Below are 50,147 nucleotides of genomic sequence, written 5' to 3' on the forward strand. Positions count from 1 at the left end.
CCCCACGAACTCTGCCACCTGCAAGGCCAGCGCCTCGCTGGCACCGGGCACCTGCGCGCGGACGATGGCCAGCTCGCGCTCGCGCTCGGGGTAGTCCAGCCAGTGGTACAGGCAGCGGCGCTTGACGGCGTCGTGCAGATCGCGCGTGCGGTTGCTGGTGAGCAGCGTGACCGGTGTGGCCGTGGCGCGCACCGTGCCGATCTCGGGGATGCTGACCTGGTACTCGCCCAGGTATTCGAGCAGGAAGGCCTCAAAGGGCTCGTCGGCGCGGTCCACCTCATCGATCAGCAGCACGGCGCCCGGCGCTGGTGCCTGCAGCGCCTGCAGCAAGGGGCGGCGGATGAGGTAGCGGTCTTGGTAGACCTCGCGCTCCACCTGCGCCATGTCGGCACTGCCCTGCCCTTCCGCTGCCCGCATGTGCAGGAGCTGGGCCGCATAGTTCCATTCGTACAGGGCCTCGCGCTGCTCCAGACCGTCGTAGCACTGCAGGCGGATCAGGCTGCGCGACAGCACTTCCGAGAGGGCTTTGGCCAGCGCCGTCTTCCCCACGCCAGGCTCGCCCTCCAGCAACAAAGGCCGCTGCAGCTTGAGCGCCAGAAACACCGCCGTGGCCAGGCGACGGTCGGCAAAATAGCCCACGCTTTGCAGGGCCTGCACCAGGGCGTCGATGGAAGCCGGAACCGGCGCGGCGTTCAACGAGTTCATTGCTATCCAATTCATAGCTGCCAGCGCATATTTCTCTAGCGCCTGCAGCCAATTTCAATCAAAGACCCGCCACCGGGTGCCGTACCACGGTGGCGGGGTTGCCTTCACGTCATCCCAGCATCTGCTGCACAGCGCGCTGCGTTTGCACGCTGATGAGATTGGCGCGGTAGGCGGCACTGGCGTGGATGTCGGCGTTCAGATCGTTCGCGTCGATCTTCACGCTGGCAGCAGACTGCGGGGTGAAAGTCTGGTTGAGCGCCGCCTCCAGCCCCGCATGGCGGAACACGCTGCTGGCCGCACCGGTCACGGCCACGCGCACGCCGCTGTCGGTTTGCGCCACAAACACCCCCACCAGCGAGAAGCGCGAAGCCGCCTGCTTGAACTTCATGTACGCAGCGCGTTTCGGGATCGGGAAGCGGATGGCGGTGATGATCTCGCCCTCCTCCAGCGCCGTGGTGTACATGCCCACAAAGAAATCGTCGGCCTTGATCTCGCGGCGGTTGGTGATGACCGTGGCGCCCAGGCCCAGCACCGCACTGGGGTAGCAGGCGGCAGGGTCGTTGTTGGCCACCGAGCCGCCCAGCGTGCCGCGTGCACGCACCTGGCGGTCGCCAATGTGGGCGGCCAGGTCGGCCAGCGCAGGGATGGCGGATTTCACATCCGCACTGGATGCCACGTCGGCATGGCGCGTCATGGCACCGATGACCAGCGCGTTGCCCTCGCGGCGGATGCCCGCCAGTTCGGCAATGCTGTTCAGGTCCACGATCTTTTCAGGGTTGGCCAGGCGCAGCCGCATGGACGGCAGCAGGCTTTGCCCGCCCGCGAGCAGTTTGCCGCCCTGGGCGATGAGCTGCGCGGCAGCGGCGGTGGAGGAAGGCGCTTCAAACGTGAATGCGTACATGGTGGATCTCCTTATGCCTTGGCGTGTTGAATCGCTTCCCAGACGCGGTGCGGCGACGCGGGCATGTCGAAGTCCTTCACACCCAGGTGTCGCAGCGCATCCAGCACGGCGTTGATCACCGCCGGTGGCGAGCCAATGGCCCCGGCCTCGCCGCAGCCCTTGGTGCCCAGCGGGTTGTGGGTGCAGGGCGTGCACACATGGCCCAGTTTGAACTCGGGGAAGTCATCGGCGCGTGGCATGGCGTAGTCCATGAAACTGCCGGTGAGCAGCTGGCCCGTTTCGCGGTCGTACACGCAGTTCTCCAGCAGCGCCTGGCCAATGCCCTGCACCAGTCCGCCATGCACCTGCCCTTCCACGATCATGGGGTTGATGATGGTGCCGAAGTCGTCCACCGCCGTGAACTTGTCCACCCGTGTGTGCCCGGTGGCGGGGTCCACCTCGACCTCGCAGATGTAAGTGCCTGCCGGGAAGGTGAAGTTGGTCGGGTCGTAGAACGCGGTTTCGTTCAGGCCCGGCTCCAGCACGTCCAGCGGGTAGTTGTGCGGCACATAGGCTGCCAGCGACACCTGGCCGAACGGGATCTTCTTGTCTGTGCCACGCACCGTGAATTCGCCATTCGCAAAGTCGATGTCGGCATCGCTCGCTTCCATCAGGTGCGCAGCAATCTTTTTGGCCTTGGCCTCGATCTTGTCCAGCGCCTTCATGATGGCCGCGCCGCCCACGCTGATGGAGCGTGAGCCATACGTGCCCATGCCGAACGGCACGCGGCCCGTATCGCCGTGCACGATGTCCACGTTCTCCACCGGGATGCCCAGGCGCGCGGCCACCACTTGCGCAAAGGTGGTCTCATGCCCCTGACCGTGGCTGTGCGAGCCGGTGAACACCGTCACGCTGCCGGTGGGGTGCACACGCACCTCGCCGCATTCGAACAGCCCTGCGCGTGCGCCCAGGGCGCCGGCGATGTTGGACGGCGCGATGCCGCAGGCCTCGATGTACGACGAATACCCAATGCCCCGCAGCAGCCCCTTGGCCGCGCTGGCGGCCTTGCGCTGCTCGAAGCCCGTCACGTCGGCCAGCTTGTTCGCCCCATCCATGCAGGCCTGGAAGTCGCCGGTGTCGTACTGCAGCGCCACTGGCGTCTGGTACGGGAAGGCCTTGATGAAGTTGCGGCGGCGGATCTCGTCCTGCGGCAGTCCCATCTCCCACGCGCAGCGGGTGACCAGGCGCTCCAGCAGGTAGGTGGCCTCAGGGCGGCCTGCGCCCCGGTAGGCGTCCACCGGTGCGGTGTTGGTGAACCACGAGTCCACCTCCACATACACCTGCGGCGTGCTGTACTGCCCCGCCAGCAGCGTGGCGTACAGGATGGTGGGCACCGCGCTGGCAAAGGTGCTGAGGTAGGCGCCCAGGTTGGCGTGGGTGTGCACACGCAGCGCCAGGAACTTGCCGTCCTTGTCCAACGCCATCTCGGCGTGGCTCACGTGGTCGCGACCGTGGGCGTCGCTCAAGAACGCCTCGCTGCGGTCGGCCACCCACTTGATGTTGCGGTTGAGCTTTTTGGACGCCCAGGTCAGGCACACGTCTTCGGCGTAGAGATATATCTTGGAGCCAAAGCCGCCACCCACATCGGGCGCAATCACGCGCACCTTGTGCTCGGGCAGGCCCATCACAAAGGCCGTCATCAGCAAGCGCTCGACGTGCGGGTTCTGGTTGCTGACGTACAGCGTGTATTCGTCGCTCGCCCGGTTGTAGCTACCGATGGCCGCACGGGGCTCCATGGCGTTGGGGATCAGGCGGTTGTTGATCAGGTCGAGCTTGGTGACATGCGCAGCGTTGGCAAATGCGGCGTCCACGGCGCCCTTGTCGCCGATGGCCCACTTGAAGCAGTGGTTGTCAGGCGCGATGTCGTGCAGCGCCGCACCGGTCACGGCGCCCGACGCGGCGTCGGCCACATTCACCACGGCTGGCAGCACGTCGTAGTCCACCTCCACCAGCTCGGCCGCATCGCGTGCCTGCTGCTGGGTCAGCGCCACCACCATGGCCACGTGGTCGCCCACATAGCGCACCTTGCCCTGCGCCAGGATGGGGTGTGGCGGCTCCTTCATGGGCTGTCCGTCAGTGCTGGTGATAAGCCAGCCGCAGGGCAGGCCGTTGATGTTGTCGGCGGCCACGTCGGCACCGGTGAACACGCCCAGCACGCCGGGCGCGGCCTTGGCAGCGTCAATGTTGATGCTGTTGATCTTGGCGTGGGCGTGCGGTGAGCGCACGAACACCGCATGGCTCTGCGCGGCCAGCACCACGTCGTCGGTGTATTGGCCTGCGCCGGTCAGGAAGCGGTAGTCTTCCTTGCGCTTGAGCGATTCGCCGATGTGCGGCAGCTTGGAAAAGTCGGATGCACCCATGGTCTTGTCTCCTTGGATTGTTCTGGCGTGGGGACGGCGGGCGCGCTCAGGCGCCGGCCATGGCCTTCTGGCCGACCTGCACTGCGCGCACGATGTTCTGGTAGCCGGTGCAGCGGCAGATGTTGCCTTCGAGCAGCTCGCGGATCTCGCCTTCGCTGGCGTTCGGATGGTTCTTGCACAGGTCCACCGCACTCATCACCATGCCCGGCGTGCAGAAGCCGCACTGCAGGCCATGGCACTCCTTGAACGCAGCCTGCATGGGGTGCATGGTGCCGTCAGGGGTGGCCATGCCTTCAATGGTGGTCACCTCGGCCCCCTGGGCCTGCACCGCCAGCATCGCGCAGGATTTGACGGCCCGGCCGTTCACATGCACCGTACACGCCCCGCACTGGCTGGTGTCGCAACCCACGTGGGTGCCAGTGAGCAGCAGGTGCTCTCGCAGCGCATGGACAAGCAGGGTATTGGGGGGGACGTCAACACTGGCAGCGCGCCCGTTGACCGTGAACTGGACTTGCATCTGGCTGTCTCCTGGAGTGGTTTTGGCTGGATAGGAGCGCGCTCACGATCTCGCGGAGGGGATCGGGATCACGCTCATCGCTCGCGCATCTTCTGCCGCGCCCCACGCCCCATCCCTAGGGACAACCCTAGATTTCCGGGGCCCCTGGCTGGATATTCTCAAAATGAAACATGCTGCAATGCACACTAGTCCACTGAATCCGGGAAATCGGGGGTGCGCCAGGGCTGCGGCGGGATGCACGGCAAGGCGCCTGGCGCTGCCAAGGCTGGCTGCCTTGGCAGCGCCAGGCAACGCCGCCGGGTACCCGCCGCAGCCCTGGCCCGCAGGGTGAGGGTCTGGCAAGGCCGCACTCGTTGTTGCCGTGCTCGCCGGGTGTACAACACGGCTGCGCCCGGCGCCTAGATTGCGGCCTTGCCAGACCCTCACGCACCCCCGATTTCCCGGATTCAGTGGACTACCGCATCATGCGGACCTCCAGGAGCCTGTTCACCATGCTGATCTCCGCGCCCCACCCCGCTGCTGACCGCCACGCGCTGATTGCGCAGGCGCGCCAGAGCCTGCTGTCCGACGGTGCAGCGCCCGTGCGCGCCGAGGTGGAGCCGTGGATTGCGCGGTCCTGGCAACGCTGCCTGGCGCGGGGCCTCGAGCCCACGCGGCGCGTGGCGTTTGACGCCGTCAGCGCCACGGCGCTGCGCCACAGCCAGGAGCAGAACCACCACCTGCTGCGCGCTGCCCGGCCGGTGCTGGAGCAGCTGACCCGGGCCATTGCGGGCATGCGCTACTTCGCCATGCTCACCGACGCACGCGGCATCGTGGTCGATGTGCAAGGCCATTGCGACCGGAGCGACCCGCGCGCCAGCGCCATTGGGCGCGTGGGCATTGATTTATCGGAAGCAGCCGTGGGCACCACCGCCATCGGCGCCGCACTGGAAGAGCTGCAGCCTGTGTGGTTGCACCGGGGCGAGCATTTTTTTGACGACAACGCCAGCTACAGCTGCGCCGGGGCGCCGCTGTTCGACCCCCAGGGCCGCTGCATGGGCATGCTGGACCTGACGGGTGTGGATGTGCCCGAACGGCCCGAGCTGCGCCACCTGGTGGCCCGGTCGGCCCGCGCCATGGAAGACGCACTGCTGCTGCAACTGCCCCACGCCCTGCTGCTGCGCGTGAACTGGCCGGGCTGCCCGCTGGGCGGCGAAGGCGACGGCCTGCTGACGCTGGACGCCGACGGCTGCGTGGTGGGAGCCAACAGCATGGCCCGCCAGCTGGTGCCCCAACCCCTGCGCGCGCCCGGCCTGCCCGGTGCCCGCACCCACTGCAGCGACCTGCTGGCCATGCCCTGGACCATGCTGTTCGACGCGGCCCGCCAAAAGCGTAGGGAGCCGCTGGATTTGCCGCTGTGGTCGGGCCTGCGGCTGCACGCGCTGGCGCAGTTGCCTGCGCACGCCCGCACCGTGGGCGACACCCACACAGCGGCGGTGCCAGGCATTGCATCCGCGCCCGCCCCGCTGCGCGAGGCCGAAGTGGCCATGATCCGCCGCGCCGTGCAGGAAGCGCGCGGCAATGTGGCCGAGGCGGCGCGCGCGCTGGGCATCAGCCGCGCCACGGTGTACCGCAAGCTGGGCGCCCCCAAAGGCGGGTGACAGGCCCGCGCCGCGGCCCACACCGCCGTACAGGCGTCCGGCGGCTGCATTTCAAGCATTTTTGGCCGATAGCGCTAGTGCAATATGCCTGAGCAGCTATCAAATAGATAGCAAATCAATCACCCCATCAACCGAGGCGCCTCGGGCCGCTCAGGCACGCGGCCGTCGCAGTCCCACTACCGGCTGCGCGCTGCGCCGCTGCTGACGCTCCAGCGCGCCATCAGCGGCGGCTTTCAGCAGCCGCTGGAAGGACGGGCACTGCGCATGGCTCTCGGCCGGGCAAGCGGCCGCGTGCCGCAGACCGTTGCTCATGGCCTTGAGGCGCTTGACCATGGTGTCGAGCTCGTCGGCCTTGGCTGATAACAGCTGCCGGTCGATGTTCGGCTCGCCGCTGGGCAAGAACATGGACCGGATGTCGTCCAGCGAGAACCCGGCCGACTGCCCCAGCGCAATCAACGCCAGCTGGTCCATCACGCCGGGCGCAAACCGGCGGCGCTCGCCGGGTTGCCCCACCGACTGGATCAAGCCCTTCTCTTCGTAATACCGCAGCGTGGACGCCCGCAGCCCGGAGCGCTTGGCGACTTCGGCAATGTCCATGAAAAAACCTCTTGACCTCAAGTTGACTTGAACTTCTATATTCCGTTCAAAACCTTCTCCCGTCAACTTTCCGAGGTGTTTTGATGACTCTCTCACTGCAAGACATTCCCCTCGCCATGCTCCTGGGCATCGGCGCCACCGCCGTCATGGATGCCTGGCTGTTGCTGCTCAAAAGGCTGGGGGTGCCCACGCTCAACTTCGCCTTCATCGGCCGCTGGGTGGGCCACCTGGTGCGCGGGCAGATCGCCCACGCCGCCATCGCCAAGGCAACTCCGGTCCGGGGCGAACTGGCCTGGGGCTGGCTCACGCACTACGCCGTGGGCGTGGCCTTTGCCGGGGTGCTGCTGTCCCTGCAGGGCGCTGCCTGGGTCCACAGCCCCACCCTGTGGCCCGCGCTGGCCGTGGGCATGGGCACCGTGGCGGCGCCGCTTTTGGTGATGCAGCCCGCCATGGGCTCTGGCTTTGCGGCATCGCGCACGCCCACGCCGCTCAAGAACTGCCTGCGCAGTTTGGCCAACCACACCGTGTTTGGCCTGGGCCTGTATCTCTCCGCGCTGGTCATCGCACTGATTTCACGCTGACCTGCCCCGCGCCTTCTCCCCCGAAATCACTCCCAAGAAACCCACACCATGCAACACATTGCCATCGTTTATCACAGCGCCCACGGCCACACCGCACACATTGCCCACCACGTGCTGGACGGAGCGCGCGCCGTGCCGGGCGTCCTCGCTGAACTGGTCCGGGCCGAAGACCTGGCGCAGGCGCCCGACCGCCTGCTGCGCTACGACGGCGTCATCCTGGGCTCGCCCACCTACCTCGGCGGGGTGTCCGGGCCGTTCAAGACCTTCATGGATGCCACGGGCCGCCTGTGGAAAACGCAGCAGCTCAAGAACAAGCTGGCGGCGGGCTTTACCGTGTCGTCACTGCCAGCAGGCGACAAGCAGTCCACGCTGATGTCGATGTGGGTGTTTGCCATGCAGCACGGCATGGTGTGGGTGGGCAACCCCATCCTGCCCGAGCAACACGCCGGGGTGCCGTACGACGAGGCGGCCAACCGCCTCGGCTCCTGGTCGGGCCTGATGGCGCAGGCAGGCCACGGGGCGGCCGCCGATGCCTTTGTACCCGGCGACACCAAGACCGCCCGCATGTTCGGCCAGCATTTCGCCGAGACACTGCAACGCCTGAGCGGTGTGGGCGCACGCCAGCCTGGCGAAGAGGTGGCGGCATGATCCCCGCCCGCTATGGGCCGGTGCTGTTCAGCTTGATCTTGTCGGGTGTGATGTCGCTGCTGGTGTCGGGCATCTCCACCTTTCGCGCACTGCAACCGCAGCAGGACTTTTTGAGCCTCTGGACAGGAGCATGGCTCACAGGGTGGTTGTTCGCCTTCCCGGCGGTGATGCTGGCAGCGCCACTGGCCCGCAAGGCGGTGGCGCTGCTCACGGCCAGGGACTGACCGCACAGGCGCGGTGTACCGCGCCGCTCACGCCCGCTCGTACCAGCCCTTGCTGCGGTTGACGAGGCGCACTACCAGCAGCATCACCGGCACCTCGATCAGCACGCCCACCACGGTGGCCAGCGCGGCGCCGGAGTGAAAGCCGAACAGGCTGATGGCGGCCGCCACCGCCAGCTCGAAAAAGTTGGAGGCGCCGATCAGTGCCGATGGGCAGGCCACGCTGTGCTTCTCCCCTACCGCGCGGTTGAGCCAGTACGCCAGCCCCGCGTTGAAAAACACCTGGATCAGGATGGGCACGGCCAGCAGCGCAATCACCAGTGGCTGCTGCAGGATGGCTTGGCCCTGGAACGCAAACAGCAGCACCAGCGTGGCCAGCAATGCGGCGATGGACCAGGGCCCCATGCGCGCCATGACGGCATCGAACACTGCCTGCCCCTTGGCCAGCAGCGACCGGCGCAGCCACTGGGCCAGCACCACCGGGATCACGATGTAGAGCACCACCGAGGTCAGCAGGGTGTCCCACGGCACAGTGATGGCCGAGATGCCCAGCAAGAACGCCACCAGCGGCGCAAACGCCACCACCATGATGCTGTCGTTCAGCGCCACCTGCGACAGCGTGAACAGCGGGTCGCCGCCCGTGAGGCGGCTCCACACGAACACCATGGCCGTGCAAGGCGCAGCCGCCAGCAGGATGAGGCCTGCGATGTAGCTGTCCAGCTGGTCCGCAGGCAGGTAGGGCGCAAACCAGTGGCGGATGAACAGCCAGCCCAGCAACGCCATCGAAAACGGCTTGACCAGCCAGTTCACCACCAGCGTCACGCCGATGCCCCGGGCGTGCTTGCGCACCTCGCCCAGCGCACCGAAGTCCACCTTCACCAGCATGGGGATGACCATCACCCAGATCAACAGGCCCACGGGCAGGTTGACCTTCGCGATCTCCATGCGGCCGATGGCCTGGAACACCGACGGCAAGAATTGCCCGAGCGCAATGCCCACCACGATGCACAACAGCACCCACACGGTGAGGTAGCGCTCGAACACGCTCATGGGGGCCGGGACGGCGGCTCCGGCCGGGTTGCACTGCACCATCATGGCGTGGCGGCGGCACGCGACAGCTCGCGCGCGGTGTGCTGCAGCAGAGTCTTTTCGAGCTTGTCGGCAGGCAGGTTGATGAGCAGCTCCAGCCGCTGGTGGATGGCATGCAAGGTCTTGCGGAAAGCCTCGCGCTTTTCATCGTCCGTGCCGTCCCCTGCGGACGGGTCGGCGTAGCCCCAGTGCGCAGTGGCCGGGTGGCCGGGCCAGATGGGGCAGACTTCGCCGGCCGCGTTGTCGCAGACGGTGATGATGAGGTCCATCATGGGCGCGCCCGGGGCGGCAAACTCGTCCCAGCTTTTGCTGCGCAGGCCTTCGGTCGAGATGCCCGCGGCACGCAGCACCTCCAGGCCCAGCGGGTTGGGTTGCTGGTTGTCGCGCGGGCTGCTGCCCGCCGAGTACGCGTGGAACCGGCCCGGTGCCATGTCGTTGAGCAATGCCTCGGCCAGGATGCTGCGGGCCGAGTTGTGGGTGCAAAGAAAAAGAACGTTCAAAGCGGTCATGCGGCGCTCTCAGCAGCAGCTGGTTTTGAGGGTTGCGGTCGTGGCAGGGCCGCAGCACGCCGCCCGAGACGCCGCTGGTGCAGGGGCCGCCGCCGAAGGAGCGCAGCAGGCACCGGCTGCAGAAGACGGCGCGGCTTCGTTGAAGACCGGGATGTCCCCCAGGGTGTGAAAGTGCTCCCACGCAATGCCCTGCGGGTCGGTCACCCAGTGCTTTTCGCTGCGGGCGTAGCAGCAGGTGGTGTTGCCCTCGTCGAGCAAGGCCATGTCGGCGGCCTCGGCGCGCGCCTTCAGTTCGGCCAGCTCCTGAGCGTCGTCGGTCTGCATGCCAAAGTGGTCCAGGCCTGGCTTGGCGCCGCGCGTGGAGATGGCGAAGTTGACGCGCGGGTCCTCCAGCATCCACTTGGCATAGTCCGCCTCCACCCGCGCGGGGGCGGCAGCAAACAGCTTGGAATAGAAGGCGATGCTCTGGGCCAGATCATCGACATGCACATGGGCGTGGAAGCGTTTCATGGGGTTCTCCTTGGGGCAACGGTGAGGAACGGTCAGCAGTGGCAGGAAGCAGCTGCGCCGTCAGGGGTACAGGCCTGGCCTTCGCAGCAGTTTTCGGTGAGGTAGGCCAGCAGCGCATTCATGGTGTCGAACGCGGCGCGGTAGATGAGGTTGCGGCCCTGCCGCTCCTGGCTGATGAGCCCGGCATGCGACAGCTCCTTGAGGTGAAAGGACAGGGTGTTGGGCGCCACCTCCAGCTGGGCGGCCAGATCACCGGGGGTCAGCCCCGCAGGGCCCGCCACCACCAGCGCACGAAAGACCCGCAAGCGGACCTCCTGGGCCAGGGCTGCGAGGGCTCGGACAACATCGGTTTCTTGCATGGATCAATAATACAACGATTGTTGAATTATTGAAATAGCATCCCAAAAATCACCAAAAACCCACACTCGCTCCAGGTGACCTCCAACCACCCGGAAGCGCACACCCGCCACAGGCTGTTACGCGTTGGCCCCGCCGCACGGTCGTATGATGACCCGCATACAAAAAAGGGCGGGAGCACGTGGACGATTTGGTTTCAATCTGGCAGGGCGCCATGCAGGTGTTTGTGGTGGGGTTTCCGCCACTGCTGCAGAGCCTGCTGTTCTGGGTCTTTGCGGCACTGGTCGTGCACGTGTGCCAGCAGTTGGTGGAGCACACCGCGTATTCCGTGGACCCGTCCAGCCGCCGCATCAGTGCATCGCACGCAGCCCTGTGCATTGGCTCCATCGTGTGGGCGCTGGATGTGGTGGGCCTGTTCCTGTACAACGAGCTGTCGCACCATGTGCTGGAGCTGGTGCCCGCACTCAGCGGCCTGGTCATCATGGTGGTGAGTGCGCGGCTCACCATCCCCACCCTCAGCACCGGCGCCAGCAAACGCCGCATTGCGCTGGCCAGCTTGTGGCTGGCGATGGGCACGCTGGCAGGGCACTTCACCATCACCAGCAGCCACGTGCAGAGTTTCGGGCAGATCAACCTGCCGGCCACTGTGCTGTCGCTGGGCATCGCCACCGGCATTTCTTGCTACTGCGCCATCCGCCACCGCGCCGCCAAGCTCAGCGTGCTCACCCCCCGCTACCGGGCCCAGAACTGGGCGGACAAGCTGCTGTGCGGCGGCGCGATCCTGGTGCTGCACTGGCTGTTGGTCAACACCTTTGCCATGCACCTGGGCGACCCCGAGGGTGCGTCCGATGGCGCCGCGCTGCTCTTTGTGATGCTGGTGTTTGCGATGGCGGTGGCCATGGAGCATCTGAGCAACCTGCGCTCGGACGCGGGACGCCAGCAGTTGCTGCGGCGGGGGTTGTCGATGATGCGTACGTCGGCATTGGCCCACAACGCCCACAGCGATATTCAGCAGTCGCTGATTGCCGACCACCTGGACCGTCTGCTGCATCCCGACAACCTGGCCCTGCATTTCCAGCCCATCATCCACACCCAGCGCAGCGGGGTACAGCTGGAGGCGCTGCTGCGCCTGACCGACACCACCCTGGGCCGCATCAACCCCGAAACCTTGTTGCTGGTGTGCGAGCTGCAGGGCAAGACGGCGGAGGTGGACCGCATGATTGTGTGCAACGCGCTCGACCATCTGTGCCACTGGCGGGCGCAGGGAATGGACGCAGTGGCCATCAGCGTCAATGTGGCGCCGGTCACGCTGATGCACGACAGCTTCGCGCCTTGGCTGGGTCTGCAGCTGGCCCAGCGCGGCCTGCCCCCGCGCACCCTGAAGCTCGAAATGACCGAGCATGCCGTGATTGCGCTGGGCCCCCAGATGGTGGCGGCCATCAGCGCGCTGAGCGCCCTGGGTGTGGCCGTTTTGATGGACGACTTTGGCGCCGGGTATTCATCGCTGGGCATGCTGGCCGAGCTGCCGATTGCGGGCATCAAATGCGACCGCCTGTTCGTACGCCAGCTGCCACACGACCGCCGCCGCCAGAAGCTGCTGCGGCACATCAGCTCCCTGGCGCGGGACCTGGGCCTGTCGGTGGTGGTTGAAGGCGTGGAGACGCCCGAAGAGCTGCGGGCCCTCGCCGCCGCCGGGCTGCACCACATCCAGGGCTACCTGTTCAGCCGCCCCATTGCAGCGCCTGACGTACCCAATTGGCATCGAACGCAACTGCAGTCGCAGCGTGCCTCATTGCAAGCACTACTGCACACGCCGGGCAGTGGCCGGGACAGCGATACCTCTTTTGTGCCCACGCAACCCAGCACGCCCTGGGCCTCGGGGGCATGACCCCCATGGCTGCACTGAAAACCCTGGTCCTGGGCGGCTACGGCAACTTTGGGGCGCGCATCTGCCGCGCCCTGGTGGGCGATGAGGCTACCCGCCGCCACATTGCCCTGCTGGTGGCGGGCCGGGACGCCTCGCAAGCGAAGGCCCTGGCCGCCACGCTGGGCCACGGTGCACAGGGCGTGGCGCTGGACCACCAGGCGCCGGGCCTGGCCGCCACCTTGCGCGAGTGGGGTGTGGGTCTGGTGATCCACACGGCGGGCCCTTTTCAGGCGCAAGCCTACAACGTGGCCCAGGCGGCGGCCGAGGCGGGGGCGCACTACATCGACCTGGCCGACGGTCGCCGGTTTGTGTGCGACTTTCCGGCCGCGATGCAGGCTGCATTCACTGCCGCCGGGTGCACGGCCATCGCGGGCGCCAGCACGGTGCCCGCGCTGTCCTCGGCCGTCATCGACCACCTGTGCGCGGGCTGGCAACACATCCACAGCATCGACATCTGCATTGCCCCTGCGCAACGGGCGCCCCGGGGCCAGGCCACGCTGGCGGCCGTGCTGAGCTACTGCGGCCTTCCCATCGACGTGTGGGACGGTGGCCGGTGGCAGCCGCACAGCGGCTGGGCGCGGCCCAGCCCCGTCCATTTCCAGCGGCTGCGCTCTCGCCTCGGGGCGGTCTGCGACATCCCGGACCTGGAGATCTTTCCCGCCCATTACCAGGCCCGCGACCGTGTCACCTTTCGCGCGGCCCTGGAGGTCGGCCTGGCGCAAAGAGCCTTCGCCACCCTGGCAACGTTGCGCCGTCGGGGCGTGCTGCCCCACCCCGAAAAGCTGGCCTGGCTGATGCACCACGCGGGCGGCGCGCTGGACTTTCTGGGCACGCCGCTGGGCGGCATGGTGGTGCGTGTGGCGGGCGCGGATGCGCAAGGCCAGCCCCGGCGCCGCGCATGGCACATTGCGGCCGATAACGACCATGGCCCCGAGATTCCCTGCATGGCCGCCATCCTGCTGGCCCGCCAGCTCGCAGCCGGGCAGCCGCTGCCCGCCGGGGCGCACACCAGCACCAGCCTGCTGCCCCTGGAGGTCTTTGCGCCCGAGTTTGCGAAGTGGGGCATGGTGACCGATGTGGTGGAGGAATGAGCCCATGGCCCACCGGAAATTGACCTTCCCCATGCCAGCGCGTGCCGACATTGTTTTTGATGCCTTCCACTACCACGAGTGGCGGTGCCAGTGGGATTCGCTGGTGCGCCGTACCAGCGTGGAAAGCGGTGCGCCTTGCCCCAGTGTGGGCGCCACCACCGAGAACCTGGGCGCCGGCGCGTTGCGGGCGCTGTCCATGCGCACGCAGTTCGTCAGCTATGACCGCCCTGTGGTCGCGGCTGCGGCCATGGTCGGCCGGTCGTTTCCCTTCACCCAGTGGGCAGCCTCCATGCGCCACCAGGAGCAAGGCCCCCACCAGTCCCTGCTGATCTACACCTATACCTTTCAAGTAGGCCCGGCAGCCTTCCGGGCGGTCATGGAGCCTGTGGTGGACTGGGTCTTTGTCCGCAAGACGCGCCGGCGGTTCCAGCGCCTGGCGCAGTTCCTGGCGGTCCGTGCTGCCGACATTGCAGCTTGGCAACAGGCGCAGGGCCCTGCGCCCTCTGCCGCGCAGAAGGCCAGCCCATGAACCGCGCGTCAGCCCAACTGCTGCGCGCCAGCCTCGTGATCGTCTGGCTGACCACCGCCGTGGTCAGCGTGTGGGAGCTGCACGGCCAAAGCCGCGAGCTGCTGGCGGGCCTGCCCACAGCGTGGACCGAGGGCAACACATCGTGGCTGCCCACCGCCATCATCCTGGCCGGGGCGGCTGCCGATGCGGTGCTGGGGCTGTGGCTGGCGCTCCGCCCCGGCCGCAAGGCGTATGGAGCGGCCCTGATGGTGATGCTGGCCATGACACTGCTGGCCACGGCCATACACCCTGCATGGTGGCTGCACCCCTTCGGACCTCTGACCAAAAACCTGCCGATTGCCGCCATCCTGTGGGTGCTGCTGCAAGACGAGGCCACTTCATTGCAAAAGCCATGAGCCTGTACCTCACCCTCAAATGGCTGCACATCATCTCCAGCGTGCTGCTGGTGGGCACCGGGCTGGGCTCTGCGTTCTACATGTTCTTTACCAACCGCAGCGGCAATGTGCAGGCACAGGCGGTGGTCACGCGCCTGGTGGTGCGGGCGGACTGGTGGTTCACCACGCCCACGGTGTTCCTCCAGCCCGCCACGGGGCTCGCCATGGCTGCGATGGCAGGCCTGCCCTGGAGCACGCCGTGGCTCGCGGTATCCATTGCGCTGTACCTGGTGGCCGGGGCCTGCTGGCTGCCCGTGGTGTGGCTGCAGCTGCGCATGCGCGATATGGCGGTAGAGGCGGCACAGGCGCCCCTGGGCGATGGCGTGCTGCCCCCGCTGTACTGGCGCTACGCCCGCTGGTGGGAGGCGCTGGGCTACCCGGCCTTTGTGGCCATGGCCGTGGTGTTCTACCTGATGGTGAACAAACCCGCCCTGAACTTCTGAACCTATCATCGCCCCATGCTGATCGAGACGCTGGACACTGCCCGCGACCTGGGGCGCCTGAAGGAAATCCTGGGCGTGATGGTGCGCCACGGGTTTGGCGACACCGTGCGCCGCCTGGGCCTGGCCGACCGGCTGGAGCGCGCGGGCCAGGCACTGAACTGGACCCACGCAGCAGACCTGGCCCGCGTGGAGCCGCCCGTGCAGGTGCGCCTGGCGCTCGAAGAGCTGGGCCCCGCGTTCGTCAAGTTTGGCCAGATCCTCGCGGGCCGGGCCGACCTGTTTGGCCCGGAGTGGATTGCAGAATTCGAGAAACTGCACAGCCAGGTGCCCGCTGTGCCCATCGATGCGCTGCGCCCGCAACTGCGCGAAGACCTGGGCGCCGAACCCGAAGCCGTTTTTGCCTGGTTTGACACCACGCCGCTGGCCGCCGCATCGATTGCGCAAGTGCACCGCGCACGCCTGCAGGACGGCAGCGAAGTCATCGTCAAGATCCGCCGCCCCGGCATCGCCGACACCATCCAGGCCGACCTGCGCCTGCTGCAGCGCCTGGCCGCGCTGGCCGAGGCAGAGCTGCCAGCGCTCAAGCCCTACCGGCCCCAGCAACTGGTGCGCGAGTTCGCGCGCTCGTTGCGCCGCGAGCTGGACCTGGCCGGCGAATGCCGCCAGGCCGAACGCATTGCCACCAACATGGCCGCACTGCCTCACATCGTGATCCCGCGCGTGCACTGGGCCTACACGCGCGAGCGCATCAACGTGCAGGACTTCATCGACGGCACACCCGGCGGCGCCCTGGCCGCGCTGACGCCCGAGGCCGGTTTTGACCGCACGGTGCTGGCGCAGCGCGGCGCGCAGGCGGTACTTCAGATGATCGTCAAGGACGGCGTTTTCCACGCCGACCCGCACCCGGGCAACGTGTTCTACCTGCCGGGCAACCGCATTGCCTTCATCGACTTTGGCATGGTAGGCCGCCTGTCGCAGCGCCGGCGCGACGAGTTGCTGCAGCTGCTGCTGGGCCTGGTGGAGCACCAGCCCCAGGCCGTGGCCGATGTGCTGCTGGACTGGACGGGCGACGCGCAGGGCCTGAACCTGGGCCAGCTCGAAACCGAGATCGAGGCCTTTGTGGACCAGTACCACGGCGTGCCCCTGGCGCAGCTGAGCCTGGGACAGATGCTGGCCGACGTGACGGCCATCCTGCGTGAACACCACCTGGGCCTGCCGTCCGATCTGGCGCTGCTGATCAAGGCCTTCATCTCGCTCGAAGGCATGGGCCGCAACCTCGACCCGGACTTCCACATGGCGACCGAAGCCCTGCCGCTGCTCAAGCAGGTGGTGCGCGCACGCTACGAGCCCAAGGTGCTGGCCGGGCGGGCCTGGAGCACCTTGCGGCGCGCGCTGGCCACGGTGGAGCAGTTGCCGGACGACATCGGGCGGCTGCTGCGCAACGCGCGGCGCGGGCACCTGCAGGTGGGCATCGATCTGGCGCACCTCAAGCGTGTGGGCGACCAGATCGACCGGTCAGCCAACCGTTTGGCAATGGCGCTGGTGATTGCGGCGCTGATCATCGGCTCGTCCATCGTGATGACCGTGAAAGGCGGGCCCACGCTGTTCGGCCTGCCAGCGTTTGGCTTCCTCGGTTTCTTTGGTGCGGTGGTGTGTGGCCTGTGGCTGGTGCGGGCCATCTGGCGCAGCAGCCACCACCGCGATGATGACTGAACGCTGCATACAACTGGTTTAAAAAGCACACGCCGCGCTACCCCACCAGGCAGACAGACGCGGCGCGTGCACACACTCGCAGCCAGACGGCCGCCCGCGTTCAGGGCAGCCCAAACCCCAACCGTTGCAATACCGCCTGAGCAGGCGGTTGGCGCAGCGCACTGGCAAATGCCTGGGCCGCAGCGGGCGCATCTGAACGCACAGTCAGGCCGTAGGCGGCGCCCACCTGCAGTGCGGTCGGCAGCTGCACCACGCGCAGGCGCGGCACCTCGGCCTGGGCGGCCACTGCGTTGGTGCAGTAGGTCAAAAACACATCGGCCTGGCGCTGGTCCATCACCCAGGCATAGGTGCCCCGGCCCGCAGGCGGCTTGGGCGAATCCGCACCGCCGGTGAGTTTCAGGGCCTTGGCGTCCAGCTGGGCATACGCACCCGGCTGAACCTTGTCGGCCTGGCGGAACAGCGCCCACGCGTAGTCGCCCGACGGGTCGGCCTGGGGCGTGGAGGTGCCCACGCGCACGTCACTGCGCAGCAAGGTGGCCAGCAAGGTGTCGGGGGTGGCGCTGATCTGTTCGCTGGTCAGCGCACACAGCGCGTTGCGCGTGAACACCACGGGCGCCTGCCAGCCGCCCCGGGCCGCCAGGTGCTGTGGGTGGTCGGTGTCGGCCGAGGCAAAGACCTGTGCGGGCTCGCCCTTCTCAATACGCTCGCGCAGCAGGCCCGAGGCGCCAAAGGTCAGCGCCACCTTCTGGCCGGTGCGGGCCTCTTGGTCGCGCGCGATCTCGGTGAACGCTTCGCGCAGGCTGCCAGCGGCATACACCTGCACGGGGGCAGCGTCAGCCATGGGCGCCTGGGCGGGCGCGGCCACACAACCGGCCAGGGCCCAGGCCAGCCCGGCGGCGGCAGCGGCTACCGCCGCGGGTGAACGGTTTGCCATGGAGACCGCTCACTGCGCTGCGTTCGGGAAGAACAGCTGCTCGCCACCGATCTTGTAGCCCGCAATGGCCTGCTGGCCGGCGGGAGACACCACCCAGTCCACAAACTTCTGCGCGTCTTGTGTCTTCACATGCGGGTGCTTGGCGGGGTTCACGACCATCACGCCGTATTGGTTGAAGAGCTTGGTGTCGCCCTCGACCAGAACGGCCAGGTCCGCGCGGTTCTTGAAGTTGAGCCAGGTGCCACGGTCGGCCAGCACATAGGCGCCGCTTGACGCCGCGATGTTGAGCGCTGGCCCCATGCCGCAGCCACATTCCTTGTAGCCGCTGCTTTTTGAGGTATTTGCAGCCTCGGCACCGGCCAGCTTCCAGTAGCGCAGCTCGGCCGCGTGGGTGCCGCTCTTGTCGCCGCGCGAGATGAAGTTGCCATTGGCGGCAGAGAGCTTCTGCAGCGCTTGCACGATGTCCTTGCCTTTGGTGCCCACCGGGTCGTTCTTGGGGCCGATGAGGATGAAGTCGTTGTACATCACGGGGTAGCGCTTCACGCCCCAACCATCGGCCACAAACTTTTCTTCGGCCACCTGGTCGTGCACGAATAGCACGTCCGCGTCGCCCCGGCGTGCCATATCGAGCGCCTGCCCCGTGCCCAGCGCCACCACTTTGATGTCCAGGCCGCTGGCCTTCTTGAACTCTGGCAGCAGGTAGCCAAACAGGCCCGACTGCTCGGTGGAGGTGGTGGATGCCATGGTGATGCTCTGCGCAAACGCTGAACCCGGCGCTACCAAAACAATAGCTGCCAGCGCTTTGGACACTAGCGCTCCCGCGCGAAAAGTCTTGAAATCCGTCATACCAGCTCTCCTTTGACAAACAATCGGGCGGCCTCCGGCAATGGGCCATTGAAAAAGTCATGCACCGGCAAGTCCGCCACCAGACGGCCGTGCTCCATGTAGATCACGCGGCTGGCCAGGCGCTTGACCTGGCCCAGGTTGTGGCTGCTGAACACCATGGTCACGGGGTGCGCAGGACCAGCAGCGCCATGGCTGGCCGCAAAGTCGGCCATCAGGGCCTCGACCTCGCGCTTGGCATGGGGGTCGAGGCTGGCGGTGGGCTCATCGAGCAGCAGCACATCGGGCCGCAGGGCCCATGCACGGGCCAGCGCCACACGCTGCTGCTGGCCGCCCGACAGGGTGCGCGCGTTCTGCGCTGCAATGCCCTGCAGGCCCACCCGCTGCAAGGCCGTCAGGGCCAGCGGGCGCGCATCGCGCCAGCGGGTGCCGCGCAGCCACAGGGCCAGGGCCACGTTGTTCTGGGCACTGGTGCGCAGCATGTGCGGGCGCTGGAACAGCATGGCCTGGCGCAGCGACGCATCGCATTGCAGGCCGCCCCCATGCGTGTCGGCCAGGCCATGCAGCACGCGCAGCAAGGTGCTCTTGCCACTGCCGTTGGCGCCCACCAGCGCCACGCGCTCGCCGGGTGCGATGCGCAGCGTGACCTGGTCCAGCGCCTGCACGCGGCCGTAGCGCACAGTCACCTGCCGCAGGTCCACCCAGGGGGTTGGCAAAGGCCCGCTCATGCAGCCACTCCCACCGGCGTGCTGGAGGCCGAGCCATCCACCCGCTCGCGCCAGCGCCTCAGCAACGCAATCAGCACATTGAGCGCCAGCACCACGGCCAGCAGGATCATGCCCAGCGCCAGTGCCAGCGGCAGGTCGCCCTTGCTGGTCTCCAGCGCGATGGCGGTGGTCATCACGCGCGTGAAGCCGTCGATGTTGCCACCCACGATCATCACGGCGCCGACCTCGGAGATCGCGCGGCCAAACGATGCCAGCAGCACGGTGAGCAGCGCATACCGCTCGTCCCACGCCAGCAGCAGGCTGCGCAGCAGCGGGCCGGCGCCCATGGAGCGCAGCTGCTCGCCATGCGCGCGCTCGGCGTCTTCCACCGTCTGGCGCGTGAGCGCGGTGACCACCGGCAGCACCAAGATAGCCTGCGCCAGCACCATGGCCTTGAAGCTGAACAGCCAGCCCAGCGACCCCAGCGGCCCGCTGCGCGAGAGCACCAGGTACACCACCAGCCCCACCACCACCGAAGGCACGGCCAGCAAGGTGTTGAGCACCGCCAGTACGGCGCCACGGCCAGTGAAGCGGGCCACGCCTAGCCAGGCGCCCAGCACCAGGCCCACCCCGCAGGCCATCAGACAGGCGGTGGCGCTGACAGACAAGGAGCGGCCCACGATGGTCCAGAGGACAGGGTCGGACGAGAGGGTGAGTTCAAGCGCTGTGCTCGCGCTTTCGGTGAGGGTGGACATGGGCCAGGGGATCGGTTTGGGCTATCGTAGGCACCCATCCAATATCCAGCGATATGAACTCCCGTGCATAGGGTCCAACTTCACTACACACTCAGCCGCGACGCGGGCACTGCGCTCATCCGCAATCCATTGCCCGAGCTGTTGCAGGCCGTGGCCGAGCGTGGCTCCATCTCGGGCGCTGCGCGCGCGCTGGACCTGTCCTACCGCCATGTCTGGGGCGCCCTCAAACGCTGGGAAGACCAGCTGGGCGGCGAATTGATCATCTGGGGCAAGGGCCAGTCAGCGCAACTCAGCGAGTTTGGCAGCAAGCTGCTATGGGCCGAACGCCAGGCCCAGGCCCGCCTGGCGCCCCAGATTGCCGCGCTACACGCCGACCTGGAGCGCGCGTTTGCCGTGGCCTTCGACCCCAACGCCCATGTGCTCACCCTCTATGCCAGCCACGACGACGCACTGGCTGCGCTGCGCGCCCATGCTGCCACGCAGACCGATGTGGGGGCGCTGCACCTCGACATCCGGTTCACTGGCAGCGTGGACGCCATCCGTGCGCTGAACGAGGGGCGGTGCACCCTGGCGGGTTTTCACACCGTGGCCGACGCGGCCGCGCAGTCGCTCACCGCGCGCACCTACCAGCCACTGCTACAGCCCGGGCTGCACAAGATCATTGGCTTCGCACAGCGCACCCAAGGGCTCATCGTGGCCCCCGGCAATCCGCTGGGTCTGCACAGCCTGGCCGATGTGGCCCGCACCGGCGCCCGCTTCATCAACCGGCCGCTGGGCTCGGGCACGCGGGTGCTGCTGGACGACCTGCTGGCCCAGGCCAGCATGGACCCAGAGAGCATCGTGGGCTACGCGCTCAACGAGCCCTCCCACACCGCCATCGCCCAGGCCGTGGCTGCAGGGGCTGCCGATGTGGGCATGGGCATCGAGCTGGCGGCCCGCGCGCGCGGGCTGGAGTTTGTCCCCCTGGTGCACGAGCGCTACCACCTGGCATGCCTGAAAGCCAGCCTGGACCAGCCCGCCACGCTGGCACTGCGCACCCTCTTGCAAACACCTGAATGGCTGGCACACATGACCACGCTGCCGGGTTACACCGCCTGGCACTGCGGCGAGGTGCAGGCCATGAGCACCGTGCTGCCGTGGTGGCAATTTGCGCGGAAAAAGCGTGCTTCCACGCCTAGGAAGAAACCCTAATTGCTGCAGTTTTGATAGCTGAAGAATGAGCAGCTGCTGCGGGATAACACCGTCACGCTGCTGTCAGACTCCGCCTACAGTGCTCCGTAGAATCGCGCCGTCGTCAAAGTGTGCCCTGCCTCAGCGCCTACCCGCGCGGGGCCCGGGCATCTCGCACACACAGCCTTTTTATTGGAGACACCATGCAGGCTCTATTGAAGTTATCAAGAGGGATCGACTGGATTAACACCCAGGTCGGCAAGTACGTGGTCTGGCTGATCCTGGCCTCCACGGTCATCAGCGGCGTGAACGCCGTGGTGCGCAAGGCGTTCAACATCAGCTCCAATGCCTTCCTGGAAGTGCAGTGGTACCTGTTCGCTGCGTCGTTCCTGCTGGCAGCTGGCTACACGCTGCTGCAAGGCGAGCATGTGAAGGTCGATGTGATCTCGAGCCGCTTTTCCAAGCGCACGCAGATCTGGATCGACGTATTCGGCTACATCGTCTTTCTCACCCCCATGTGCCTGGCCGTGCTCTGGTATGGGGTTCCGTTCTTCACGCGCGCACTGGCATCGGGCGAAATGTCGAACAACGCAGGTGGCCTGATCCGCTGGCCCGTGTACCTGATGATGCCCCTGGGCTTCACGCTGCTGTGGCTGCAAGGAATTTCTGAACTCATCAAGCGCCTGGGCTTCCTGCAAGGCCTGATCGAAGATCCGACGGTCAAGAAGGTCGAAAAGACGGCCGAGGAAGAACTGGCTGAATCCATCCGCAACCTGGCCGAAGCCGCCAAGGGCAACGGCAAGAACAAGGCCGAGGCTCACTGAGCGGCCCTACCAAGCGGAGCACACACCATGGAATTTTTGACCCATAACCTCGCCCCCATCATGTTCGCGGGGCTCATCTGCTTCTTGCTGGTGGGCTTCCCGGTCGCATTCAGTCTGGGCGCCTGTGGACTTTTCTTCGCCTTTATCGGCATTGAATTGAACGTACTTCCCGAAGCGCTGCTGCAGGCCGTGCCGCTGCGCATCTTCGGCATCATGCAGAACGACACCCTGCTGGCCATTCCGTTCTTCACGCTCATGGGGCTCATATTGGAGCGAAGCGGGATGGCGGAAGACCTGCTGGACACCATTGGTCAGCTGTTTGGCCCCATCCGGGGTGGCCTGGCACTGGCCGTGATCTTTGTGGGTGCGCTGCTGGCAGCCACCACTGGCGTGGTGGCTGCGTCGGTGATCTCGATGGGCCTGATCTCGCTGCCCATCATGCTGCGCTACGGCTATGACCGCCGACTGGCTGCGGGCGTGATTGCCGCGTCCGGAACCCTGGCACAGATCATTCCGCCGTCGCTGGTGCTGATCATCATTGCCGACCAGATGGGCCGCAGCGTGGGCGACATGTACAAGGGCGCCTTCCTGCCCGGCTTGATGCTCACCGGCTTCTATGCGCTGTACGTCATCCTGCTGGCAATCTTCAAGCCCCAATGGGTGCCTGCGATCCCGCCCGAAGCCCGTACGCTGCGCGACGACAACGGCAAGAGCGGTGTGACCTCCCTGCTGGTGCTGACGGGCATCTGCGTGGCCGCCTCGATGTATGTGGCCAAGAACATGGCCGCCCTGCACACCTGGTGGTCAGGCGAGGCAGTGGAACGCGTGGCGCTGGACGAAACCATCGTGGTGGCCATGTGCTTTGGCGTGGCCCTGGCCTTCGTGGTCGCCAGCGTCAACAAGATCACCCGCCTGGGCCTGCTGTCCAAGGCTGCGGAACGCGTGACGTTCGTGCTGATTCCCCCGCTGCTGCTGATCTTCCTGGTGCTGGGCACCATCTTCCTGGGTGTTGCAACCCCCACCGAAGGCGGCGCCATGGGCGCGCTGGGCGCAGGCATCATGGCCATCATCCGTGGTCGCCTGAGCCTTTCGCTGCTCAAGCAGGCCGTAACTACCACCACCAAGCTGTCGTGTTTTGTGGTGTTCATCCTGGTGGGCGCGACCATGTTCGGCCTGACCTTCCAGGGCGTGGACGGCCCGCTGTGGGTGGAACACCTGCTGACCGGCCTGCCCGGTGGCCAGCTGGGCTTCCTGATCGTCGTGAACATCATGGTGTTCTTCCTGGCGTTCTTCCTGGACTTCTTCGAGCTGTCCTTCATCGTGGTGCCCCTGCTGGCCCCGGTGGCCAACAAGCTGGGCATCGACCTGATCTGGTTCGGCGTGCTGCTGGCCGTGAACATGCAGACCTCGTTCATGCACCCACCGTTCGGCTTCGCGCTGTTCTACCTGCGCAGCGTGGCCCCGGCGAAGGAGTACCTCGACAAGGTCACCAAGAAGATGATTGCGCCGGTGACCACGCCGCAGATCTACTGGGGTGCCATCCCATTCCTGATCATCCAGTTGATGATGGTGGGCCTGATCATCGCCTTCCCAGGCATCGTCTCCAGCGGCCTGGACAAGGCCGAGGTGTATGACCTGGACAAGGTCCGTATGGAAATGGAAGCCACCATGCCCGACGCGGCCGGAGCCCCCGAGGCAACCGACCCCACGGCTGGCATGGAAGGCGCTGGAGCTGCCCCTGGCGATACTGCGGCCCCCGCTGCAGACGACCCACTCAAGGCCCTGCAGGATTCGCTGGCCAACGAGAAGAAGTGATCCGAACCGCACAGGGCTGTTGACCAGCCCCTGAAGCAACCAGAGCCCCGGCAGATGTCATCTGCCGGGGCTTTTTTCATGGACCTATGGCTTGCAGGGCGTGCTCAAAGACAGGACCGTCAACGAACGGCTCGACGTCGCCGTCCCCAAAACCTAAGGACCTACAGCAAAACGACCGCCACGCGTTGAGACGTTGGCTTCTTCGCACCACTTAACCCGCTGGCAAGCGTCTGCCTGTGGCGCTAAACGGACTTCGCACACCACGGGAAGCGATGGCCTCAACCACCCCTGGTATCCCATCAGAAACGTTTGCGCCGAGGGATCACGCAGACCTGCCGATCACATCAACAAGGGCGACACCTTGAGCGCCAGCCGACCGAACATCGCCGGGCATCCCGGCGGCATCATCTGCCCCGCAGTACGGCGGGACCGAGCACCCCACCCCATACCACCCACCAGACGCAAAAAAACCCGCCAGGCGAACCAGGCGGGTTTTCTGATCGACATGCCCTGCGGCTTGCACCGCAGCCGGGCTATCAGATCTTCTGTGCGGACATGAAGGTGTCGTAGCGGGCTTCTGCAAAGCGGAACCAGAGGATCTGGTCGCGCTGGAAGGCACGCATGTCGGCGTAAATCTTCTTCCACTCGGGGCTCTTGGCGTCGTTCTCGGCGAACACTTCCATCGAAGCCTTGAACGAAGCGTCCATCACAGCTTGCGAGAAAGGCAGCACCTTGGTCTTGGCTGCCACGAGCTGCTTCAGGGCCGTGGGGTTCAGCGCGTCGTACTTGGCCAGCATGTCCACGTGGGCCACGTTGGTTGCGGCTTCGATGATGGCCTTGTTCTCAGCCGACAGGCCGTCGAACGCCTTCTGGTTGACGAAGAAGTCCACTTCAGGACCACCTTCCCACCAGCCGGGGTAGTAGTAGAACGGAGCAACTTTGTTGAAGCCCAGCTTCTGGTCATCATACGGACCCACCCATTCGGCGGCATCCAGTGTGCCCTTTTCGAGGGCTTGGTAAATTTCGCCACCAGGGATGCTCTGAGGCACAGCACCCAGCTTCTGCATCACTTCACCGATCAGGCCGCCACCCAGGCGCATCTTCATGCCCTTGAAGTCGGCAGGCGACTTGATTTCCTTGCGGAACCAGCCACCCATCTGCGTGCCGGTGTTGCCACCTGCGAAGCTGATCATGTTGAAGCCGCCGTAGAACTCGTTCATGAGCTTGCGGCCGTTGCCATGCAACATCCAGGCGTTCATCTGGCGGGCATTGAAGCCGAAAGGCACTGCCGAGCCCAGCGCGAAGGCGGGGTTCTTGCCGTAGAAGTAGTAAGGCACGGTGTGTGCCATTTCCACGGTGCCTTGTTGCACGCCATCCACCACACCAAAGGGGGGCATCAGCTCGCCACCAGCGTGCACGGAGATTTCAAACTTGCCGCCCGACATGGCCTTGACGGCCTTGGAGAACACATCAGCGCCGCCATAAATGGTGTCCAGCGACTTGGGGAAGCTGGAGGCCAGACGCCAGCGAATGGCAGCCTGGGCGTGGACGGCGGGCGCAGCGCCTGCAGCCAGCACACCGGCAATGCCAGCATGCTTGATGATTGAACGACGATCCATGAGGTTCTCTCCGATATATTGATTGCAAAACTTGGTGCGCACGCGTTGTGCACGGCCGACCAAGGACATGTTTCAGCCGGGACCATTGTAGGAACATGCCCCCCAGGACTTTTGCGGGTTTTCCCGCGAAATTCCGGCGCCAACACACACCTTCAGGGTTCTGCAAGCATCTGCGCGACAGCGGTGCAAAGACCCTCCCAGCAACCAAAAGCCAACGCACTGCGCTGACCGCAGCCCTCCGCCTTTTAGCCCGCGCTGCCGGGCAAAAACCGCGCTGCAATCGATGCGCGAATGCCGGCTGCATCCAGCCCCTGCAACGCCAGCAACTTGGCCGGGTCACCATGCTCAATGAAGACATCGGCCAGCCCGAGCTGCAACACGGGGCGCACAAGGCCCATGGCGTTGAGTGCCTCGGTCACTGCGCTGCCCGCCCCACCCATGATGGCGCCCTCTTCGACCGTCACGAGGGCATCGTGCCGCTCGGCCACCTCGCGCAGCAAGGCCTCATCGATGGGCTTGGCCCAGCGCATGTTGACCACGGTGGCATCGATCGCCTCGCCCACTTCGAGCGCGGGATACAGCAAGGTGCCAAACGCCAGGATGGCAATGCGGGGCGCCTTGCCGCCCGCATCACCCTTGCGCTCGCGGCGGATCTCGCCCTTGCCGAACGGCAGGCCATCGAGCGCGGCCAGCGGCGCCACACCCGCGCCGCTACCACGCGGGTAACGCACGGCCACGGGGTGGTCCTGTTCAAACGCACTGCTGAGCAACTGGCGGCATTCGCGCTCGTCGGCGGGGCAGGCCATGCTCATGTTCGGAATGCAGCGCACGAACGGGATGTCATAAGCGCCTGCGTGCGTGGCACCGTCGGCGCCCACCAGGCCCGCACGGTCCAGTGCAAACACCACGGGCAGGTTCTGCAAGGCCACGTCATGGATCAACTGGTCGTAGCCACGCTGCAAAAACGTGGAGTAGATGGCCACCACGGGCTTCACGCCCTCGCAGGCCATGCCCGCAGCGAACGTGACAGCGTGCTGTTCGGCAATGCCCACGTCGTAGTAGCGGTCCGGAAAGCGCTTTTCGAACTCGACCATGCCCGAGCCCTCGCGCATGGCGGGCGTGATGCCCACCAGGCGGGGGTCCTGCGCCGCCATGTCACACAGCCACTGGCCGAACACCTGGGTGAAGGTCTGCTTGGGCGGCGTGGCGGGCTTGGTCAGGCCCACGGAGGGATCGAACTTTCCGGGGCCATGGTAGGCCACGGGGTCGGCCTCGGCCAGCTTGTAGCCCTGGCCCTTCTTGGTGACCACGTGCAGGAACTGTGGGCCCTTGAGGCTCTTGATGTTCTCCAGCGTAGGGATCAGCGAATCGAGGTCGTGCCCGTCGATGGGGCCGATGTAGTTGAAGCCGAATTTCTCGAACAGCGTGGCGGGCACCACCATGCCCTTGGCCTGTTGCTCGAAGCGCTTGGCAAATTCGAGCAGGGGCGGCACGGGGCGCAAAACGGTCTTGCCCACGTTCTTGGCGGCGGCGTAGAACTGCCCACTCATCAGTTGCGCGAGATAGCGGTTGAGCGCGCCCACGGGCGGGCTGATGCTCATGTCGTTGTCGTTCAGCACCACCAGCAGGTTGCAGTCGGCCACACCCGCGTTGTTGAGCGCCTCGAACGCCATACCGGCACTCATCGCGCCATCTCCAATGATGGCCACGGCATGGCGGTTGTCGCCCTTGCGCTTTGCAGCCAGCGCCATGCCCAAGGCTGCCGAGATGCTGGTGCTGGAATGCGCTGTGCCAAACGTGTCGTAGATGCTCTCCGCCCGTTGCGGAAAGCCCGAGATACCGCCCATCTGGCGCAGCGTGTGCATGCGGTCGCGGCGGCCGGTCAGAATCTTGTGCGGGTAGGTCTGGTGGCCCACATCCCACACCAGGCGGTCTTCCGGGGTGTTGAAGACATGGTGCAAAGCCACGGTCAGCTCCACCGTGCCCAGGTTGGAGCTGAGGTGGCCACCGGTCTGCGACACGCTCTGCAGCACGAACTCGCGCAACTCGGTCGCCAGCACCTTGAGGTCCGCGCGCGAGAGCCGGCGCAGGTCTGCCGGGTCATTGATGGTCTGCAGCAAGGGGAAGGGTGTCGTGGACATTGACTATTCTTTTGATAGCTACGAGCGCAAGAGATTCAAGCACCAGCAGGCATTTGGACATTGAGAGAGTCGCCAGGGACCAGGGCCGGGCTCAGTGGGAGCGGCTCACGACCATGTCCGCCAGGGCTGCCAGGGCACGGGTGTCGGGCAAGCCACTGCGACCCAGGGCCGCATGGGCCTCGGCCAGCAGCTCCTGCGAGTAGGCCTGCGCACGCTCCAGACCGAGCAACGATACGTAGGTGGGTTTGTCTGCGGCCGCGTCCTTGCCCGCCGTTTTCCCCAGGGTGGCCGAGTCCGCCACCACATCCAGGATGTCGTCCACCACCTGGAACGCCAGCCCCATGGCAGCGCCATAGTCTGACAGGGCCTGGTAGGCGGTGGGCGCCGCGTGGCCACACAGGGCCCCCATGAGCACGCTGCCCTGGAGCAAGGCGCCTGTCTTGAGACGGTGCATCTGGCGCAGTTGCGCTTCGGTCAGCGCCACGCCCACGCTGGCCAGGTCAATCGCCTGACCGCCCGCCATGCCGGCCGAGCCCGCAGCCCGCGCCAGCAGCCGGCACAGAGCCGCCTGCGTGGCAGCGGGGATCAGGGTGTTGTCGGGGGTCAGCAGTTCAAACGCAAAGGCCTGCAGCGCGTCACCCGCCAGCAGGGCCTGGGCTTCGCCAAACTGCACATGCACCGTGGGTTTTCCACGGCGCAGCACGTCGTTGTCCATGCAGGGCATGTCGTCGTGGACCAGCGAATACGCGTGGATCAGCTCCACCGCGCACGCGGCCCGCAGGGCAGCTTCGTTCAGAGCTGCCTGAACCGCCGCGCCCTCGGGTGCCACGGAGTCCGAGGTGCCGCTGCGCGCCGCCTCGTAGGCAGCCAACACCAGCAAGGGCCGCAGGCGCTTTCCGCCGTCCAGGACGGCATAACGCATGGCGTCGCCCAGCCCTGCCGGAGCGCCGTCGCCCACCCACAAGGACAGCGCCTGCTCCACACGGCCGAGGTGATTCTGGCTCCAGAGATTCGTATCCAGGGGTGGGTTCAACACCGTCGAGGAAGTCATCGGCAATGCGCTCATTCCTGGTTCCATGGTTGCAGCTGGCCGTCGTCCAGCACCTTGATCTGGTCCTGCACGGCATCGAGCCGGTGGCGGCAAAAAGCCAGCAAGGCGGCGCCGCGCTGGTAGCCAGCCAGCATCTGGTCCAGCGGCAACTGGCCCGATTCAATGCGGGCCACGAGTTGCTCCAGCTCCTCCAGGGCCGCCTCGTAGCTGGCAGGTTCGGCGGGAGGAGCAGGGGTTGCGGGGGCCTTGGGCATGGAGGGGGCGGCAGTGCGCGGGTGAAAAACCGGTGATTTTAGGCGCAGCGCTGTGGCGCCCGTGTCAGACAGTGGCCGATCCGTGGGAGGTCTCTATTTTTCCGGAACCGGTGTTTTCTATTCACGTAGCGGGGGTGCGGGAATAACCCCACCGCCTATAATCCCATTCCCGTCGAGCCGGCTACCCACCCTAGCCGGTTTTCTTTTTCCAGATGCGCCTTCACGGGCGCACCTCCCGCACTCTCTCTGTGGGGAGTCTTTAGGTCAGGTCACCCATGTCTGATTTAAGTCTTCAACTGCAGCAGGCCGCAAGCCAACTACCAGTTTCGAGCTACTTTGATGATGCGCTGTTCCAGCGCGAGCTGGAGACCATCTTCCAGCGCGGGCCCCGCTATGTGGGGCATCAATTGGCTGTGCCCAACGCGGGCGACTACTACGCACTGCCCCAGGAGGGCGAGGGCCGCGCGCTGGTGCGCAACGCCCAGGGCGGTATCGAGCTGGTCTCCAACGTCTGCCGCCACCGGCAGGCGGTCATGCTCAAGGGCAAAGGCTCGCTGAACACCCAGCAAAAGGGCAGCGCGGGCGGCAACATCGTGTGCCCACTGCACCGCTGGACGTACAACCCCAAGGGCGAGCTGCTGGGCGCACCGCATTTCGCGCACGACCCGTGCCTGAACCTGAACAACTACAAGCTGCGCGAGTGGAACGGCCTGCTGTTTGAAGACAATGGCTACGACGTGGCTGCCGACCTCGCCCAGATGGGACCACGCGCCGACCTGGACTTTGACGGCTACGTGCTCGACCACGTGGAGCTGCACGAGTGCAACTACAACTGGAAGACCTTCATCGAGGTCTATCTGGAGGACTACCACGTGGGCCCCTTCCACCCGGGCCTGGGCAGTTTTGTCACCTGCGACGATCTGCGCTGGGAGTTCGGCAAGAACTATTCGGTGCAGACCGTGGGTGTAGCCAACCGCCTGGGCAAGGCCGGCAGCCCCGTGTACGAACGCTGGCACGAAGCCTTGCTCGCCTACCGCGAGGGCAAGCCGCCCAAGCATGGCGCCATCTGGCTCACGCTGTACCCGCACATCATGGTGGAGTGGTATCCGCATGTGCTCACCGTGTCCACGCTGCACCCCATCAGCCCGACCAAGACGCTGAACATGGTGGAGTTCTACTACCCCGAAGAAATCGCTGCGTTCGAGCGCGAGTTCGTCGAGGCGCAGAAGGCCGCCTACATGGAGACCTGCATCGAGGACGACGAAATCGGCGAGCGCATGGACGCGGGCCGCAAGGCCCTGATGGCACGCGGCGACAACGAGGTGGGCCCCTACCAAAGCCCCATGGAAGATGGCATGCAGCACTTCCACGAGTGGTACCGTGAGGCGATGGGCTCGGACACCATCGACCCGACCACGCCAAACCGCTGAATACGGCGGCAAAACCCTGCCAATCTGCAGGCCCGCCGTGGTCTGCTCTCATTACAATAGCTGCCAGTGCTTAAAAATAAGCGCTGGCAGCTATTTTCATTTTTGCGCCCCACGGCGCGCTTCAAGAGATCACAACCCGATGCAAGCCCTCTGGATGGTGTTGGCCGCGTTCCTGTTTGCCAGCATGGGCGTGTGCGTCAAGATCGCCTCGGACTTCTTCAATTCCGCTGAGTTGGTGTGTTACCGGGGCCTCATCGGCATGTTGATTCTCTGGCTGCTGTCACGCTCGCAAAAAGTGACGCTGTCCACGCGGTACCCCGGCATGCACGCCTGGCGCAGCCTCGTGGGGGTGGCGTCGCTGGGCGCCTGGTTCTACGCCATTGCGCACCTGCCGCTGGCCACCGCCATGACACTCAACTACATGAGCAGCGTGTGGATCGCGGCCTTCCTGGTCGGCGGCACGCTGCTGGCCTGGCGGCCCTCCGCCGCCACGCCCCGGCCTGCACTGCAAGGTCCGCTGGTGCTGACGGTGCTCACCGGGTTCGTGGGCGTGGTGCTGATGCTGCGCCCCAGCCTGGACCAGAACCAGGCGTTCGCCGGGATGATTGGCCTCATGTCCGGCTTGTCAGCCGCATTTGCCTACATGCAGGTGGTGGCGCTGTCGCGCCTGGGCGAGCCTGAGTCGCGCACCGTCTTCTACTTTGCGGTGGGCTCCGCGGTGGCGGGCGGCTTTGCCATGCTGTTCACCGGCATGTCGGACTGGCCGGGCTGGCAAGCGCTGTGGCTGCTGCCCATCGGCGTGCTGGCGGCGGGCGGCCAGCTGTGCATGACGCGCGCCTACGCCAGCGCCAAGACCCAGCGCGGCACGCTGGTGGTTGCCAACCTGCAATATTCAGGCATCGTGTTTGCTGGCATTTACAGCGTGGCCCTGTTTGGCGACAAGATTCCGCCCATCGGCTGGATCGGCATGGTCCTCATCGTGGGCAGCGGCATTGTGGCCACCATCTTGCGGGCCCGGGCCGCACCCGGCGCACCGGCCGAAGAACACTGACCGATACAACAACCCATGCGCGCTGGCGAGGACACAGCCCATCGGGATGGCCACAATGGAGGCCTCCCCGTCCTACCGGTTGCTTTGCACCTGATCTGCCGATGACCACTTACACCACGCTCATCTCCGCCCCCGATCTGCAAGCCCTCATCGCCAGCGGTGCGCCGCTGATGGTGTTTGACTGCAGCTTCGAACTCATGCAACCGACCGCCGGCGCGCAGCAATATGCGCAAGCCCATATCCCCGGCGCCGTGTATGCCAACCTGGACAACGACCTGAGCGCCAAGCACGGCGCGCCCGGCGCCACCGGCACTGTGACGGCGCAGGAGGCCGACCAGCCCGCATCGGGCGGCCGCCACCCGCTGCCCAGCCGCGAACGTTTTGCCATGTGGCTGTCCAGCGTGGGTTTTGCCAACAACATGCAGGCCGTGGTCTATGACCGCCAGGGCGCCAACTACTGCGGTCGCCTGTGGTGGATGCTCAAGTGGGCGGGCCATGACGCAGTGGCCGTGCTCGACGGCGGGCTGCAGGCCTGGCAGGCCGCAGGGGGCGCAGTAAACAGCGGCGAAGAGCCCTCGCACTTCCAGTCCCACTTTGCACTGAACGAGCCCTTGCGCCAGCTGGCCACGGCCAGCGATGTCCTGGCCCGCCTGCAGCGCCCCGCAGACCAGACCGTGATCGATGCCCGCGCCGGCGCCCGCTACCGGGGCGAGGTGGAGCCGCTGGACCCGGTGGCCGGCCACATTCCGGGCGCGCTCAACCGACCCTTTGCCGAAAACATCGGTGCCGACGGCCGCTTCAAACCCGCAGCCACGCTGCGCGCAGAGTTCGACGCACTGCTGGCGGGCCGTGACCCGGCGACCGTGGTGCACCAGTGTGGCAGCGGTGTGAGCGCCGTCCCCAATCTGCTGGCCATGGAGATTGCCGGCCTGGGGCACACCGCGCTGTTCGCGGGCAGCTGGAGCGAGTGGTGTTCAGACCCCACGCGCCCGGTCGAAAAAGGATGAACAACGCCCACTGCGGCGTCTAAGAACGTGTTCACGGTCTTTTCAAGGCCGCGCAAGCACCTTGCCGGGATGGGATGCAAGGCGCGGTGCGCAGCCAATAGCACGTGCTATTGGCAAGCGCCGCAACGCCGCAGACCGTCCGGCAAGGCGCTTGCCCAAAGGGTTGGAGTGAAATCGGGCGATTGGACGCCCCGGCCGCTTGCATGGGCATGAGCCCATGCGGCGCATCCGAAGCATTCACTCATCCCGATTGCACTCCCACGCGGCCCTGAAAAGACCGTGAACACGTTCTAACGAACGCCGCCGGTTGCAAAAGCGCAAAAAAGATGGTTTTGCAGGCGCTATCAGAACCATGAGCAGAATTCCGGGGTGGGTGTCTGTCAGTGCAGCAGACACTGCCCCCTGAAAAGCCAGCCGGCGCCTGATCTGCGTGTAGGGCAAATTCCTACACAGCCCACCGCGAAACCAGACACGCGGCACAGCCAAACCCCGACTTAATTTCTGATTGGGGCGGTTTCACAATCCATTTCAACGGATCACGCAAAACCTGCAGTCAGCAGGCAACGCAAGACCCGGTACTGGAAAAAAGGAAGCCGCCATGACCAACGAACAAATCCTCGCTGAAATCCGCGAAGCCAACCTCACCTACCTGATGCTGGCCCAAACCCTGATCCGTCAGGACAAGGCCGAAGCAGTTTTCCGCCTGGGCATGAACGAAGAGTCTGCCGATATTCTCGCTTCGCTGTCGGCTGCGCAAGTGATGAAACTGGCCTCCCGCAACACGCTACTTTGCAGCTTCCGCGTGGACGACAACCTGGTGTGGAGCTTGCTGACCAACCACTCGGCCAAGAAGGTGGGCAACGACGCCACCAACACCCTGCACGCCAACATCCTGATGGCCAGCCGCGTGTCGGAAGTGCTCTGAAGCACTAGCCCGCAGCGTTGTCCAGTTCTCACCGAAAGCCCGCCATGTCCTCCACCACCACCGCCGCCGCCAAAGCCCCTGTCAAAAGCGTTCTGAATGAATCCAAGCAGATCGAACGCGCAGCCATGCTGATCCAGATGGGCGCCCGCATGCAGGTGCTGGAGTCCGAGACCACGCTGTCGTATGAACGCCTGATCCGCCTGTACAAGGAGATCGCGGGCAAGTCGCCCTCCAAAGGCCAGCTGCCCTTCTCCACCGACTGGTTCCTGACCTGGCAAGAGAACATCCACAGCTCGCTGTTTTTGAACATCTACGAGTACCTGTCCAAGGGCGTGGACCTGGATTCGGTGGAGCTGCTGACCAAGGCCTACCGCCTGTACAACGAACAAGTCGCCACGGCCGAGATCGAACCCCTGCTGTCCTTCACCCGCGCCTGGCGCCTGGTGAAATTCGTGGACGCCGGCATGTTGACCCGCACCAAGTGCAGCCAGTGCAGCGGCCAGTTCGTGACCGAGCTGTACGAAAACCGCCATTTCACCTGCGGCCTGTGCAACCCGCCCGCCCGTGCCGGCAAGAGCAAGACCGCCGGCGCGCTGATGTTGCATTGACACCTTGGCTTGTTTTTTGAGCCAAAAGCGCCCGATGCGCTAGTGCATATTGCCGCTCTAGCTATTGATTAGATAGCAAACAAATAAGGCCCTATTCGGGGCCTTTTTGCTGTCTGCTGTCTGCCGATGGAATGTGGTGCGAGGGAGAACGCCGAGCCAGCCATCAACGCCCCGCAAGCAAGGTGCGCACGTTCTCGTCCACGGGCACCGCATAGTTGTGCGCCGCCATCACATGGTTGCCCACCGGGTTCACCAGCTTGAGGCTGATGTACACCACCGAGGCCGACACCGCGTACGTGCCCACGACCACGGCCTGCGCGTTCTGCGCCTGGCTGACTTCCCGCACCTCGCGCGACAGCAGCAACTCGCCCTGTTCGCGGTGCAGCACCAGGTTGTCGCGCAGCTTCACTTCCGTCACGCGCAGCCCGCGCTGCACCATGCGTCCCGCGATCTGCTCCGAAAAGATGCGCCCCAGCCGCGACGACTCGTTGAGCCGGTCCACATTGACCAGGGTGGCCACCAACAGCGGCTGGCTCGCGTCCAGCGGCGCGTTGAGGAGCAAGGCATCCGTTGCCCGGTCGTTCACCTCGATCAGGTCGGTGCGCGACACGCCACCCGCACTGTTGCCGTAGTAATAGCTGTGGACCGGGTTGGTCGAGCAGCCCTGCACCGCCAGGGCCGACACCACCACCATGCCCAAGCACCACGCGGACCTGAGCTTGCCGGGATGGAAACGGCGCATCATGGTGCCACCACCCGCCAGGTTTTAACGGGGGTGGGTGGGGGGGGCGGTGGTGGCGGAGGCGGTGGTAACTGCGTTTTGTACAGCGGCGAATCATCGGGCTCGACGTAGTACACGTCTGCGGTACTCGCCAGATAGCGGTCACCGCTTTCGAGTGACGTCGTGATGAGCACCTCTGTGCGCGTCGGCCCGCCTGCGGCAGATCCGTCGATGGCGTATTGCGTGAGGTCCGTCACCGCGCCAAGGGTGGCAACGCCCGCCAGCATCGACCCGACGCCCTGGCGGAACAGATACCAGTCTCGCGCCACACCGACGCCCAGCGCCAGACGCGTCCAGGGCATGGGCCCCCAGGTTTGCACGCGAGCATTGTGCTGGACCACCTGGGTCTCAAACGTGAGGGTGACCGCCGTGGGTTGTGTGGACAAAACGACCCCGCGATCCAGCAGGCGCGTGATGAGCAGCTTGCGAAAGCCGTTGTTGAAACTGGTGTCGCCAGGGCTCGGCGCCAGGTAGATGGGGTACTCGCCGGCTGGCCAGGCACTGATCTTGCCCGCGATGCGGCCCGCCACGTCGTCGGCCAACACATCCCAGTGGTGCACGGCGCGTGCTTTTTTCTGGTCGGTGGCCGGATAGTTGTCGGCACGCGGAACATCCAGCGACGAGCATCCGCCCAGCAACACCGCCAGTGCTGCCGTCGTGAGTACGCGCCCAGGGAGGGAGTGTTGAGGATTCATGCGCACACGCCCCTTGTCATGTTGTGATGCCGTCCAATTGCATCGCATCATCCTAATGGCCTCAGCAAAGCACCATCGCGGGAACAAAGCCCGTTTTCCGTCGCACTTTGCCAACGCCGCCGGCGTTGGGATGGCCACCTACAAAGCACGTACCCGGCCTGCCGCACAATCCGCGCATGACCGCGCCCTCTGCTGCTCCTTCCGCACCCACCAGCCCAACGACAGCCGCCGTTGACGATGGCAGCCCCGACCAAGCGGTGACCAGCCAGGTCGCAGCAGATGCCAGCCACACTCCAATCGCCGACGCGCACGCAGACGCACCCACAGTCCCTGCGCCTCCGGTTTCAGCACCAGCGCCTCACGCGCCCCTCATGCTCCACATGCCTGTGGACGTGCGCAACCTCTCCCTCGCCCTGCTGGCACTGTTCGCCAGCGTGGCGCTGCTGCACTGGGCCAGTGCGGTGTTCATCCCGATCATGCTGAGCCTGCTGCTGACCATTGCACTCCGGCCAGCGGTGGAGATGATGGCCCGGTGGCATGTGCCGCGGGCGCTGGGGGCGGGCTTGTTGCTGGTGGCCATCGTCGCCGGGCTGGCCAGCACGGCCTGGTCGCTGAGTGACGGGGCGGCCCAGCTGGTGGACTCGGTTCCTGTCGCCGCCAAGAAGGTCCGCGACAACCTCAAGGCACGCGCGGGTGGCAGCAGTCCGCTGGACACTGTGCAGAAGGCGGCCACCCAGATCGAGCAGGCCGCCAACGAAAACAGCGCCGCCAGCGCAGCGCCCCGCCGGGGCGTGCAGCGGGTGATCGTGGAGCGCCCGCCCTTCAACATCCGCGACTACCTCTGGAGCGGCACCATGGGCCTGATGTCGGCGCTGGGGCAGCTGATGGTGGTGGTGTTCCTGACCTACTTTGCCCTCGCCTCGGGCAACCTGTTCCGAGACAAGCTGCTGCGCATTGCGGGCACCAGCCTGGAGCGGCGCAAGGTCACCATCCATGTGCTGCAAGACATCACCCAGCAGATACAGCGTTACCTGCTGCTGCAGGTGTTCACCAGCGTGCTGGTCGGCCTGGCCACCGGCGCGGCCTATTGGGCATTGGGGCTGGAAAACGCCGCCGTATGGGGCGTGGTGGCCGCCGTGCTCAACCTCGCGCCGTACATCGGCTCGGCGCTGGTCACAGGGGCCTCGGCCCTGGTGGCTTTCTTGCAGTTTGGCACGCTCGACATGGCCATGGCCATTGGCGGTGCCTCGCTGGTCATCCACACGCTGATCGGCAACCTGCTCACGCCGTGGCTCACCAGCCGCACCAGCAGCATGAGCCCCGTGGCCGTGTTCATCAGCGTGCTGGCCTGGGGCTGGCTGTGGGGCCTGTGGGGTCTGCTGCTGGGCATCCCGGTGATGATGGCCGTGAAGGCCGTGTGCGACCGGGTGGAAGACCTGAAGGCCGTGGGCGAGTTGCTGGGCGACTGAGCGACTTGGCCACCGAGCACGCAGTGTCTGCCACTAACGCCGTCACTGCGGCTCGTGCGGTCCGGATCTCGGCACCTTTCCACACGTGGACTCTGGCATCGCACCAGAGATGCAGCTCCCCGAATTACCGAACACCAGGGCGCAACTGCGCCACCCAACTGTCGTTGGTCATTGTTTCCAATACTGGAACAGTTAGTTTGCGACTGGGTGGTTTTTCCCTGAACACCATCGGCGTACAGTTCAACCCATCGATGAGCCGAACCCGCAAGGCGACTCACCGAACCCGGTTCAGAAATGGTTTTTGACCCGGCTTTTTTGAGACGCTTTTTAACTTTCAAGGATTTTCATCATGAACAAGACCGCCCGTTTCCTCTCCATCGCCGCTGTTGCCGCTTTCGCCGCTTTTGGTGCCCATGCAGACGAAGCCGATGGCTCGCAATTTGCCCTGAAGTTCGACACGAACCGCACCCGCGCTGAAGTGGCTGCCGAAGCCGCTACCGTGGCACAAACACGCAGCATCGAGCCTGCTGGCTCGCGTGTGGTGACCTATAAATCCACCGCTGACCGTGCTGCCGTGCGTGCCCAGGCTGCCGAAGCTCTGCGCACCGGCCAGATCCCTTCGGGCGAATTCAGCGCCATGTAATCGCATGACCGATTGACGCAGTTGCGGGACTTCCCATGGTGGTGGCACTTCGCGCGGTGCGGATGCTGCTGCCATGGGAGGTGTTTTAGACACACAGTTCCACACTGGCCAAACAAACGGGGCTCCCATTGGGAGCCCTTTTTGTTGTGGGTGCCCGCGATAGCAGCAGGCTGGAAAGTGCGTGTTCGGACCGCTGTGCCCGCAGATCAGCCCGTATTGCGCAGCCCCGCTGCAATCCCGTTGATGGAGATGTGTATCCCGGTCTGCACCCGCTCGTCGCCCTGCCCTGCGCGCCAGCGGCGCACCAGCTCGACCTGCAAGTGGTGCAGCGGATCAATGTACGGGAAGCGGTGCTTGATGGACCGCGCCAGCGCCGTGTTGTGCGTCAGGCGCTGCTTGTCGCCCGTGATGCGGGTGAGTGCATCGGCCGTGCGGTGCCACTCGGCCTCGATGCTGGTGAACACCTTCTTGCGCAGGCGCGCGTCGGTCACGAGTTCGCTGTAGCGTGACGCCAGGGCCAGATCACTCTTGGCCAGCACCATGTCCATGTTGGACAGCAGGGTGCGGAAGAATGGCCACTGGCGGTACATCTTCTGCAGCAGCGCCAGCTGGGCCTTGGGGTCCTTGCCTTCGGTGTTGATGAAGGCTTCCACAGCCGAGCCAAAACCGAACCAGCCGGGCAGCGTGAGGCGGCACTGGCCCCAGCTGAAGCCCCAGGGGATGGCGCGCAGGTCTTCGATCTTCTGGCTGGCCTTGCGGCTGGCAGGGCGCGAGCCGATGTTGAGCTCGGCGATCTCGCGGATGGGCGTGGAGTTGAAGAAGTAGTCGGTAAAGCCCGGGGTCTCGTACACCAGCGCACGGTAGCTGCCCATGCTGGCCAGCGAGAGCTGCGCAGCAGCATCCAAAAACGCCTTGGTGGCGGGCTTGGTGGGCTGCAGCAAGGTGGCTTCGAGCGTGGCGGCGACCAGAGTTTCCAGGTTGCGTCGGCCGATTTCGGGGTTAGCGTATTTGGAGGCGATGACTTCGCCCTGCTCCGTCAGACGGATCTGGCCGCGCACGGTGCCGGGCGGCTGCGCCAGAATGGCCTGGTAGCTGGGGCCACCGCCACGGCCGACAGTGCCGCCCCGGCCATGGAACATGCGCAGCTGGATGCCGTGGGTGGTGGCGAGTTCATCGAAGAGTTCGACGAGGGCGATCTCGGCGCGGTACAGCTCCCAGTTGCTGGTGAAAATGCCGCCATCCTTGTTGCTGTCGCTGTAGCCCAGCATGATGTCCTGCTCGCCGCCGCTGCGCTGCACCAGAGCTGCCACACCGGGCAGCGCATAGAACTCGCGCATGATGGGCGCGGCATTGCGCAGGTCTTCGATGGTTTCGAACAGGGGCACCACGATAAGGAGGTTCTTCGACTCGGCATCCAGCGTGCCGTTCATCAGCCCCACTTCCTTTTGCAGCAGCAGCACCTCCAGCAGGTCGCTCACCGTTTCGGTGTGGCTGATGATGTAGTGGCGAATCGCCTCATGCCCGAAGCGCTCGCGCATCACACGGGCGGTTTCAAAGATGGCCAGCTCGCCCTGGGCGTGCGCGGAATACTCGGCGCCTACCACGCGCAGCGGGCGCGCGTCGTTCAGCAGCTTGATCAGCAGTGCGCGCTTGGCGGCCTCTTGCAGGTTGGCATAGTTGGGCTCGATACGGGCCTTGGCCAGCAGCTCGGCCACCACCTCCTCATGCTTGTCGGAGCTTTGGCGCAGGTCCACCGTGGCCAGGTGGAAGCCAAACACTTGCACGGCGCGGATCAGCGGGTGCAGTCGCTCGGCAGCCAAGGCCTGGCCATGGTGGGACTGCAGCGAGGCCTCGATCACCTGCAGGTCGGCCAGGAACTCCTCGGCACTGGCATAGGCGTTTTGTGGCGCCACGGCATGGCGCGCAGCTTCGCCACCGGTCAGATCCTTGAGCGATGCGGCAAGGCGCGCATAGATACCAGTCAGCGCACGGCGGTAGGGCTCGTCCACGCGGTGTTCGTTGGTGTCGGGCGAGCGCTGGGCCAGGGCCTCCATCTCGGCCGACACCTGCACCAGGCGGGCCGACAGCGACAGCTCGCCGCCCAGGTAGTGCACCTCGGTCAGGTAGTGGCGCAGGGCCACTTCGGCCTGGCGGCTCAGGGCATATTGCAAGGTCTGCGCGGTGACGTTGGGATTGCCGTCACGGTCGCCACCAATCCACTGGCCCATGCGCAAGAAGCTGTGCACAGGGTACTGGCCCAGCTCGTTTTCCAGGTCCGCATAAATCTTGGGGATCTCACGCAGAAAGGTGGCTTCGTAATAAGAAAGCGCGTTTTCGATCTCGTCAGCCACCGTGAGCTTGCTGTAGCGCAGCAGGCGCGTCTGCCACAACTGTGCCACGCGGGCCCGCAGCAGGGCTTCGTTGGCAGCCAGCTCGCGCGGGGTGAGCGCGTCCTTGGCACTGTTGTAGAGCTGGGCGCGCACCTGGATGTCGTCGCGTGTGGCCAACAACTGGGCGATGTCGCGCTCGGCGTCCAGAATGCTCTTGCGCTGCACCTCGGTGGGGTGGGCCGTGAGCACGGGGGCCACGTAGCTGCCCGCCAGCGTCTGCGAAATCGTCTTGGGCGCAATGCCTGCCCAGCGCAGGCGCGAGAGGGCGACCTCGATGCTGCCCTCTTGCGTGTCGCCTGCGCGCTCGTGCACAGCGCGGCGGCGGATGTGGTGGCGGTCTTCGGCCAGGTTGGCCAGGTGGCTGAAATAGGTGAAGGCGCGGATCACGCTCACCGTCTGGTCGCCCGACAGGGACTTGAGCAGCTTCTTGAGCGCGCGGTCGGCCTCCTGGTCGGCGTCGCGGCGGAAGGCCACGGAGAGCTTGCGGACCTGCTCGACCAGCTCATAAGCCTCCACCCCCTCCTGCTCCCGGATCACATCGCCCAGAATACGGCCCAGCAGGCGGATGTCATCAATCAGGGGCTGGTCCTTGTCGGATCGTTTCATGCAGGAGTCTCCGGGATGGGTGGGATGGCCTGGCGCGTTGAGCCCGCATGGCCGCAGGCCGCACCAGCCCCAGTGCGGGCGCATGCTAGCATCCTGCGCCGCTGAATAATTACAAACAGGTTACGAACTTGAGCCCCTCGCCAACGCCCCCCATCGTCATCGCCACCCGCGAAAGTCGCCTTGCGCTGTGGCAGGCCGAGCATGTCAAAGCGCTGCTCGAAGCCCGTGGCCACAGCGTGCAACTGCTGGGCATGACCACCAAGGGCGACCAGATTCTGGACAAGTCCCTCAGCAAGGTGGGCGGCAAGGGCCTGTTTGTGAAAGAGCTGGAAGTGGCGCTGGAAGAAGGCCGCGCCCACATTGCCGTGCATTCGCTCAAGGACGTGCCCATGGAGCTGCCCGAGGGCTTTGCCCTGGCCTGCGTGATGGAGCGCGAAGACCCGCGCGATGCCTTTGTCTCCCCCCGCTACGAGAACCTGGACGCCCTGCCGCAGGGTGCCGTGGTGGGCACGTCGAGCCTGCGCCGCCAGGTGCTGCTGCAGGCTCTGCGGCCTGACCTGAAGATCGAGCCCCTGCGCGGCAACCTCGACACCCGCCTGCGCAAGCTGGACGAAGGCCAGTACGACGCCATCGTGCTGGCCGCCGCAGGCCTCAAGCGCCTGGGGCTGGAAGCCCGCATCCGCACCACGTTCGAGCCCAGCGCCATGCTGCCTGCTGCAGGCCAGGGCGCGCTGGGCATCGAGGTGCGCAGCGACCGGCAAGACCTGATCGAAGCGCTGGCACCGCTGGCCCACCAGACCACCTGGCTGACCGTGGCCGCCGAGCGCGCCGTGAGCCGCGCCATGGGGGGCAGCTGCTCGATGCCCCTGGCAGCGCACGGCACCTTCACCCAGGGCGTGCTGCAGCTGGACGCCGCCTGGGGCGACCCCGAGGACAAAGCACCGCTGGTGCGCGCCCAGGCCTCTGCCCCGGTCACCACACTGGCGCAAGCGGAAGCACTGGGCGACGCGATTGCGCAGCGCCTGCGTGCTGGGGGTGCGCGCGGCGTCACCCCGGCCTAAGAGCCTGAGATGGGCACCTCAGCGCCCCGGGTCATCGTCACACGCCCTGCCCGCGAAGCGGCGCATTGGGTGGCGCAACTGGGCGCACACGGCATACAGGCTGTGGCGCTGCCCCTGATTGCGATTGGTCCCTGCACGGACGCTGCCCTGCAACAGGCGCTGGACTTGGCCCGCGCCAACATCGGCAACTACCGCGCCCTGATGTTTGTCAGCGGCAACGCCGTGGCGCACTTCTTTGAGTCAAATCACCCTGTAGCGCTGGATATTCATACCCTGGCAGCTACAAAAACAAGAGCATGGGCACCTGGCCCAGGTACCACCCGCGCGCTGGAGCAGGCGGGCGTACCGCGCAGCGCCATCGATGAGCCCGCGCCCGACGCGCCGCAGTTCGACTCGGAAGCGCTGTGGCGCCAGGTGGCCCCCCAGGTGCGGCCTGGCGACCGCGTGCTGATCGTGCGCGGCCGCTCCGCCACACCCCAGGGCGCACACGAATCGCCCCAGGGCAATGGCCGCGAGTGGCTGGCCCAGCAGATCGAGGCGCAGGGCGGTCAGGTGGAGTTTGTGGTGGCCTACCAACGCGGCGCGCCCCGCTTCACGGCCCAGGAGGTGGCGCTGGCGCAACAGGCGGCGCACGATAGCTCCGTCTGGCTGCTGAGCAGCTCCGAGGCGGTGGCCCACCTGGCCGAGGCCCTGCCCGGCCAATACTGGGGCGCAGCACAGACGCTGACCACCCACCCGCGCATCGCCGAAGCGGCCCGCGCAGCGGGCTTTGGCACCGTGCGGGAATGCCGTCCGGCGCTGGAAGATGTGGTGGCCTCGATAGAATCGGCCGCATGAGTTCTGCGCCCCCCGACGATCTGCCCTCCACGCCCCCTGCAGCCCCTGTGGCCGCCGCTGTGGGCGCGCCGGCAGTGAGCCCGGCCCCCTCGGCCGCTGCGCCAGCCGCTGCCACCGGCCGCAGTGGCGCCATGACCTTACTGTTGGGCACCGTGGCGGTGGCCGCATTGGTGAGCAGCGGCCTGCTGTGGCAAAAGCTCAGCGCCATCCAGGAACAACTGGCCCGGCAGTCCGCCGACTCGGGCGCCCTGGCCATCGAGGCCCGCACCATGGCCCGCCAGGCCGAAGATCTGGTGCGCGACACGGCGGCTCGCCTCTCGGTGGCGGAAGCCCGCGTGAGCGAGGTGGCCCTGCAGCGCAGCCAGCTCGAAGAACTCATGCAAAGCCTGTCGCGTTCGCGCGATGAAAACCTGGTGGTGGACATTGAGTCGGCCATCCGCCTGGCGCAGCAACAGGCCCAGCTCACCGGCAGCCTGGAGCCGCTGGTGGCAGCGCTCAAAAGCGCCAACCAACGCATCGAGCGCTCTGCCCAGCCCCGCCTGGCCCCCGTGCAGCGCGCCATCGGCCGCGACCTGGACCGCCTGACTCGCGCCACCGTGACCGACACCGCCGGCCTGCTGGCCCGCCTGGACGACCTGGTGCGCCAGGTGGACGACCTGCCCGTGCTCAATGCAGTGGCCCAGGCCGCCTCGACCAAGCGCCTGTCCGCCGGCCCCGCAGCCCCTGGCAGTGCCCCCGCCCCCACCGAGGGCCTGGCCTGGTGGCAAGCGGCCCTGCAGCGTAGCTGGGAGGTGGTGCGTGACGAGGCCCGCAGCCTGGTGCGCGTGAGCCGCATCGACCAGCCCGAAGCCATCTTGCTGGCCCCTGAGCAGACCTTCTTTTTGCGCGAGAACCTCAAGTTCAAGCTGCTCAATGCACGCCTGGGCATCCTGGCACGCCAGTTCGAGTCGGCCCGTGCCGACCTGACCGCGGCCACCGCAGCGCTCAACAAGTATTTCGACCCCGCATCGCGCCGCACCCAGAACGTGGCCTCCACCCTGCAGCAGGCCCAGGCCAGCATGAAGGCGGCCGAGCTGCCGCGCCTGGACGAAACCCTGTCGGCGCTGGCCACCGCCGCTGCGGGACGTTGACGATATGCGTGCTGCACTCTGGCTTTTGGCGTTGTTTGGCGTGGCGGTGGCGGCCGCGCTGTTTGCGGGCAACAACCAGGGCACCGTCACCCTGTACTGGCCGCCTTACCGCATCGACCTGTCGCTCAACATGGTGGTGTTGCTGCTGGTGGGCGGTTTTGTCACCGTCTATGCGGCGCTGAGGGCCCTGGCGGCGCTGCTGGCGCTGCCGCACCAGGCACGCCGCTGGCGCGTGCAGCAAAAAGAGCGTGCCATGCACGGCGCACTGCTCGACGCCTTGACCCACATGCTGGGCGGCCGGTTCATCCGCTCGCGCAAGGCCGCTGTGGCCGCGCTGTCGCAAGAACACGCGCTGGAGGCCAGCGGCGAGGCCGTGCCCCACGGCAAGCAGCTGCGCGCGCTGGCCCACATGATCGCCGCCGAGGCGTCACACGCCCTGCAAGACCGCGCCACCCGCGAAAGCCATCTGCAGGACGCACTGCAGGAAGCCCCCATGCGCGGCTCCATCAACGAGCAGGAAATGCACGAAGGCGCCCAGATGCGCGCCGCCCGCTGGTCGCTGGACGACCGCGATGCCAACGCGGCGCTCGACCGCCTGGCAGCCCTGCCCCAGGGGGCCGCGCGGCGCACCCTGGCGCTGCGCATCAAGCTCAAGGCCACCCGTCTGGCGCGCCAGACGCAAGAAGCACTGGACACCGCACGCCTGCTGGGCAAGCACCGTGCGTTCTCGCCCAATGCCGCACAGAGCATCGTGCGCGGCCTGGCCACCGAACTCATCAACAGCGCGCACGATGTCGCTCAGTTGCAGCAGATCTGGCTGTCGCTGGAGACCAGCGAGCGCAACATGCCCGAGCTGGCCATCCACGCCGCCCAGCGGCTGGCTGCACTGGGTGGCGATGCCACGCAGGTGCGTGCCTGGTTGCTGCCCGTGTGGGAACGCATGGTGGAGCTGCCCGATGCCTTGGCCGAGCAACACGCTCTCAAGCTGGTGCGTGCGCTGGAGGCGGGGCTGGATGCGCTCGACGGGCCCTGGCTGGCCCGCATCGAGTCCGCCCAGCAAGCCAACCCACGCGACGCCCGCTTGCAATACCTGGCGGGCATGGCCTGCCTCAAGCGCCAGCTGTGGGGCAAAGCCCAGCAGCTGCTGACCCAGGCAGCCCAGCAGCTCAACGACGCGCCAATGCGCGCCAGCGCCTGGCGCCACGTGGCCGAACTGGCCGAACAACGCGGCGACGACAGCGCCGCCGTCAGCGCCTGGAAACAGGCCGCGCTGGCCCGATAACCCGGGCATCTCGGGGTGCTCTGGCGCCCCGCCCCCGTACCGCCCGCCATCGCTGCACTTGATGCGGCCACCTCCCCCATTCGCCAAGGTGTCTCCACAGGGGCACCGGCGCACCAGCAAGGTTCAGGCAGGCGCCACGCCGGTGCCCTGCGGATGCCAGCAAACAGCCGCTCCGCAGAAATTGCACAGCATTGGGGAACTTTGAGCGCTCAAGGCATATCGATTCAATAAATTTGAATCAAGGCATCAATCTGCCTGAAGCAGATCACGGCCAGCGCTTCCTACACTGCGCCATCGCCCAGCGCGTTGTGCCGCCAAGTCCGGCGGCCCTTGCAGCCTTCACTCACCTCCTTTGTGCACCGACCTCCAGATTCGCTGATGACAGCCACTTACACGACGACCCCCGACACCCCGCGCCGGTACACGCGCACCGCCATGCTGTTGCACTGGGTGCTGGGCCTGGCGCTGATCGCTCTGTTTGGCGTCGGTGTCTACATGGCTGACCTGCCCTTTTCGCCCCAACGGCTGAAGCTGTACAACTGGCACAAATGGGCCGGCGTGACCATCCTGGTGCTGTCGGCGCTGCGCCTGCTGTGGCGCGCCACGCACCGCCCACCGGCGCTGCCCAAGGCGGTTGAGAAGACCATGCCCGGCTGGCAGAAGCTCGCGCACCACGGCACACACCACCTGCTGTACGTGCTTTTCTTCGCTGTGCCCCTGATTGGCTGGGCCTACAGCTCCGCGGCGGGGTTCCCCATCGTGTTCCTGGGCCTGTGGCAGCTGCCCGACTTTGTGCCGGTGAGCAAGGACCTGGCCGAGGCCATCAAGCCCTGGCACCAGTACACCGCGTTTGCATTGGCCGCGCTGGCGCTGCTGCACATCGCCGCAGCGCTCAAGCACCAGCTGGTCGACCGTGATGGCCTGCTGAACCGCATGCTCCCCGGGAAATAACCAGCCCCCACCTGCGGGGCGCCATGACAACCCCTGGTGGGTACCTTGCCCACCTCAAAGGTCGCTCGCCCCCTGCGACCACCGCTTCCACCTTTTGTGAATTGAACGGAGTTTCTGCATGCATCTGTCTTCTACCTTGTCCCGCATCGTGATCGGCGCTGCCCTCGTTGCGGGCGCGCAAGCCGCCCTGGCCCAGCAGCAGCTGGTGCCCGCGCAGAGCGAGGTGCAGTTCACAGCCCGCCAGATGGGCGTGCCACTGGAAGGCCAGTTCAAGAAGTTCAGCGCCCAGGTAGCGTTTGACCCGGCCAAACTGGCCACCAGCAAGATCGCCTTCACGGTGGACACTGGCAGCGCCACGCTGGGTTCGCGCGAGACCGATGCAGAGCTGCCCAAGCCCGCGTGGTTCAACGTGCCCAAATTCCCGCAAGCCCAATTCGTGTCGTCCAGCATCAAGGCGCTGGGCGGCGGCAAGTTTGAAGTGGCGGGCGCGCTCACCATCAAGGGCAACAGCCAGAACGTGGTGGTGCCCGTGACGCTGACCCAAAGCGGCCCCACCACCACCGCCACAGGCGCGCTGCCCATCAAGCGGCTGGCCTTCAAGATCGGCGAAAACGAGTGGGCCGACACCTCCATGGTGGCCGACGACGTGCAGGTCAAGTTCAAGCTCGCGCTGACCGGCGTCGGCAAGCTCTGAGCGCCGCCCCTCTGCCCGGGCCCCACCGGCCTCCGCCTGCCGTCCGGGCACGGTCCCCGTGGCTGGTGCCTTCCCTTTTCCCTTGTCCTTTCCTTTTTGATCTATCAGGAGTTTCCATGCGCAAGTCCCTCTTCGCCCTGGCCGCCGCTGCCACCCTGTTCGCCGGTGCTGCCCAAGCCCAATCGGCCAACTACGCCATCGACCCGACGCACACCTTCGCCTCGTTCGAGATCAGCCACTTTGGCGCTGCCGTGAACCGTGGCCGCTTCGACAAGAAGGAAGGCACCGTCCAGCTCGACAAGGCCGGCAAGTCGGGCAAGGCCGAGATCACGTTCGATGTGACCTCGGTGAACACGGGCACGCCCGCATTTGACAAGCACCTGCAAAGCGTTGACCTGTTCGACGCGGCCAAGCACCCTACGATGAAATTTGTCTCCAGCAAGTTCGTCTTCAACGGTGACAAGGTCGCCAGCGTCGAAGGCCAGCTCACACTGCTGGGCAAGACCGCCCCCTTGACCCTCAAGGCCAACCAGTTCAACTGCTACGACAGCCCCATGCTCAAGCGCGAAGTGTGCGGCGGCGACTTTGAAGCCACCATCGACCGCACCCAGTGGGGCATGAACTACGGCGTGGAATGGGGCTTCCCCAAGAACGTGCGCCTGGTGGTGCAGATCGAAGCCGTGAAGCAGTAAACCAGGCCGAGCGGACCTGGGGTGCAGCGGGCTGACTTGCTCCGCCCCGCCTCCGGCTGCTTGCGACCAGCCACCCGTGCGCCTTGCGCCGGGTGGCTTTTTTTTGGGGCCAGCCCGTCCTCATCTGCCAGCCTTCTGGGTATAAAAATTAACTTAACGTAAATCAATTACGAATAGTAGAATTGCACTCACCGATTTGAGGAGACTCTGCATGAACGCCGTTCTGAACCCGACCGACCTGGCCAGCCTGCCCGCACCCGCCGCCATCCAGCAGTTGCACCACTACGCCTACAAGGCCCGCGACGCCGAGGAAACGCGCCAGTTCTATGAAGACATCCTGGGCTTGCCGCTGTACCACATCATCCAGAGCGACTATGTGCCCAGCACCGGCGAGTACTGCCCCTACACCCACTTCTTCTTCCGCCTGCAGGACGGCTCGTTCATCGCCTTTTTCGACCTGGGCGACGACGTGAAGGCCGAGCCCTCGCCCAACACGCCCCTGTGGGTCAACCACATCGCGTTCCGCGTGAACACCGTGCAGGAGCTGGAGAACACCAAGCAGCGCCTGGAGGCGCATGGAGTGGAAGTGCTGGGCGTGACGGACCACCACATCTTCAAGAGCATCTATTTCTTCGATCCCAACGGCATTCGCCTGGAGCTGTCGGCCCAGCTGGCCAATGACGAGCAAATGGAAAAAGACAGCACCGTGGCCCACGCCCGCCTGCGCGAGTGGACGGCACGCAAGGAGCAATGGCGCAAGGAACGCGCCGAAGGCAAGGTGGATGCGCCGCTCAAGCCCCAGCAAAACGACCGGCCGGAGTTTGTGCGCAAGTAAGCCGGCCTGACCACACGCCCCCACGCACCGCCCCACGGTCCACGGGGCTGGCTGCGCTGGATGGGGTGCGCAGCCCCGTCAAACGGTCCTCCCACCGCCTTGCATGGGATTCTTTTGGCCCTACCGCGCTGAAGCGCTACATCCTATTGCCTCAGCAGCTATACAAAATATAGCAATCATCCCGCTGCCTGTTGCTGCGCACGCATGATCTGGTGGCGCTGCCAGTAGTGGCTGACCACGGCGTTGAACTGGTCCTTGTCCTTCTTGAGACCGGGCAGCTTGATCTTGCTGGTCTTGGCGCCCAGGCCCAGGGCGTTCTTTTCGGGGTGGGTCACGATCAGCGCGTTGCCAAAGCTGCTTTCCTTGAATTCCAGCCCCTTGATGGCGTCCCAGAACACCGTGGTCTCATCGGCCGAGGTACGGATACCGTCAATGCTCACCTCCACCGTCGCGTCGCCCTTGAGGGCAAACACCACGGGCGGGAAGTACTGCAGCACCAGGGCCCGCTCCTCGTCGTTCGCAGGCTCGTAGCGGTAGGCTAGGCTGCGCTCGTGGTCTTGCGCAAACTGCTGCTCGTAGGCGCTCCACAGCCGCTGCTCGATGGCGTCGGCGGTCAGGATCTCCTGCACCCAGGTGGTGGCGGGCGCACGCACGGCAATCGCGCCGTAGTCGCGCTCTTTCAGGGCCATGCCCACGTTGCGCAGGCGCTCGGGCATGGCGGGGTGTGAGTCGAAGGGGTGCGGCACATTGGCCGTCTTCATCGCATCCACAAAGTCGGGCGATGCCGCGTAGGGCGCCAGCCCCTGGGCCACAAAACTGGCAATGCCCAGCGTGCTGTTGTCGTGCCGCTCGTTGCGGCCAAACAGTTCGTCCTCGATACGGTAACGGTACTGGGCGTAGGCGGCAATCTTGACCAGCGACTGTGCAATCGCCGCCGGGCTCACCAGCTTGGCCGCCAGGCGGTCGGCCTTGAACTCACGCTCGCGGCTGTCGCTGGCCAGGGCGATTTCGAAAATGGTGCGGTACAGGTCCAGCAGCGGCGACGCCATGGCCGACAGCCCGCCCGTGCGGATGGCGTGGCGGTAGTGGTCAAACTGCACCAGCTTGGGCCCCAGCTGTGCGCTGCGCCGCGTGTCGCCCCCGCGCAGGTGGGCCAGTTCATGGCCCAGCACGGCGTCGGCCTCGGTCTGGTCCAGGATGCGCAGCAGCGGCAGGCTCACAAACAGCGTGCGGCCCGTGAGGGTTTGCTGGCCCACGGTGATCGGGGCCTCGGTGACAAAGAAGTTGGCATCGATGCCAGCCACGATGTGCCGGGGCGGCTCCGTCTTCAGGCGTTGCGCCAGGTGGCGAATGCGCTGCCACAGCAGCGGCGCATCGGCCTCGGCCACCAGCTCGCCCACCACCTGGTTGCTGGACTGCACGCGCTTGAAGATGCCCGCCACTGCCACCAGCACCCCCGCCGCCACGGCAAACCCCACAAACAGCACCAGCTTGGGCGAGTACTTGTGGAAGAAAAACGCCGTCACCCAGAAGGACAGCCACACCGCCATCGTCCCTTGCACCACCAGCGCCGTGGCACTGGCCCAGGACGTCAGCCGCCAGCCCGCCACAAAGCTCGCGTACTGCAGCGTGCGGTCGGCAAACGCCAGCGCCCCCAGCCCCAGCACCGCCAGCAGCAGCGCCGCGCTGGCCACCAGCGTCCACAGCGACAGCTTGCGCGCCATGTGGAACTGCCAGACATCGGAGAAGGTGTCGCAGAGCGCCTCGCGGTATTCGCGGGCCTCGGGGTCTGCATTGCTGCAAATGGTGGACGGCGGGTTGCTGCGGTAGTAGTCCTTGCGCGCCTGCTTCTCGTCGGCGGGCAGGCCCTTTTCGGCATCGATGCGCTGGCTGATACCGGCCACAAAACGGGTGTCCTGGTCGGTCTGGACATGGCGGGCGAACACGTAGGTCACCGCAGGCACCAGAAACAGCGCCAGCAGCGCATAGGCAAAGACCTTGACCAGGCCCAGGCGCCAGGCAGATTGAAACGTCATAGGTTCGAATGGTTGTGACGGCCCGGCACCGTGGCACCGGAAGGCTGAACGCCCCCCGCAAGCCACCGCACCAGTCCTTGTTGTAAATCGTGATCCTTAG

General features: G+C 65.9%; 49 protein-coding genes (1 of these 49 only partly in view). 28 read left to right on the forward strand and 21 right to left on the reverse strand.

Features of this window, described 5'->3' with window-relative positions; translation table 11 throughout:
• The 4 genes from N4G42_RS18185 to N4G42_RS18200 all read right to left on the reverse strand — a co-directional run.
• Nucleotides 1-705: the 5' portion of an AAA family ATPase gene (locus N4G42_RS18185; RefSeq protein ID WP_260668175.1), read on the reverse strand. The gene continues 222 nt to the left of window position 1, outside the view; only the first 705 of its 927 coding nucleotides appear in the window; its start codon is at nucleotides 703-705; the stop codon falls past the left edge of the window.
• A gap of 109 nt (nucleotides 706-814) precedes the next feature.
• A complete protein-coding gene (locus N4G42_RS18190; RefSeq protein ID WP_192419975.1) occupies nucleotides 815-1,606 on the reverse strand; it encodes an FAD binding domain-containing protein in 792 nt (263 codons plus the stop codon).
• 11 nt (nucleotides 1,607-1,617) lie between these two features.
• Nucleotides 1,618-4,005, reverse strand: coding sequence for a xanthine dehydrogenase family protein molybdopterin-binding subunit (locus tag N4G42_RS18195; protein WP_260668176.1), 2,388 nt, complete (start codon nucleotides 4,003-4,005; stop codon nucleotides 1,618-1,620).
• Between the two features lie 46 nt (nucleotides 4,006-4,051).
• Entirely contained in the window at nucleotides 4,052-4,522 is a 471-nt protein-coding gene (locus N4G42_RS18200; RefSeq protein WP_056748178.1) for a (2Fe-2S)-binding protein, read from the reverse strand.
• Between the two features lie 491 nt (nucleotides 4,523-5,013).
• Between N4G42_RS18200 and N4G42_RS18205 the strand changes: the two genes are divergently transcribed.
• On the forward strand, nucleotides 5,014-6,162 hold the full coding sequence (locus N4G42_RS18205; RefSeq protein WP_110960363.1) for a helix-turn-helix domain-containing protein: 1,149 nt from the start codon (nucleotides 5,014-5,016) through the stop codon (nucleotides 6,160-6,162).
• 150 nt (nucleotides 6,163-6,312) lie between these two features.
• Here N4G42_RS18205 and N4G42_RS18210 read toward each other — a convergent pair whose 3' ends face one another.
• Nucleotides 6,313-6,759, reverse strand: a complete 447-nt coding sequence (locus N4G42_RS18210) for a helix-turn-helix domain-containing protein (protein ID WP_056066933.1) — start codon at nucleotides 6,757-6,759, stop codon at nucleotides 6,313-6,315.
• Nucleotides 6,760-6,875: 116 nt separating this feature from the next.
• Between N4G42_RS18210 and N4G42_RS18215 the strand changes: the two genes are divergently transcribed.
• From N4G42_RS18215 to N4G42_RS18225, 3 genes are read left to right on the forward strand one after another with little or no spacing between them, the layout of a single operon-like run.
• Nucleotides 6,876-7,340, forward strand: coding sequence for a DUF2938 domain-containing protein (locus N4G42_RS18215; RefSeq protein WP_409557847.1), 465 nt, complete (start codon nucleotides 6,876-6,878; stop codon nucleotides 7,338-7,340).
• 48 nt (nucleotides 7,341-7,388) lie between these two features.
• On the forward strand, nucleotides 7,389-7,988 hold the full coding sequence (locus tag N4G42_RS18220; protein WP_260668178.1) for a flavodoxin family protein: 600 nt from the start codon (nucleotides 7,389-7,391) through the stop codon (nucleotides 7,986-7,988).
• On the forward strand, nucleotides 7,985-8,212 hold the full coding sequence (locus N4G42_RS18225; protein ID WP_260668179.1) for a DUF2798 domain-containing protein: 228 nt from the start codon (nucleotides 7,985-7,987) through the stop codon (nucleotides 8,210-8,212). Before N4G42_RS18220 ends, N4G42_RS18225 begins: the two co-directional genes overlap by 4 nt.
• 27 nt (nucleotides 8,213-8,239) lie before the next feature.
• Here N4G42_RS18225 and arsB read toward each other — a convergent pair whose 3' ends face one another.
• The 4 genes from arsB to N4G42_RS18245 are packed head-to-tail and all read right to left on the reverse strand — an operon-like array spanning nucleotide 8,240 to nucleotide 10,676.
• Nucleotides 8,240-9,304, reverse strand: coding sequence for an ACR3 family arsenite efflux transporter (gene arsB, locus N4G42_RS18230; RefSeq protein WP_260668180.1), 1,065 nt, complete (start codon nucleotides 9,302-9,304; stop codon nucleotides 8,240-8,242).
• Nucleotides 9,301-9,807 (reverse strand): arsenate reductase ArsC, encoded by a 507-nt coding sequence (locus N4G42_RS18235; RefSeq protein WP_260668181.1) that lies wholly within the window; start codon nucleotides 9,805-9,807, stop codon nucleotides 9,301-9,303. Before N4G42_RS18235 ends, arsB begins: the two co-directional genes overlap by 4 nt.
• A 9-nt stretch (nucleotides 9,808-9,816) precedes the next feature.
• The gene (locus tag N4G42_RS18240) at nucleotides 9,817-10,317 is read right to left on the reverse strand and encodes an ArsI/CadI family heavy metal resistance metalloenzyme (protein ID WP_260668182.1); all 501 of its coding nucleotides are present in this window, start codon (nucleotides 10,315-10,317) and stop codon (nucleotides 9,817-9,819) included.
• Between the two features lie 32 nt (nucleotides 10,318-10,349).
• A complete protein-coding gene (locus N4G42_RS18245; RefSeq protein ID WP_060985705.1) occupies nucleotides 10,350-10,676 on the reverse strand; it encodes an ArsR/SmtB family transcription factor in 327 nt (108 codons plus the stop codon).
• A gap of 179 nt (nucleotides 10,677-10,855) precedes the next feature.
• On the opposite strand from N4G42_RS18245, the gene N4G42_RS18250 reads away from it, so the two are divergent.
• From N4G42_RS18250 to N4G42_RS18275, 6 genes are read left to right on the forward strand one after another with little or no spacing between them, the layout of a single operon-like run.
• Nucleotides 10,856-12,562, forward strand: coding sequence for an EAL domain-containing protein (locus N4G42_RS18250; RefSeq protein ID WP_260668183.1), 1,707 nt, complete (start codon nucleotides 10,856-10,858; stop codon nucleotides 12,560-12,562).
• Nucleotides 12,563-12,567: 5 nt separating this feature from the next.
• Nucleotides 12,568-13,692, forward strand: a complete 1,125-nt coding sequence (locus N4G42_RS18255) for a saccharopine dehydrogenase NADP-binding domain-containing protein (protein WP_260668184.1) — start codon at nucleotides 12,568-12,570, stop codon at nucleotides 13,690-13,692.
• 4 nt (nucleotides 13,693-13,696) lie between these two features.
• Nucleotides 13,697-14,221, forward strand: a complete 525-nt coding sequence (locus N4G42_RS18260) for an SRPBCC family protein (protein ID WP_260668185.1) — start codon at nucleotides 13,697-13,699, stop codon at nucleotides 14,219-14,221.
• Nucleotides 14,218-14,616 carry a DoxX-like family protein gene (locus N4G42_RS18265; protein WP_260668186.1) on the forward strand — a complete coding sequence of 133 codons (399 nt, stop codon included), beginning with the start codon at nucleotides 14,218-14,220 and terminating at the stop codon, nucleotides 14,614-14,616. Before N4G42_RS18260 ends, N4G42_RS18265 begins: the two co-directional genes overlap by 4 nt.
• Nucleotides 14,613-15,098, forward strand: a complete 486-nt coding sequence (locus N4G42_RS18270) for a DUF2269 domain-containing protein (protein ID WP_260668187.1) — start codon at nucleotides 14,613-14,615, stop codon at nucleotides 15,096-15,098. Before N4G42_RS18265 ends, N4G42_RS18270 begins: the two co-directional genes overlap by 4 nt.
• Nucleotides 15,099-15,113: 15 nt before the next feature.
• On the forward strand, nucleotides 15,114-16,811 hold the full coding sequence (locus N4G42_RS18275) for an ABC1 kinase family protein (protein ID WP_260668188.1): 1,698 nt from the start codon (nucleotides 15,114-15,116) through the stop codon (nucleotides 16,809-16,811).
• 100 nt (nucleotides 16,812-16,911) lie between these two features.
• On the opposite strand, the gene N4G42_RS18280 is transcribed toward N4G42_RS18275, so the two are convergent.
• From N4G42_RS18280 to N4G42_RS18295, 4 genes are read right to left on the reverse strand one after another with little or no spacing between them, the layout of a single operon-like run.
• On the reverse strand, nucleotides 16,912-17,745 hold the full coding sequence (locus N4G42_RS18280; protein WP_260668189.1) for a molybdate ABC transporter substrate-binding protein: 834 nt from the start codon (nucleotides 17,743-17,745) through the stop codon (nucleotides 16,912-16,914).
• A gap of 9 nt (nucleotides 17,746-17,754) precedes the next feature.
• Entirely contained in the window at nucleotides 17,755-18,591 is an 837-nt protein-coding gene (locus tag N4G42_RS18285) for an extracellular solute-binding protein (RefSeq protein WP_260668190.1), read from the reverse strand.
• A complete protein-coding gene (locus tag N4G42_RS18290) occupies nucleotides 18,588-19,316 on the reverse strand; it encodes a phosphate ABC transporter ATP-binding protein (RefSeq protein WP_056066886.1) in 729 nt (242 codons plus the stop codon). Before N4G42_RS18290 ends, N4G42_RS18285 begins: the two co-directional genes overlap by 4 nt.
• The gene (locus N4G42_RS18295) at nucleotides 19,313-20,050 is read right to left on the reverse strand and encodes an ABC transporter permease (protein ID WP_099730913.1); all 738 of its coding nucleotides are present in this window, start codon (nucleotides 20,048-20,050) and stop codon (nucleotides 19,313-19,315) included. Before N4G42_RS18295 ends, N4G42_RS18290 begins: the two co-directional genes overlap by 4 nt.
• A 63-nt stretch (nucleotides 20,051-20,113) precedes the next feature.
• Here N4G42_RS18295 and N4G42_RS18300 point away from each other — a divergent pair, with 63 nt between their 5' ends.
• The 3 genes from N4G42_RS18300 to N4G42_RS18310 all read left to right on the forward strand — a co-directional run bounded on the left by N4G42_RS18300 (nucleotide 20,114) and on the right by N4G42_RS18310 (nucleotide 23,859).
• The gene (locus N4G42_RS18300; protein ID WP_260668191.1) at nucleotides 20,114-21,241 is read left to right on the forward strand and encodes a helix-turn-helix transcriptional regulator; all 1,128 of its coding nucleotides are present in this window, start codon (nucleotides 20,114-20,116) and stop codon (nucleotides 21,239-21,241) included.
• 182 nt (nucleotides 21,242-21,423) lie between these two features.
• Nucleotides 21,424-22,044: a TRAP transporter small permease subunit gene (locus N4G42_RS18305; RefSeq protein ID WP_056748212.1), complete on the forward strand. Its 621-nt coding sequence runs from the start codon at nucleotides 21,424-21,426 to the stop codon at nucleotides 22,042-22,044.
• Between the two features lie 27 nt (nucleotides 22,045-22,071).
• Nucleotides 22,072-23,859 (forward strand): TRAP transporter large permease subunit, encoded by a 1,788-nt coding sequence (locus tag N4G42_RS18310; protein WP_099730915.1) that lies wholly within the window; start codon nucleotides 22,072-22,074, stop codon nucleotides 23,857-23,859.
• A 536-nt stretch (nucleotides 23,860-24,395) separates the two neighbouring features.
• Here the strand turns inward: N4G42_RS18310 and N4G42_RS18315 are convergent.
• The 4 genes from N4G42_RS18315 to xseB all read right to left on the reverse strand — a co-directional run bounded on the left by N4G42_RS18315 (nucleotide 24,396) and on the right by xseB (nucleotide 28,924).
• Nucleotides 24,396-25,478, reverse strand: coding sequence for a TRAP transporter substrate-binding protein (locus N4G42_RS18315; protein WP_015015263.1), 1,083 nt, complete (start codon nucleotides 25,476-25,478; stop codon nucleotides 24,396-24,398).
• 245 nt (nucleotides 25,479-25,723) lie between these two features.
• Nucleotides 25,724-27,619 (reverse strand): 1-deoxy-D-xylulose-5-phosphate synthase, encoded by a 1,896-nt coding sequence (gene dxs / locus N4G42_RS18320; RefSeq protein WP_260668193.1) that lies wholly within the window; start codon nucleotides 27,617-27,619, stop codon nucleotides 25,724-25,726.
• A gap of 91 nt (nucleotides 27,620-27,710) precedes the next feature.
• Nucleotides 27,711-28,685, reverse strand: coding sequence for a polyprenyl synthetase family protein (locus tag N4G42_RS18325; RefSeq protein ID WP_260668194.1), 975 nt, complete (start codon nucleotides 28,683-28,685; stop codon nucleotides 27,711-27,713).
• Nucleotides 28,682-28,924, reverse strand: a complete 243-nt coding sequence (gene xseB / locus N4G42_RS18330; protein ID WP_056066864.1) for an exodeoxyribonuclease VII small subunit — start codon at nucleotides 28,922-28,924, stop codon at nucleotides 28,682-28,684. The genes N4G42_RS18325 and xseB overlap by 4 nt, the downstream gene beginning before the upstream one ends.
• A 275-nt stretch (nucleotides 28,925-29,199) precedes the next feature.
• On the opposite strand from xseB, the gene N4G42_RS18335 reads away from it, so the two are divergent.
• The 5 genes from N4G42_RS18335 to flhC all read left to right on the forward strand — a co-directional run bounded on the left by N4G42_RS18335 (nucleotide 29,200) and on the right by flhC (nucleotide 33,945).
• A complete protein-coding gene (locus tag N4G42_RS18335; protein ID WP_056748219.1) occupies nucleotides 29,200-30,354 on the forward strand; it encodes an aromatic ring-hydroxylating oxygenase subunit alpha in 1,155 nt (384 codons plus the stop codon).
• A gap of 139 nt (nucleotides 30,355-30,493) precedes the next feature.
• Nucleotides 30,494-31,405, forward strand: a complete 912-nt coding sequence (locus N4G42_RS18340) for a DMT family transporter (protein ID WP_108498242.1) — start codon at nucleotides 30,494-30,496, stop codon at nucleotides 31,403-31,405.
• 101 nt (nucleotides 31,406-31,506) lie between these two features.
• A complete protein-coding gene (locus N4G42_RS18345) occupies nucleotides 31,507-32,412 on the forward strand; it encodes a sulfurtransferase (RefSeq protein WP_108498241.1) in 906 nt (301 codons plus the stop codon).
• A 598-nt stretch (nucleotides 32,413-33,010) separates the two neighbouring features.
• Complete coding sequence (gene flhD, locus N4G42_RS18350; protein WP_015015270.1) at nucleotides 33,011-33,337, forward strand: flagellar transcriptional regulator FlhD; 327 nt, start codon at nucleotides 33,011-33,013, stop codon at nucleotides 33,335-33,337.
• Between the two features lie 44 nt (nucleotides 33,338-33,381).
• Nucleotides 33,382-33,945, forward strand: coding sequence for a flagellar transcriptional regulator FlhC (flhC, locus tag N4G42_RS18355; RefSeq protein ID WP_015015271.1), 564 nt, complete (start codon nucleotides 33,382-33,384; stop codon nucleotides 33,943-33,945).
• Nucleotides 33,946-34,108: 163 nt separating this feature from the next.
• Here flhC and N4G42_RS18360 read toward each other — a convergent pair whose 3' ends face one another.
• Nucleotides 34,109-34,690 (reverse strand): FlgO family outer membrane protein, encoded by a 582-nt coding sequence (locus N4G42_RS18360; RefSeq protein ID WP_056066854.1) that lies wholly within the window; start codon nucleotides 34,688-34,690, stop codon nucleotides 34,109-34,111.
• On the reverse strand, nucleotides 34,687-35,421 hold the full coding sequence (locus tag N4G42_RS18365; protein WP_260668195.1) for a hypothetical protein: 735 nt from the start codon (nucleotides 35,419-35,421) through the stop codon (nucleotides 34,687-34,689). Before N4G42_RS18365 ends, N4G42_RS18360 begins: the two co-directional genes overlap by 4 nt.
• A gap of 176 nt (nucleotides 35,422-35,597) precedes the next feature.
• Here N4G42_RS18365 and N4G42_RS18370 point away from each other — a divergent pair, with 176 nt between their 5' ends.
• Both N4G42_RS18370 and N4G42_RS18375 read left to right on the forward strand, forming a co-directional pair.
• Nucleotides 35,598-36,890, forward strand: coding sequence for an AI-2E family transporter (locus N4G42_RS18370; protein WP_056066850.1), 1,293 nt, complete (start codon nucleotides 35,598-35,600; stop codon nucleotides 36,888-36,890).
• 349 nt (nucleotides 36,891-37,239) lie between these two features.
• Complete coding sequence (locus N4G42_RS18375; RefSeq protein ID WP_260668197.1) at nucleotides 37,240-37,533, forward strand: DUF4148 domain-containing protein; 294 nt, start codon at nucleotides 37,240-37,242, stop codon at nucleotides 37,531-37,533.
• Between the two features lie 206 nt (nucleotides 37,534-37,739).
• Here N4G42_RS18375 and ppc read toward each other — a convergent pair whose 3' ends face one another.
• Nucleotides 37,740-40,529 (reverse strand): phosphoenolpyruvate carboxylase, encoded by a 2,790-nt coding sequence (gene ppc, locus N4G42_RS18380; protein WP_056748236.1) that lies wholly within the window; start codon nucleotides 40,527-40,529, stop codon nucleotides 37,740-37,742.
• Between the two features lie 128 nt (nucleotides 40,530-40,657).
• Here ppc and hemC point away from each other — a divergent pair, with 128 nt between their 5' ends.
• The 8 genes from hemC (at nucleotide 40,658) to N4G42_RS18420 (ending at nucleotide 48,011) form a co-directional block, all read left to right on the forward strand.
• Entirely contained in the window at nucleotides 40,658-41,590 is a 933-nt protein-coding gene (gene hemC / locus N4G42_RS18385) for a hydroxymethylbilane synthase (protein WP_260668198.1), read from the forward strand.
• A gap of 9 nt (nucleotides 41,591-41,599) precedes the next feature.
• Entirely contained in the window at nucleotides 41,600-42,427 is an 828-nt protein-coding gene (locus N4G42_RS18390) for a uroporphyrinogen-III synthase (RefSeq protein ID WP_260668199.1), read from the forward strand.
• Entirely contained in the window at nucleotides 42,424-43,557 is a 1,134-nt protein-coding gene (locus N4G42_RS18395; RefSeq protein WP_260668200.1) for a uroporphyrinogen-III C-methyltransferase, read from the forward strand. The genes N4G42_RS18390 and N4G42_RS18395 overlap by 4 nt, the downstream gene beginning before the upstream one ends.
• Before the next feature lie 4 nt (nucleotides 43,558-43,561).
• Complete coding sequence (locus tag N4G42_RS18400) at nucleotides 43,562-44,839, forward strand: heme biosynthesis protein HemY (protein WP_056066830.1); 1,278 nt, start codon at nucleotides 43,562-43,564, stop codon at nucleotides 44,837-44,839.
• 378 nt (nucleotides 44,840-45,217) lie between these two features.
• The gene (locus N4G42_RS18405) at nucleotides 45,218-45,790 is read left to right on the forward strand and encodes a cytochrome b (protein ID WP_260668201.1); all 573 of its coding nucleotides are present in this window, start codon (nucleotides 45,218-45,220) and stop codon (nucleotides 45,788-45,790) included.
• A gap of 118 nt (nucleotides 45,791-45,908) precedes the next feature.
• Nucleotides 45,909-46,484: a YceI family protein gene (locus N4G42_RS18410; RefSeq protein WP_056066824.1), complete on the forward strand. Its 576-nt coding sequence runs from the start codon at nucleotides 45,909-45,911 to the stop codon at nucleotides 46,482-46,484.
• A gap of 116 nt (nucleotides 46,485-46,600) precedes the next feature.
• Complete coding sequence (locus tag N4G42_RS18415; protein ID WP_260668202.1) at nucleotides 46,601-47,176, forward strand: YceI family protein; 576 nt, start codon at nucleotides 46,601-46,603, stop codon at nucleotides 47,174-47,176.
• 211 nt (nucleotides 47,177-47,387) lie between these two features.
• Nucleotides 47,388-48,011 (forward strand): VOC family protein, encoded by a 624-nt coding sequence (locus tag N4G42_RS18420; RefSeq protein WP_260668203.1) that lies wholly within the window; start codon nucleotides 47,388-47,390, stop codon nucleotides 48,009-48,011.
• A 176-nt stretch (nucleotides 48,012-48,187) separates the two neighbouring features.
• Here N4G42_RS18420 and N4G42_RS18425 read toward each other — a convergent pair whose 3' ends face one another.
• Nucleotides 48,188-50,047: a M48 family metallopeptidase gene (locus N4G42_RS18425; protein ID WP_260668204.1), complete on the reverse strand. Its 1,860-nt coding sequence runs from the start codon at nucleotides 50,045-50,047 to the stop codon at nucleotides 48,188-48,190.
• Nucleotides 50,048-50,147: the final 100 nt, after the last annotated feature.

It is taken from the genome of Acidovorax sp. K2F, from assembly GCF_025246485.1.
GTDB classification, from domain to species: domain Bacteria; phylum Pseudomonadota; class Gammaproteobacteria; order Burkholderiales; family Burkholderiaceae_C; genus Acidovorax; species Acidovorax delafieldii.

Coding starts and splice junctions, on each gene's coding strand:
- N4G42_RS18190 (WP_192419975.1), bottom strand. CDS start 1,606: ATGTACGCATTCACGTTTGAAGCGCCTTCCTCCACCGCCGCTGCCGCG.
- N4G42_RS18195 (WP_260668176.1), bottom strand. CDS start 4,005: ATGGGTGCATCCGACTTTTCCAAGCTGCCGCACATCGGCGAATCGCTC.
- N4G42_RS18200 (WP_056748178.1), bottom strand. CDS start 4,522: ATGCAAGTCCAGTTCACGGTCAACGGGCGCGCTGCCAGTGTTGACGTC.
- N4G42_RS18205 (WP_110960363.1), top strand. CDS start 5,014: ATGCTGATCTCCGCGCCCCACCCCGCTGCTGACCGCCACGCGCTGATT.
- N4G42_RS18210 (WP_056066933.1), bottom strand. CDS start 6,759: ATGGACATTGCCGAAGTCGCCAAGCGCTCCGGGCTGCGGGCGTCCACG.
- N4G42_RS18215 (WP_409557847.1), top strand. CDS start 6,876: ATGCTCCTGGGCATCGGCGCCACCGCCGTCATGGATGCCTGGCTGTTG.
- N4G42_RS18220 (WP_260668178.1), top strand. CDS start 7,389: ATGCAACACATTGCCATCGTTTATCACAGCGCCCACGGCCACACCGCA.
- N4G42_RS18225 (WP_260668179.1), top strand. CDS start 7,985: ATGATCCCCGCCCGCTATGGGCCGGTGCTGTTCAGCTTGATCTTGTCG.
- arsB (WP_260668180.1), bottom strand. CDS start 9,304: ATGATGGTGCAGTGCAACCCGGCCGGAGCCGCCGTCCCGGCCCCCATG.
- N4G42_RS18235 (WP_260668181.1), bottom strand. CDS start 9,807: ATGACCGCTTTGAACGTTCTTTTTCTTTGCACCCACAACTCGGCCCGC.
- N4G42_RS18240 (WP_260668182.1), bottom strand. CDS start 10,317: ATGAAACGCTTCCACGCCCATGTGCATGTCGATGATCTGGCCCAGAGC.
- N4G42_RS18245 (WP_060985705.1), bottom strand. CDS start 10,676: ATGCAAGAAACCGATGTTGTCCGAGCCCTCGCAGCCCTGGCCCAGGAG.
- N4G42_RS18255 (WP_260668184.1), top strand. CDS start 12,568: ATGGCTGCACTGAAAACCCTGGTCCTGGGCGGCTACGGCAACTTTGGG.
- N4G42_RS18260 (WP_260668185.1), top strand. CDS start 13,697: ATGGCCCACCGGAAATTGACCTTCCCCATGCCAGCGCGTGCCGACATT.
- N4G42_RS18265 (WP_260668186.1), top strand. CDS start 14,218: ATGAACCGCGCGTCAGCCCAACTGCTGCGCGCCAGCCTCGTGATCGTC.
- N4G42_RS18270 (WP_260668187.1), top strand. CDS start 14,613: ATGAGCCTGTACCTCACCCTCAAATGGCTGCACATCATCTCCAGCGTG.
- N4G42_RS18275 (WP_260668188.1), top strand. CDS start 15,114: ATGCTGATCGAGACGCTGGACACTGCCCGCGACCTGGGGCGCCTGAAG.
- N4G42_RS18280 (WP_260668189.1), bottom strand. CDS start 17,745: ATGGCAAACCGTTCACCCGCGGCGGTAGCCGCTGCCGCCGCCGGGCTG.
- N4G42_RS18285 (WP_260668190.1), bottom strand. CDS start 18,591: ATGACGGATTTCAAGACTTTTCGCGCGGGAGCGCTAGTGTCCAAAGCG.
- N4G42_RS18290 (WP_056066886.1), bottom strand. CDS start 19,316: ATGAGCGGGCCTTTGCCAACCCCCTGGGTGGACCTGCGGCAGGTGACT.
- N4G42_RS18295 (WP_099730913.1), bottom strand. CDS start 20,050: ATGTCCACCCTCACCGAAAGCGCGAGCACAGCGCTTGAACTCACCCTC.
- N4G42_RS18305 (WP_056748212.1), top strand. CDS start 21,424: ATGCAGGCTCTATTGAAGTTATCAAGAGGGATCGACTGGATTAACACC.
- N4G42_RS18310 (WP_099730915.1), top strand. CDS start 22,072: ATGGAATTTTTGACCCATAACCTCGCCCCCATCATGTTCGCGGGGCTC.
- N4G42_RS18315 (WP_015015263.1), bottom strand. CDS start 25,478: ATGGATCGTCGTTCAATCATCAAGCATGCTGGCATTGCCGGTGTGCTG.
- dxs (WP_260668193.1), bottom strand. CDS start 27,619: ATGTCCACGACACCCTTCCCCTTGCTGCAGACCATCAATGACCCGGCA.
- N4G42_RS18325 (WP_260668194.1), bottom strand. CDS start 28,685: ATGAGCGCATTGCCGATGACTTCCTCGACGGTGTTGAACCCACCCCTG.
- xseB (WP_056066864.1), bottom strand. CDS start 28,924: ATGCCCAAGGCCCCCGCAACCCCTGCTCCTCCCGCCGAACCTGCCAGC.
- N4G42_RS18335 (WP_056748219.1), top strand. CDS start 29,200: ATGTCTGATTTAAGTCTTCAACTGCAGCAGGCCGCAAGCCAACTACCA.
- N4G42_RS18340 (WP_108498242.1), top strand. CDS start 30,494: ATGCAAGCCCTCTGGATGGTGTTGGCCGCGTTCCTGTTTGCCAGCATG.
- N4G42_RS18345 (WP_108498241.1), top strand. CDS start 31,507: ATGACCACTTACACCACGCTCATCTCCGCCCCCGATCTGCAAGCCCTC.
- flhD (WP_015015270.1), top strand. CDS start 33,011: ATGACCAACGAACAAATCCTCGCTGAAATCCGCGAAGCCAACCTCACC.
- flhC (WP_015015271.1), top strand. CDS start 33,382: ATGTCCTCCACCACCACCGCCGCCGCCAAAGCCCCTGTCAAAAGCGTT.
- N4G42_RS18360 (WP_056066854.1), bottom strand. CDS start 34,690: ATGATGCGCCGTTTCCATCCCGGCAAGCTCAGGTCCGCGTGGTGCTTG.
- N4G42_RS18365 (WP_260668195.1), bottom strand. CDS start 35,421: ATGAATCCTCAACACTCCCTCCCTGGGCGCGTACTCACGACGGCAGCA.
- N4G42_RS18370 (WP_056066850.1), top strand. CDS start 35,598: ATGACCGCGCCCTCTGCTGCTCCTTCCGCACCCACCAGCCCAACGACA.
- N4G42_RS18375 (WP_260668197.1), top strand. CDS start 37,240: ATGAACAAGACCGCCCGTTTCCTCTCCATCGCCGCTGTTGCCGCTTTC.
- ppc (WP_056748236.1), bottom strand. CDS start 40,529: ATGAAACGATCCGACAAGGACCAGCCCCTGATTGATGACATCCGCCTG.
- N4G42_RS18390 (WP_260668199.1), top strand. CDS start 41,600: ATGGGCACCTCAGCGCCCCGGGTCATCGTCACACGCCCTGCCCGCGAA.
- N4G42_RS18395 (WP_260668200.1), top strand. CDS start 42,424: ATGAGTTCTGCGCCCCCCGACGATCTGCCCTCCACGCCCCCTGCAGCC.
- N4G42_RS18400 (WP_056066830.1), top strand. CDS start 43,562: ATGCGTGCTGCACTCTGGCTTTTGGCGTTGTTTGGCGTGGCGGTGGCG.
- N4G42_RS18405 (WP_260668201.1), top strand. CDS start 45,218: ATGACAGCCACTTACACGACGACCCCCGACACCCCGCGCCGGTACACG.
- N4G42_RS18410 (WP_056066824.1), top strand. CDS start 45,909: ATGCATCTGTCTTCTACCTTGTCCCGCATCGTGATCGGCGCTGCCCTC.
- N4G42_RS18415 (WP_260668202.1), top strand. CDS start 46,601: ATGCGCAAGTCCCTCTTCGCCCTGGCCGCCGCTGCCACCCTGTTCGCC.
- N4G42_RS18420 (WP_260668203.1), top strand. CDS start 47,388: ATGAACGCCGTTCTGAACCCGACCGACCTGGCCAGCCTGCCCGCACCC.
- N4G42_RS18425 (WP_260668204.1), bottom strand. CDS start 50,047: ATGACGTTTCAATCTGCCTGGCGCCTGGGCCTGGTCAAGGTCTTTGCC.